Here is a 57010-nt window from a genome sequence, read left to right as displayed (position 1 = left end):
AATGACTGAAGACATACATAAATTACACAGAGAACGAGCCCAACTCAATCTCTCACTTCTCGATTATCTCGGCAATTACACTGAAGGTCTAGTTCTCCCAGACATTGGTTTCTTCCAACCAACCAGCTCCAGCATCCTTGACGCGACCACAGAGGATTACAAGAAGCTCCGTGTCGGTGATGTGAGGACTAAACGCGACGGTTGCCGCGTCACTATTTACGCGAGGGCACGGTACAAGCCTGAGAACGAAGACGAGTACGAGACTGACCGCTGGGGGTACACGGAGACGGACTACCTCGAGGCGTTTACGCTTGCAAATCTCTCCGAGGAAGAGGCTGCGATGATCGAGGTATTCGTACCAGTCGCTGTCAATGAGGCCGACGGATTTGCAGGATTCCGAGACAACGCCACAAAGACAAATTCTCCCATTGACCGATTAAAAGCCATCACCCTGCCTGACTCTGACGACATTACACATGATCTTCAACGCTATCTCAAAGCAAAGGAGCGTTCTGAGGAACTCAACGAAAAAATTGAGAAGATCGATCGGCTTATCGACGACATCGTCTTTGACCTCTACAATCTCACTGAAGAGGAAATTGAGATAGTAGAGGAATATGTATCATAATATTATTGTTTAGAGAATAGAATAATTATAGTATTCATAGAACAAATATGCATAATCGGTGTTGGTTTTTATATGGAATAGGGGATAGAATCATCAGAGATTTATAAATTAGAAGTTACTACCTCCAACCTATGATCGAGGATGATTAAAGTCGTAAATGTCGTCGCATCTGGATCTCTGGGCCTAGAGCTCGATCTAGTGACAATCGAAGAAGAACTGAGCGACATTGTTGATTATGACCCAGAGATGTATCCTGGCGCGTATATTCATCTGGGAGAATCATATCCCCTCGTTACTATATATCGTACTGGGAAGTACATTATCACCGGTGCAGACTCTAAAGCAGAGGCTGATTCAACTCGTGATACCTTGCTAAATCTCCTGAGCGACCACAAGATACTTCCTGCCGCAGACGATGACTGGTTTGCTATTCAGAACTACGTCTGCATGGGTGACATCCGGCGCGAATTGGATCTTGATGCCCTCGTTATCGATCTTGGACTAGAGATTTCCGAATATGAGCCAGAACAGTTTCCAGGAATAGTATACCGGCCTCCAAATCACAATTGTGTGTTGCTCATTTTCAGATCGGGAAAGGTTATAATCACAGGTGGCAAGGATATTGATTCTTCAAAGAATGCGTTTTCAACTCTCTACGAGCATATTAACAATCTTTTCAGAAATGATAGTTTAGACTAAACAATTAGATTTTTTCGGGCTTACTTAGTGCCAAACTTGAACTATAGCTAGGCAACAGGCGTACATCTAGCTGATGACTAAGCGGGTTTCTCTAGAATTACATCTGTTATCGGTTTTTCTGCTTTATTGCCGTGGGTCCTCAACAAATTCATAGAGACCGCCCTTATTGAGCTGAACAATCCAGCCAGCTTTTGCGAGATTAGAAAGAGAATATTCTACCTGGCCTTTGTCTAAATCTGTCCTCTGACGAAAATACATTGGATTTGCACGCCCCCATGGCCTGTTAGTTCCACGCCCTTCTTTAAATAATTCCAAAATCTTTTCCTCTCCATCATTTGGTTCATAGTGTGCGTTTACCATTATCGGTTTCTTAGTCATCCTTCTCACATAGTATCTGACGATATGTTTAAATAAAATCTAGCATTTTGCTAAGCAAAGAGCTTATGGGTATAGCGCTGTGATATGTCTATAGAAGCGTGGTGTCGCCAGAATCGATCTGGCCCGGTGTAGTAGCACCGGACCGCGCTTCTCGCCTAGGAGAAGCAATGAGCACTAGCAACTCTACCCCAGAAAACAGTATCGCCTCCGAACAGACCGACCACCAAATCACCGGTCCCCACATCGAACCCCCAACGGTCGCGAACGCCACCACCTACTGGCGCTGTACCGCCTGTTCTCGTGAATCCATCCGCGAGCAGGACCTCTACCGCCAAGCCTTCCACGCTGACGAGTGCGAGGTGGCCGACCAATGGTGACCACGATCGACGCCGACACCGCCCAACTGTTCGCCGGCACCACACTTACCCAAGACGACAGTCCCGAATGCACGGGCTGTAATCGTACCCTCAGAGAAGGCGAACAGGCCACGATCTACGCCGCCCGACAAGAGGACGCCCCTACCTTCCGCATCGAACGAATCTACTGCCGCGAGTGTACCCCCGAGGAACTCACCGCTCCAACCCTTGGACTCAACGAGCACCTCCTCGAATCCCAACTCACCCGGACACTGGACGTCCAAACCCAGAGCGAGTTCTATACGCTCCACGAACCCCACGCCGTCGACACAAGTGCCCCGAGCGAGGGCACAGCCGAAGCCCATGACGAACCCCAAGAGCCCTCGGCGCTTATCAGAGACGAACAATCTCAGAACCCCGGAACCACCGTCTATCACCTCGATAACGGCAAGGGCCACCCCCTGTGCAACTGTAGGGGTGAGGCCGAGTACACGTCGGTCTCACTCGCTGAGGCCGAGTCACGCCCCGCTCGACGCTGTCAGAACTGTCAGATCGCACGCCAGGGCGGACAGGAGGCCCGTCCCTGCCCCCACTGCAGCAGTGCGATCAAGCTGAGTGCCTGGCCCCAACACGTCCGGGCGTGTACGGGTGATCCGACCGACGCCACCGAGGAGACCGATCCCGACGGCGATCCAGCGATCACCGACACCCAGCGAACGACGAGCCCGACGACACGCCTGAGCGTTCAGGCTCACACCCGCTCGCAATCGCCGGAGTAACCCACGCCAGCGATGGGCAGGGTCCTCTCACAGCGCCAGCGTTGCACGCCCGTCGAGAGGCGCGCCTATAGCACCCCGTGTCCAGACCCAGGGCATCTCCCTCCTGGTCAGCCACGCGTTCGAATCACTCGCCAGCCACGGGACGGGCTCGATCGTCTCACCTGCGACATCTTGTTCCAATGACCGACACCACCACTCCCGAGAGCACCGCCACCGACCAGCCTGCGACGACCGACGAGCCGACACTCAAGGCCGTCTGTGAGCAACTTGATCAACTCACCGAGCGCGTTGACGAGCTCGAAGCCGAGGTCGAACAGAAAGACGACCGGATTGAGGAACTCGAAGCACAACTCACGGAGTACAAGCGATTCGCCGGCTCGGAGTTCGCCGACGTTCGCGGGCGGATTACCGACGTTGAAGAGCAGGTCCAGACGCTCGAATCGTCGCCGGACAACGCGACTAGTGAGGACGCCGGCGAGACATCCTCACAGACTACGGAGACGCCCTTAGAGCGGATTTGTGGCCTACCCGAGCAGATCGCTGACCGCGAATTGACGACTAACCAGGACCGGGCACGGTTCATCGCTCGCGACGTTCGTGACTATGCCGAGAAAGCTCCTGCTGGGCTCGTCATCGATAGTCAAACGATTACGAAGGTACTCACCGCTGCAGAAGGAACGAAGCCTCACACCCAGACTGTGGCCCGCGTCATGAATTTCCTCGAGAAGCTCGGCAAGGACGACGTTAAGCAGACGAAACGTCGCGGGAAGAAGCTCGTCGTTGTTGATCCCGAGGCAGCCGACCGATATCACGATCGTTGTGATCGGGCAAACGAGCATGTCCCCACGAAGAACGTGATGTCCTAACACTGGGACAACACGAACAGGAATAGGCTGCGACACCCACCCGACGTAGGCGGGGCTGGCCTAGTACCAACTACGAGCAGCTCTCTCCTGGTTTAGTAGTAGTAGCGTGGGTAGAAACGCTTTCTTCGGTTCTGGCTTTGCGAGTAGATCACACCACGGTGTGATTAGATACGACCTTGTGCAACACCGTGTCTTTCTCAACAGGAGTTGTTGCACAAGGTCCGATCTTCCACCTCTGACCAGCTGTCTGCTTAAGAATTGGCTGGCGACCATCGAAAATCCATACCGCTGAAGCCGGTCTGAGGGTATCAGGACCAGTCCAGCACTTCATCTAACCCAAAGGATTTCTCCCCAGCCTCCTTGAAAACAATCAACGACATGCTGTCACACACGAACTCGCTCAGGAGACACACGTGGAGCCAGATCCCCTGTGTTCAAAACCAGAATCGCCAGCAACCGTTTCCAGGAAATTCTCCCATCAATGAATCCACGTCACGTTGACGCCATTGTCGATCTCACGTATGGGGTGTTGATCTTTGTCTCCATCTTGTCGATTATCTTGATAGGGACTGAGATCGGTCTCGCCTTCGGATTCGGAGTGCTGATCTCCTACGCGGTTCACGTCACCTGGAAGATGGCGCGCTTCGATCCGGACTGGATGACCACAGCAGTCGAAGAAGCTGTCGAAGAAACAGTCGAAAGGACGGTTGAGGAGACCGTAACGGAGCAGATCGGTACACTTCAAGACCAGGTCGAGACCGTCAATCAGCGTGTCGAGCGTCGCCCGCGAGAAGACGAGATCAAGGAGATGATCGAAGAGACAGCCAAGGGCGACGGACAAGGCCGGTCAGACAGGTGATTCTGCCTCCTCAGGATACCGAGCGTGTCACGAGTTGCAACTCGGCAGCATCCACTGTCAATCCGTAGCGTACGGCACAGGTAATGCTTCGATAACGAAGGACGACACAACACCTATGGATCTATCCACATGATACGTATTCGAATCTATTGTTATGGTCACCGTGTTGCTTCTCGTAGGCGTCCTCGTCGCTATCTTCGTCGGGTACAACGTTGGCGGCGCAACGACAGGGCCGGCGTTCGGCCCAGCAGTCGGCGCCGACGCCATTTCGAAGTCGTGGGCAGCCGCCCTGATGACCGTCTTCTTCTTCATCGGCGCGTGGACGATCGGCCGTCGGGTTGTCGACACACTCGGGACTGAACTGGTCCACGATCCCGGCGTCTTCACGCTGGAGGCCAGCATCGGGGTCCTCTTTTTCATCGGGCTGGCGCTGTTCGTCGGGAACTTCTTCGGCGTCCCCGCCTCGACATCGATGACGGCCGTCGGCGCGATCGCGGGACTCGGCCTCGCGGGCGAGGAACTGAACTGGGCAGTGATGGGTGAAATCGCCATCTGGTGGATTGTCGCTCCTTTTATCGGGTTCTGGGTATCGTTGATCATCGGCCGATACTTCTACGCGTACCTCAACCAGAGGGTCGCGATGGAGCGAAGCGTGGGACCTCTCCTCCGGGTCGATCGTTCCCGCGTCATCCCAGTGCCCGTTCCGAGCGCGACCACGAGTCGGCGCGAGCTGGGTGGCGTGACGACTGTCATCGCGATCGGCTGTCTGATGGCGTTCAGCTCCGGCACCTCGAACATCGCCAACGCGATCGCTCCGCTGGTCGGCAGCGGTGCACTTGAGATGAACCCCGCCATCGTTATTGGCTGTCTGGCTGTCGGCATCGGCACGTTCACCATCGCTCGTCGCACTCTGGAGACGATGGGCAACGACCTCACCGAACTCCCGCTGACGGCGGCTATTGTCGTTGCGACCGTCAGCGCCACGCTCGTGACCTTCCTCTCTTGGATCGGGATCCCCGCAAGCTTCGTCGTGATCGCCACGATGTCGATCATTGGCCTCGGCTGGGGACGGGCGACCCGTCCGCTCACAGTCTCCGAGGCAGTGCGCGGGAAACAACAAACAACGGTCTCAGTTGGAGCGCTTGCCGCCGATAAGGTGGGCGAGGAGCTGCCGCCGATCGGCAAAGAGAACCCCGCGACGATTCCGAGGGCATCGGACCTGTTCGACCCATCGACGACAGCCCGAATCATCCTGATGCAGAACCTCGTTCCGGTGATCGCGACCCTTGGAGCGTACCTGACCTTTCGGTTCGTCCCCATCTTCGGGATCTAATCCCCACCGATCGATCCAACCTTTCATGTAGAGTGACCGCGAAAATAGGAGTTTCTACGAAAGCAGCTTTCTCCCATGTCTTTTCCAGCTGTACTCCTTCTAGGAAGTAGCAGAACAATCGATAGTTACGCTTACAAATTCTCAAACATTACTAGATATGGCGTGCTGACTCGGTAGAAATCCTGCTACGGATTTCAATGAGATCACCAGAAGGAACGAGAAAACAGATGTGCTGCGAAGCATTCATTGTTGTGTGAGTGTTACGCAGACACGGACATTATCCACGTGAGTTCCCGACTTATTCATCGGACCTACAGCGGACTCAGTCGCATTGAAGCTGTGATTCGGGAGATAGTTGTCCTTGCGACGAAAAAGGAAGTGCCGTTTCTGGCCGCCAGTATTGCCTATTACGCGTTTGCCGCGTTGATTCCGCTGTTACTGTTTGCGTTTATCGTGGTCTCGGCCATCGGTGGGACTGATCTCGCGGTGCGGATCGTGGTTGTGACCCAGGGATTTCTGACGCCGACCAGTCAAGAGCTGATTCGTAATGCGATCACACAGACCGAAGGACGGACGGGCGTCATCGTCGGAGCGGGCCTCGTTTTCGTCTGGAGCGTGTTTCGCCTTCTCCGAGGTCTTGAGATCGCGATTTCGATGGTATATGAGACGGAGCTATCACCGCCGGTTCTCACACAGCTCACGACCGCTACAATGCTGTTTCTTGCGCTGTTAATCGCCGGGACCGGACTGATCAGTATCAGCGTTCTGTTCGCAGTTCTCCCCGACCTCCCGCTCATCGGACTTGCAAGTGCGGGAGCGGTACTAGTCGCTCTCATATTGGTCTTTTGGCCGATCTACTATCTGTTACCGGCTATCGACCACTCTCTCGTCGACGCACTCCCCGGAGCAATCGTGGCGGCAGTCAGCTGGGCAATTCTAAATACACTGTTCGGGATCTACGCCGCACACGCCAGCCAGTACGAGGTGTACGGAGTGCTAGGTGGCGTGCTCCTGTTACTTGCATGGTTTTACATCAGCGGGGTGATTATTGTTTTCGGCGCTGTAATTAACGCAGTACTCTATTAAAGTCCTCCAAAAACACCGTGATATCTGATCACATGCTGGTAGATTGACCGAGATCCGAACTCTGAGAGGTAACCTATCTTTTGTACGGAGGTGCCGTCACTGCGATCAAGTATCCGCGAGGTTTATCATCTGTTGGAGGTCCTAGCCGGTGACTTAACCGCATACCGTTCCGCCAGATCGACAACATTGTAGACGTGGATCCCCGTCTTGAACCAAAGTACCCGGTCATCCGTGAGCGCAATATCCTCGCTGCTACAGTCCAGGTTTTCTGAAACCGCTACGATCAGGTTGTCTGCATTCACTGCCCGAATTTTCTCCAGTTTCTTCTCAAGGTACTCTGGCGTCCAGAATACGACGATCTCAAGCACTGAGGTCTGGCGTGACCGGCACCAGGACCGGAGCACGCTCTGGAATCAGGGCTGTAACGGCGTTCGTGAATACGTCGATACTAGTGAACTCGCCCAGTGGCTCCACCACAACGAACCGGACGTAAGGATGGGCTTTCGTACAAGGAACGGCGTGTCGTCTTCCAGCGGACTCAGAGGTCCCTGGTGAAACAATCGTCCCGGCGACAGCTGACGTCGGTGGTGAGTGATGTCCTCGGACCCTACTCCCCCCGGTTGGAGGTTCCACTCCTGACAACGGCTATCCATGGAGAATGGGGTTTGTCTCTACTCTTCGTTATTGTCTGCTTCGAGTAACGCAATCCCTTGTTCAACGACGGCGTCAGTGAGAAACAGGCTCGTCTCATGCTGGAGCGTTCGCATCAACGTAGCCGCTTCCTCTTGGTCGAGACGATCCTCTGCGTATCCACGGGCAATAATCCCGATCGATCCGTGGACCTCAACGCCAAGCGACGTTGCTGCATCGCGAGCCGCAAGATCATCAGTCAGTAAAATCGCATTGTGCGCAGTGACGACCGCAAGAGCGGCTCTTTCGCCTGGATCTAACTACTAACTGGTGGTCGTCAATCGAAGCGGTCTCTGCTGGTACTCGAGTTGTCTTAATCGAATCCTGTCGGGAGTCCGCCTGCTCTAAGTTCTTCATAGACGGTGTCCGGAACGAGCAGCTCGTCGATCGTCTCCAGTAGTGCTAAGGCATCAATCTCTGCGAGATGAATCAGCGGGCCTGTATCAGCAACCGCAACGGTACTCACCCGTTAAGACCCCATGCTACGTCCTCTTTAACAACCGCTCGTTTGCGGTCTGCTCGCTCGACTTTCGCTCGTCCGCGACGATCAATCGTGTCTGCTTTTGAGAGGTCTCCTGCAAAGTAGGCTTCGAGAACGACGTCCTCCCAGATCGATTCGAGTCCACGTTCAAGCGCTTGTTCGAAGACCGCTGACTCGAAGAGTCCACGTGCTTGTGCGATTTCGCGGACTCGTTCGGAGAGTTCGGCGGCCATATTGTAGTATCGTGTTTAATAGCAATAGGCTTAAATCCGTGCCTGAGTCTCACCCGGGCGGCTGGTATCCCAACCCTGACGAGAAAACTCCTTTCGCTCCCGACTGTCGTCAGGCACGCGTTCTCCTCCAACCAGGAACGAGCTCGTTTCATCGCTCGCAGCGTTCGAGACTACGCCGAGAAAGCGCCTGCTGGCCTTGAGATCAATAGTGCATTATTGCAAAGTCGATTACTATCATGGAATGAACAAAGCCCCATATACAAACTGCGGCTCAGGCCATGAATTTCCTAGAGAAGCTCGGCAAAGACGAGGTTAAGCAGACGAAACGTCGCGGAAGAAGCCCGTCGTTGTCGATCTCGAGGCGGTTAATCGCTGTCACGATCGTTGTGATCGGGCGAACAAGCATGTCCCCGCACAGAGCGTGATGTCCTAACACCGAGACAATACGAACTGGAATAGTCCGCAACACCCACTCCGGGCAAGCCGGGCCGTTGTAGTACCAACTACGAGCAGCCTCCTCCTGGTTTAGGAGTAGTAGCGTGGGGAGAAACGGTTTCACCGGTTCTGGCTTCGAAAGTATATCACATCTTCATGGCAATGGCCGTCGAGAATCGGGAAGTTGCGCACGTGAATCAGCATCTCGAAACAGGCTTCGACCAGCTGTGGAGTGTCTGCTGGAACGCCTCGGTGCGCGACGGATTACCTAACCGCAGGCGCTAAGGCCCCTTCCTCAACGAGCGAGCGAAGCGAGTGAGTAGGGGGGATACAGTGCCGTCATCGTCTATCAACTATGCTCGATGTTAACGCATGTATCGTTGGATCTCCCAAACTAATAATTGACAGGTTCGTCGCTACACCGATGGAGACGGAATTCTGGGCATTGAGTTTCGCGCATCTTTATATAACTATCATGAAAATAGACTAGTATGACGGATCTGCTCGTCAAATCGGGAGTGAAGAATACACTGGATGGCTACCAGGTGTCGAAAGCGTTCTATGATGCACTTGATGCGGAAGTAGCAGCACTCTTGGAGGATGCAGCCCGGCGAACCGAGGCCAATGACCGCAGCACCGTCCAACCGCGTGATCTCTAGTGACTAGATCGCTCGCATGAGCTGAGCGCGCAGTGCGTTGACGACTACCACTGGTCACGACGCATACTCGCTGTATCCACACGGATCTTGAACATAACACGACATGGACCCACCAACCGACACAATCCAGATTCAAAACGTGGTCGGTTCTACAGCAATCGGTCAGGAACTCGAATTAAAACGTGTCGCGGTCGATCTGCCTCGTGCCGACTATGCTCCCGAACGGTCTCCGGGTATCATCTATCGGACTGAGGCGCCGGCTGCGACGTCACTTATCTTCCGCTCGGGGAAGATCGTGACGGCCGGCGCACAGAGCGAAGATGCCCTTCACGCTTCTCTCGCTCAGGTCGTTGATGCATTACGAGAGCTCGGCATCACGGTTCCCGAAACACCCGACGTTACCGTCCAGAACATCGTTAGCAATGCAGATCTGGGCCAGCCGTTACATCTCAATGCTATCGCTATCGGACTCGGCCTTGAAAATCTCGAATACGAACCTGAACAGTTTCCTGGACTCGTCTACCGGTTGGATGATCCACAGGTCGTCCTCTTGCTCTTCGGCAGCGGGAAGCTCATCATTACAGGTGCACAGACGCGTAATGATATCGACCAAGCACTGGACACCGTCACTAAGCGTCTCACCGAATTGGGAATGCTTGAGTGAGACCGTTCGCGCATTCGAACAACGAGGAACACATGATTCTTCGAGTGGTTACTGTACATATCCCGCGCTAAGCTGAATTCCTCTAAGAGATTGATGCGTTCTGGTAGTAATCAGCAGGTCGCAAGGAGGAGATTACCCGGAGTGAGACTCCGGAATGATATCGGTGAGTTCGGCCTTCAATTCGTCGGGAATAGATGAGAGTTTCCAGTTGAGATGTACTTCGATCTCATGGTTACCGCAGTCGGTCAACTCGTAGTTGTTAGTTTGGGGATCTCGTTGAGTTTTAGCTACAAGTCCCTTCTCAACAAGGGTATTGAGGCAGGGATAGCCCTCAGAAGCGAAGATAACGACTCAGGACTCCAAGTAGTGGGATGGTCTCTCAAGTAGTCGCACCTTGACCTGTTATGACCCGAATCTGTCTCTCTCCACACTCTGGACAGCCTTCTGTAGTCTCTGTCCACACTCTTCCAGTCTTATCGCGGATTGCTGAATAAATCCGATTGCAATGAACACATTGGACGAAGATAGGTTGTGACATGGATTTCTCTTATCTACTTATCTCTGCCGTTCCACTATTGTAGCTCTCTTAGTGGATCTAGAAATATACCAGCATCGTAACCGCGAAACGTCTTTCCCGCTACCTTCAGCTAGTCACTACCCCGAAAACCACTCTCGTGAGCGTGATCGCATCCCAGTAGAGCCGTGGTGACAGTGAAGAAGACGACAATTCCTATCACAGGAGACCCCAAATTACATCCAGAAGAGCACGGAGGGAAGATGGAGGACGATCATCCTCTGAACCGACGACTTGTGGAGTCGTGCTGTTCTCGTTGATCCAGTGGATCCACTGCCGAGCATCGTTTATCCGCAACTTCTCTCGTGCTGGAAGTTGATGAACCGAGGGAGTGTCGGGAAACAGATGCTGATCCAAGCGACATTCCTCGTAACTCACCTCCCGATCAGGCCACGCATGTTGGAATGCTTCGACGTAGGGAAGCTTTCGCCGGACGAACCGCTCAAGCTGATTCAGTGCATAACTATCGTGTGGCCGATCCGGCGGCGCATGCTGGAGGATATCAGAATCAAGTTGGCGCATTGCCTGCAGAAAGGTCTCCGTCGATCGGTGTTCCGGTGGTGTCTGGAGATGCCAGAGGAGGAGTTCGGCATCGGCTGCGATGAGTGCTTCGAGATAATTATCCGCGAGGTGGATGCGAGATGCTTTCGCAGGCTGGTTTCGGATGGCAAACAGCGCCATCTGATTGTACACCGAATCGGCTCGCGTCGCACAGTTCGCAAATTCGTCCGCAATACTCTCGCGGATGAGCGCACTAGGATCGCCACCATCGAGGTCACAAAAGACATCACTCGCACATGTCGCGAGTGTATCGTCATCCGAAACATCACGCAGCTGGTCCAAGAGTGCGCTAACCACGTCCTCCGGCTGACTACTCTTGCCGATCGGGAGCTCTTTCCCGAGGAGAGACATGCCAGTGGGCTTGTTGTAGTAGCCCCGGAAGAGCGTATCATAGAGCAGCCCATGATAGATCGTCTCAACGGTAATATCGTCAGTATACCCAGCATGATGGATGTGGAGCGACTCTTTGATCATCTGGGAATAGCGCACTTTCCCAGGCGTTGGCCGAATATAGCGGCTATTCGATTCTAAAATAATATGAGGGAGATCATATTGAGTGGCGATCCGTCTGGCAACTCGCATCTCCCGATCGTCTACCTCCCCGATACTGTAACAGCGGTCCAACTCGGGGAGACACGCCAGAATCGTCCGGGAGTCATAGCCACCGGACAGTAACAGTCCCTTTCGTCCAGGATAGTGAGCGCGCCGACGGATTGCTCGCTGCAGGCGAGCTGCCAGCTCCGTAGCGTAATCGAACGACTGGGGGTCGTAACTGAATCGCTGATACGATTCAATAGTCGACGCAGTGATTCCTCCATCAAGTGGAACACGATCCAATCCGGTAACCAGCGTTCGGTTACCGAGCACGGTTCCAATATGAAGAAATTCAGTGAGCGCCCGACTGTCGATCGAGGGATCACTGAGTGATCTGGCGACGGTCATGGCGTCGGTGCCGAAGACACGACTGCCAGGGTCGTCAGTATAGAAACACTCCCATGATCGAATTGGATCGGTGATGAGCTGTGCGTGTCCGTTGTACTCGAGAAACACGAGATAGGAGCCGCTTACGTTGGAGACTGCGTCCATTCCATGCTCGGGGTAGTGATGAAGCAGCCAACGGGCGGCATTCGTTGTGGTAGAGCCGGAGCCAGGAATATGTGCTTCGCCCCAGATGACGCAGGCGCCGTGTGTAGTCGTATATGTAGCACTCCGCCCTGGGAGATCGAGATGTGGGTCTCGGATCCCGACTGTGCTACACTTGCCATCAACGATGACGTCAAACTCCTTCCCCGAACGCAACCGCTCGAATTCAGCGCGATCACCAAAGACACCGAACAATTCCTTGTTCATGTATAGTGTTGCTTGCTAATCATAGTGTGGTCGACCGTCCGCTGTTGGATTTCAGATCTCTGATCACCTGTAGGATACGTTCTCTCTTGGCCAGCAGATAGTGAACGTTATCATTACAGGAAGGTTCTCCTGAATTGTATCTAGTTATAGATGACTCATAGTATTGATGGTGACTCGGCCTGGGTCTGAACGTCGCCGATCGGAACTCACTGCCAACCAAGAACGCATGCGCTTCATCGCTCGTGACGTTCAAGATTACGCCGAGAAGGCCCTGCTGGACCCGTCATTGATAGCAGAGCGATCAAGCGGTGTTGGACCGCCGCAGAAGAAAAGCGCCCACACCCAAATCTCCTCCTGTCTCATAGGGAGACTACTCACTCCAGTTGGTCAACATCGGTTGATTCACAGAGTGGACAGTGTTGGCGGCGTGTATCGAACAGAATTGACCCGCAGCTCTCACATCGTGTATCGGATTCTCTGATCAGTGTTGACTGGCACCCAGAGCACCACTTGTCTGGTGATTTGAATGATACAGTACACGATTGACAGTAATATGTCCCATCGTGTGTTCGAGAGGATCTCTCAGGGAGAAGTCCTCGTGTGAATTTAGCCACAAGGTTCATACTGACTGTACGAGATGGGTGGAGATAACACTTAACACACATAATCAACTTCGCTACTCAGCAGAGGTAGTCTGATCGAGTATGGGTGCTATGACTCTGGGAAGACGTTTGTCGAAGAAGTGGTACGGAACTCCCCATGCTATCTACCCTGGATTGCCAATAGTCGTACCGATCGATTGAGTAAGTGCAGCTATCTATGCTCGAAGCTGTCGGTACCGACCGCCCGCAACTGCAGCGTGTAGCTCTTGGCGGTCTTGGGGTTCGTTCATGCGTTGGTCAATCGGTGAGTTCTGATCACTCAGGAACCCTCCCGATCGTCAGCTGTGAGATAATATACACGCTGTCGTGCATCGTGAATACTAATTTCTTCGTCGATAACGTCGATCTCTTTGAGTTGCTTGCCTGCATAGCGAACCGTCCGAACAGGTAGATACGACTCCTCGGCAATTCCCTGCTGGGTGAGTTGTCCGTTCTCTACGAGCACGATATAGACGAGCTTGGCACTCGGTGAAAGGTCCCTCACTGCGTCCGTCTGCTCGCTTGGTGGCACGTTGGGCTGCTATCTCCTCTAGCTACCGTTGTGTTAAACTCACTTATCCGCAAATGACGCTGAAATGACTGAGAGTCTACTCCAAGCGTGTTTTGTTACCCCACCAGCGGGATGATCACTCCAAAAATCACTGCTGAAAACAGGGTAACAATGACACCGAAAAGAGCCAGAAACGGGAACAGTGACTCGTGGAGGGTGATTCCGCCACTGATCCCCGTAATAAACAGACCAACTCCCAGGAGTACCCCGGTTTTAGCTTCAAACAGCGATAACTGCATAAGACCGCTTGAGCAGAACTGACTAAGAATCTCCTGGTTCGGTCATGGAATATCTGATTCGTGACTTACGCTCTCTATTTCCGTAACGAAAGCGGTGATAAATGAACTCTCTACGTGATTAGATTACTCAATAGGTACAGTTCAAACGCAGCCGCTCTTGATTCCGGCTGTACGTGCGTTTAGCTGGTACTGAGAGTATGGGTCATCCTCTCATCAGAATTCTCGACGATTCCTTACGGGTTGCTCTCGGCATGATCCTCGAATTTCATCGCATCGAGTCTGTCTGCAAGCGTCGCAAGTCGTTCGTCAAGATCACTGACAAACTCTTCCGTATGCTCAGTGGTAATAGCTCCTTGATTAGAGGGCTCAATGATTCCGTCTTCTTCGAGGACCCGAAGTGAGTAGCGGACTTCATGATGTTCATACCCATTCTGGTTCGACAATTTCACGATCCCGATTGGCTCATTTTCAATAATTCTCGCCAAGAGATCTAAATTCCGTTCGATCATGCCAACTTCTTTCTCTAGTCGGTCGATCATCGGTTTGCTCCCATGCCACTCTAGAAGTTAGTGTTTGGTATTCCCACCCGTCCGTCTCAACAATACTGGCCAATCCAACCTCACATAGGGTCCTTTACTGCTGTTAAATCGGTGTTCTGGGAATTACACGTAACTTTTAGTAATCTGATTCAGAGAGGTTGGTGTTCACACGGTGATAGCGACCAACTGAAATGAGGGTCGCAGGTCATGCTATGTCGTCACATGACTTAAATCATAGGAACGGGCCTTAGGGCGGATTTCCCTAATAAAAAAGCCTACAAATGAGTGCCTCAGAACCAACAACTGTCGCCCTGTGGAGGCGGCACTACGCCTTCCTGGCCGCATCCACCCAAAGCCCACATTTGCGGCCGGGATTCTCTTACCACTCAGTCATGCGTTTCTGATCCGCAAGCAGCCCTATTTCTCCAATTAAAATTAGACTCACGAGAAAACCTTAGATAAACATACCATACGTGTCTGGTTCGGCAGGAGCGTACCCCTCGCTGTGGTCGATCCTTAGAAATGTCGTGGCGATTTCTTGTACTATGCTTAGAGAAGAAGGTGATTACCTTACCCAAGACAGTCTGCACGTTTACCATCCTTCAACGAGTGCTTGGTCTTCTTCAGTGAGCGTATATATTCTGACTGTCATTTCCCTCAGTTGCCGAGGGTTCCACTACGACCGGTTGTACAGCTCCTCGATACTTAGGTAACACTCTGCGCGCGTGCTATTCCTTCAGGTGAGTGCATGATTTGAGTAGACAAAGTAAAGTCTTAGGAACAGAACTCATATGCTGCCTATACCGGGACTCAATTCCGATGTCAGAAGCAACGAGGGTTTGACCGGCCATCGTTTCGCTTCCTTCCTTCTCACATATGTACCCGTTATCATTACTAACTGACCGGTGTGAGGCCTGTGGCGATCGCTTGAGCGGCGTTCGGAGCAGACTCACCGGGTACTGTACGTTTTGCAGAGACCATTCAAATTCGCGCGCGTGACTGCTGCAGAATAAAACGCTCCTCCTCTCTCTTAAGCCAATTGTCAATTATAAGACGACATTAAAGCATCGATCCAGGCACTCGAATCGTCGCCAGACAACACGACTAGTGAGGCAACCGATAATATTCTCACAGTCGACCAGGATGTCCTTAGAGCGGATCTGTGCGCTCCCTGAGCAGATCGCCGACCGCTACAGCGTGCTCACTACTTTATGAGCCGTTCGGACTGGTCGTCAGGGTGCGGTGTCGGTGACTCTGTGACTGACGCACCCCGTTCAACAGCATGTCCGGTTTCGACGTAATGGTGAATCGCAGCGGTACTCGGATCGGTCTGTGTGTCCTCATCGGTTACCCAGTCGCATTCTGTACACCGGTGACTCATTCTTCAGTATCAAACTGTGTACTATTAGCTGAGGATTATGAGATTACTGCTGGCATATGCAACTCTCATAATAATCTATTGATCTGCCACGATCGAAGTACTGCTTGCAATGGATAGAAATCATTTATTAGTATTCGGCGGTAATATACGGACAACAAATGCCACAGGGACCCTCGTCCGGAGAGTTAGAAGCTCCACAGCCAATTCAGGAGACCCTTCTCTCCATGGATGCTGACGAACTCAGAAGCGTCTCTCAGCACCTTCGTGAGTCGTATGATCTCATCTATGAGGAAACCTCAGAGGGTGTCATCATTGCACCACCATCGGATTCTTCCGCTTCGAGTACCATCCGAGCAGTCGTTATCTGTCGCGACATCGCTGCTCTCCTCGAAACCAGCGGTGGTACATAGTTGCCCAGATCCGCCTGGTGACCTCGGATACTACCACAGGGATCCCGTTTAAGATGAGCAGGAACGCATACAGCACAAACTAGCTTTCTTGGACCCCGCTTTCATTTCCGGCCAAAACGGATCTCAGGCTTGGGCCCGCTCGATTGTCCCCTCAAGATGCTCTTCGCAGGCGTACTCTGAGAGCACGTTATCAGTCAGAACGTAATAATTGGCGTCCTGGTCACAGCCATCGGCTACACACGATCGAGGCGTGTTACGCTCGCCAAGTTTGAGAACGAGATCGACACCGGGCCGATCAAACTGTTCAGTCATAGCTAGTCATCCAGTCATAGCGCACATAATGCTTCGGACACCTCTAAAAGAGACGGCAGCCCGGTCGTAGTATGTCGTTGAATCAATCTCTCCGCAGCGAACGGCGTCGAACGAACGTACTACCTATGTCAGCGTGGTTCAATCGTGGCCGCCACACCACCCTGGGGCCGAAGCGTCGGTGTTGGACGAAGATCTCGCAACTCAGCCGCAGGAACGTCGATATCAAACGCTTGCGTGAGACGAGCAAGCGACAGCGTCGCCCCTGAGAGTGCGAACTGTGAGCCAATACACGAGTGAGGCCCCGTACTAAACGGGAAATACGCACTCACCGAATTGGGAGACCGTCGCTCCCACCAGGCCGGATCAAACTATGTGGGATTATCGAAATACCGTTTGTCCCGATGGACGGACCACTGGGGAAGAATCACCGCAGATCCAGCCGGTACCGTGTACTCGCCTAATCGAGCTTTCCCGCTTGCCTGCCGAAAGACTGCCCACGCCGGGGGATACAGGCGCAACCCTTCCCGATAGACACGTTTAGTGTAGGGCAACTCCGTTAGATGCTCATACTGTGGCTGTTCGTCACCAAGCGCACTCTCGGCCTCACTTCGTACGCGATCTCGAATTGAGGGATGCTGCGCAAGAAGGCCGAGGGTATACGTGAGACTGAGCGCGGTCGTTTCGTGTCCTGCAATGAGGAAGGTCGCAACCTCATCACGAATCTGGTTCTCCGAGTAGGTAACCTCCGGATTGGATTCCACACGCAGTAGCAAGGCCAGCATATCTTGTGGTGGCTGGTCTCCGTCCTCATCGACTAGTGTGGTCCGGCGCAGTAACACTTCTATTCGGGAACCTTCTCAACACGCTATCCCTGAATTTGATCCTTAACACGTTTCAGTAATCTGATTCATCCGGAGGGAGAGCTTGTTCTCTATATGTCTGGTACACCTTCGTTCCCCACTCAACCATATCTTCGTGTGTACTAATGAGAACGGCAATATGGTTGCCCTCACCGACTTCATTGTATGCGCCGATAGCAATTTTCCGCTCATCATAGAGTCCGATACCAAGCGTGAGCGATTCCTCAAGCCGAGACAGCGTATAACGCTCATATTTGGAATTATCTAGGAGATAGTGGAAGTCGTCATTGGCACAAATCGTCTCGTAGACCGATGCATCGACAATCGGCTCTAAGACCACGCCCAGCTTGAGCAACTTATGATACCCAGCAAACACTGTTGGATTGAACACAGACGTGAGAATACGAAATTGTCGCGTTTGAGGATCACAGAGCTTGAGTGCGGCCTCTACAACAAGACCAGGAGATGCTGGTTCCGATGCAACGATCTCCGCATCTGTAAGAGCATGTGTGGGAAAATCGCCCCAGGTCGTTGAGAGACGTTGTAAGAACGGAGCCTTCTCGATTGCTTGCTCACCCAGTACAAGCAACTCTTCGTATGCAGCTAGGGCTTGTTTCCCGGCTGAGATAAGCGAGTACGAGCCGGATTCCGTCTCACACCAGCCGTAATCTACAAACGCTTGTAAGGCACGCCAAATCGTGACGCTGGATGGTGAATCCTCACCGGATGTTGTGAGTTCGCTTCGCGTTGCAGGCCGTGTTCTGAGCGTCCGCAACAGTTGAAGCGGTCGAGGTGACCGGGTGAGAAATGAAAGCTGTTCGCGAGAGAGTTCTTCAAGACATGCTTCGACGGCTTCTAGGACGAATACACCACCGTATGTGAGGGTGTATTCGAGCGGTGCTGATGCTTTCTGATTGATGAGCCCATGACGTGCGAATGCTGAGAGGTGCTCTGAGGCAGTTTGTCGGGAAACGATCCCTTGGTTTTCAATGCCCGTTGGCGTTGACGCGTCTCCATCAAGCACACGGAGTATATCCAAGCACGTCGAATCGATGAGTTCGTTGATCGCTTCACGAACAACGAATTGCTCATCGTTGAGTGGATTTGTAGCTGTGCGCTCATCCTCGAGTGCAGCCAACGGGATACACTCACGTTCCATTATAGAATCAGTTTTTGGTGGCGTGTAAATAACACCACGATACGAAACGATCAGTTGACTTCGATTGCCTTTTTGCCTCAATCAAGAAACCCTCGTAGTATTGGATGCCGGTTGATGAGCGCGTTCGTGGGTTACTCAACCTCACCCGACCAGTAAATACGATCGTCGCTGGGATACTGACGTTTACCGGCGCGTTTGTCGCTCAAGGGAGCGGCATCGTCGGTAGCGCTGACTCCATCGCCGTTGCAACCCTTGTGACGATTCTGGCAACAGGGGCAGGCAACGCGGTTAACGACTATTTCGACAGAGAGATCGATCAAATCACGAATCCGGAACGGCCGCTTCCGCGTGGCTCGGTTACTCCTCAAACCGCACTCCTATTTAGCGCAATTCTATTTGCCGTGGCTGGAGGATTATCTCTTACTTTATCGCCGGTGGCAATCGCAATAGCAGTCATAAATATTGGCCTTCTGGTGGCATACACGCCTGTCTTGAAGGGACTACCAGGCGTCGGGAATGCTGCTATAGCATATCTTGGCGGGAGTGCGTTCTTATTCGGCGGCGCAGCTGTTGAGGATCTTACGGCCCCTGGAATACTGTTCGTCCTAGCAGCATTAGCAACATTCTCTCGAGAAGTAATCAAGGACGTTGAGGACATTACTGGAGATCGTGAAAAAGACCTGAAGACACTACCAATCGTGGTTGGAGAGCGCCGAGCACTCCTGAGCGCAGCGGTATTTCTCTGCCTAATGGCTATACTGACACCGCTTCCATATCTTCTCGGCACACTCGGAATGCCGTATCTCTTGGTCGTTCTCCCAGCAACTCTGATAATGCTGTATGCTGGGTATGTCAGCTTTTCTGAACCAGCTGCTGGACAATCATTTTTAAAATACGGAACGTTTCTGACAGCTGCAGCGTTCATTGTTGGCCGGGTAGCAACAGTGTTGTAGGATATAATATTTTTATATCGTTGTTACTAATCACAATACAATGCTTGACCGATACGACTGTTTCCAAATACACATAATTTACAGTATGTGTATTTCACGGGGGTTGACACCGTAAACACGGATGAAATTATATGCCCTCTAGCGCCTGGATTACGATGGATGGTCGAGATCCACTCCGGAAATCGAAGTAGCATACTACGACAGGTTTCGTTAGCCCCTAACCTCAGTCGCGGGCGGTTAGAATAGAGTAGTTACTCAACGAATGGAGCAGCGCACAGAGACTCACTCCGCTTGTGAGGGGGCCATTCACACTCAACTTGGAACCTTGGTTGTGAGTGGTCCCCTTGCATCGGCGGAGGACGTCAGTGTGTAGCTTCCATCGGTTGGGTAGACGACACGTTTACCACACCTGCAATCACAATGACGCCACCAACACAACGGTACCCTGGGAATAAAGGTTTTCTCACGGGACCAATCGACAACCCAGCACAGACTGCGAGGGAATCAATTCGGTACGGTAGCGATGACGCTGATGATCTCCCCACTCACGAAACTCTCTCGTTAGCGACCCCAGCAATCCATAGCAGACATATTCCGACCAGAGAGGTGACCGCCTGATGCAGATCAAGATCGACTCCGACACCACCCAACTGCTCGCCGGCACCCCACTCCCTACTGACGCGTTATGCACCGAGTGCGATCAGACGGTGAGAGCAGGCGAGCGCTGCATCATCTATGCGATCCAGCCAGAGGACGCTGCGACCTACACGCTTGAGCGGCTTTACTGCGCTGACTGCGCTCCGAACGGGATTCCGTCCCCAACACGCGAGACGAGTGAATATCTCTTCCAAGCTCGACTCACGCGTACGCTGGATGACCGAACCCAAACCACATACCACACCCTTCACGAACCCCACCTGATCGCCACAAGTCTCCCGAGCGAAGGCACCGTCGACACCCCTGACGACAACAAAAACGACGCACTCGCAGCCCTCATCAGCGACGCATACTGCCCCGGACAGACGATCTATCACCTCGACGATGGTGACGGCCACCCACTGTGCAACTGCAGGGGTGATGCTGAGTACACAGCCATCTCACTCGCCGATGCCAAAGCCCATACTGCCCGTCGCGGCCGAAATTGCCAGATTGTACGCCAAGGTGAACAGGAGACTCGTCCCTGTCCACACTGCACGACTGAGATCAAACTGAGTGCTTGGCCACAGCACATCAGGGCCTGGACGGGTACGCCGACCGACGCTACTGCAGAGACTGACCCTGACGGCGATCCGGCGACCACCGACACCCAGCCGGCCACACGTTTCATAACGGGTACGAGCGCTCAGGCACACACCAGCCCCTCCCAGGAGTAACCCGCGCTACGATGGGCGGGCGCTCGACGAGCGATCGCGACCGGTCAGCGCACCCGTCGAGAATCCCGTCTATCGTCCCTCTCAACCAGAGCGTATTGACCGCCGAGTACTCGGCTGCGACGGGGCATCTGCCCCACCACTGGTTCAGCAATCGGTACCGCAAGCCACGCCAGCCAGTCGAGTCCCCACGTGCGACAGCACACCACACCGCATTTCCAATGAACACGACTGAATCTCCCAGCGACAGCACCGCTTTCGACCGTTCTACCAGCGATACCCAGACGCTTGAGACCGTCTGTGACCGACTCGATCAGCTCACTGAGCGCGTTGACAAGCTCGAAGCTACGGTCGAACGCAAAAACGAGCGCATCGAGGACCTCGAAGGCACAGTTGAACGCCAAGACGCCTTGCTCGAAGCGCTTCGTCGGAAGGCAGGGGGCACCCGTGAGATGCTTACCGAACTCCAATCGCGCGAACTCGAGAAAAACGCGCATCTACGCTGGGATCACGTCGAACCCAACGTCGAAACACTCGAGGTTGATACGGATCGCGTCGAGAAGTTCACCAAGGACGACGGCGAGACCTACGCCCGTATTCCCGGCGGTGAGGATCCACTGAATCGGGGTGGCGAACCTGCACTCACGACCGGTGACTTACTGCCGATCCAGCAGCTTGCGCGTATGGACGACGATATGCTGCACTCGGCAGCGTCCTCGAAGCCCGTGCGGCTTGCCGCGGAGGTCTGGCGCGATCACGAACAAGAGCAAAGCATGCTCTGGAAGCAGGGCTGCAACGGCGTTCGCGAGTATGTCGACGCCGGCGAGCTTGCCCAATGGCTTCGGCACAACGAGCCGGGTGTGAACAAAGAGTACAGCCAGAAGCTCGCCGGCCGAACGATCGACGCACTGCTCGACCTCACCAAGGATCGGCTGTACGTGAAACGAAAGAACCGACGGAAGGATGGATTGTCGTACAAGGAGCGGCGTGTCGTCCTCCCGGAGGAATCCGAGATTCCGGGTGAGACCACGTTTGAGACGAATTCACCGGAGACAGCTGACGTCGGTAGTGAGTGATGTCGCCGGACGCTACTCCCCGTGAGAACGGGTTCAAACTCTAACACGAACCTATCCAAACCCCACGAACGCGGTTGCTAGTACGGTACGATTACTAGCGGGTACGTTCCTTGAGCGGCTGTTGACGGCACTAGCCAGAGACCCTCGTTGGAGGCCCCACTACCGACAACGACTGTCTGTGGAGGCCGTACTTCTGTTACCCTTGCTGTCTGAATCTATGTAACAGTATCACTTCGTCTTGGTACGTTTCTAAGGTGACCACCCAAAATGATATGCTATAGCATCCCGTATACGCGTCTGGGAGTCACGCTAGAGGCGTTTGCTCTCATGGTACTCTCGATCACATCCGGGGCCGAACCGCCCCTCTGGCCCCTGTCTTGCGCATGGCCTGCAGATAGTACTGGTGTGAGATCCCTGCCGATAGAGCTACCAGCGGTACAAGGAATACAGTACGATCCTTGTGAGCCGCGTCACTGAACATCACCGAGACGCAGTCTTGCGTGTCGTGGAACTACGAGTAATGACGCGAGCCGTGGGATCATCGTTGTGAACCTGGGAAGTAGACGATTACCGACTGTGTTCGGACTCAGTATGGAGGTGTTCAACGCGCTCGCTCGCCCAATCGAGGACGGTAAACAGTACATCTAGGTGATGTGGAGCAAGTGACGACGGTTCAGCGTCGCCAGCGTCTGGCGGCGGATGGATATGTGTTCGCGGTGCAGTCGTTTTCGGATGCCGGTCCCATCGACACTGGTACCGATCAACCTCGCACTCACCCTCGCGCTCTTCGAGATAGTGGAATGAGTAGTCGCTGGTGACAAACCAGCGGACGTCAATACGGGCGGTCACGACGTCCGTGGGGTACGCACTCTCGGTAAGATAGAGCTGTAAGAGACGGGGTGACATGCTCGACGGGTCAAATGCCCAGTCGTCAACGAGAGGATGCGTCCCAGCACGCTGAGCGAGCGTCTGGAGTGTTGGCACATCGAGGCGGCCTCCCGGATGTGAGTCACCAGTCTGGGCGTCTTCATTGTTATCGGTAGGCATCCAGATCCTCTCGCTACGCTGACGCCGACGTTCCCGTTCGCCCTTCGGTATCTCCCTCGGCACGATGAATCGCTTGTTGGAGGATTTCAAGGTCTTCACGCACACTTCGCCACCGGGTTAGTGCGTCCCACCGCTCGTGGACTGCCTCGTGGTCAATCTCCTCAAACACCGTCGGAGAAATGGCGTCCGGGTCTGCTGCGGCGAACCGCTCTTGGAAGGCCTGATCTTCCTCGAGGAGTGCGTCAACTTCCTCACGGAGTTCGGTAGCGGAGTGCTCGCGTGCGAGTGCTTCGATTCGCTTCCAGCGCCAGTACGACTCATTCCGTCGATACTCGCTCGGGCGGCCGGTGCGCTGCTCAGCGATTCCCATTTCAACGAGCTGTGCAAGGGCGCCACGCGCGCCGTCAGCCGAACAATCCGCACGCTCGCCGATCTCCGTTGCGGTCGCGAAGTCGGTGATCCCCGTAATGACGTCATAGACGCGCTGAAAGGTAGTCCGTTCTTCTCGCCAGCGTGCACGTGCATCGCCGTCGCGGGACGTCCCCTTGTTCATACACAGTGTTTCAAGCGGGAAGGCGATATATCTTTCCCGAAATGGATATATATCGTCTTCACAGCACCCAATGAATCAGAACTGCTCCAATGACTCGCCCGCTTGGGTCGCCAGTGGTGCAGAAGATGTAAGTAGTACTCGGCAAATCTTGTGCAACCCTCTTCGCCCTTACAAGATTCTCCGGTACACAAGGTCAACTACTACTAGATCGTGAGTTCTCCGTTCAGGCTTGTCGCTCGGTGAGAAGCAGTTCAATTATCCATGTATCAGAACACTTTTATAGATATATTTATATACTTAGAGAACCATATAGGTGTGAGGAATAATTATGGCGACGAGGACAGCCGAGCAATATCTCGGAGAGTCGGAACTGGCGGAATCAGAGGCAATAACTGGCGATGCAATGGTCGGTGAGACGAGCATGGGACTGGCTGAGAACACGCTGGGTGCTCTCTCGTATCTCTTCGGATTCATCAGTGGGTTACTGGTGTACTTCCTCGAGGAGAACAGTGAGTTCGCCCGCTATCACGCTGCTCAGAGCATTGTGCTCTCAGCCGTCGTGATTGCTACGTGGATCGGTATCAGCCTCATCAGCACGGTTGGCTCGATCGCCCTCGATGGCGTTCCTATGATCGGCTTGCTGTTCGGCCTTGGAATGGCCTTGATCGGACTCGCGATCTGGCTCGGTGCGATCGGCGTCTGGCTCTACACGATGATCTCGGCGTTCCGCGGGAAGCGCACCCGTCTCCCAGTCGTCACCAAAATCGCAGAGCAGTACCTGCTCTGAAACCGCCTCTCTTCCGTACGAATTGGAATGGCGGTCAGACCATAGGTGAACGAACGTCTTTTCGTTATTCACGGTGTGAAAATTTGATCGAGTCGACGAAAGCAGTATCAGGTGACTCTACCCACTACTGGGATCCGCTCTTCTCAAGTACAACCGCTCCCCCTGAGGAGTCTTCAGCCAGGGATCACGAGCACACTCTGCCGAATAGATCTAATTGGAACTCTATTAATTAAATATGGTTGACAGAGTCTCTGACACGTAGATCGGTTAGCGAAACAGTGGGGCGCAAACAGCCTTTACTCAGCAACGAAGCTTGACGTGGTGAATAGTACAATAGGCGAAATTGTGCTGGTGAGTGTCTTTACTCTTCGATTTCGAGTTGCGGATTCCAGACCACTTCCCAGAGATGGTTGTCCAAGTCCGTGAAGTGCCCTGAGTATCCATCCCAGTCACGGTCACGGGGTGGATCGGTGATTTTCGCCCCTGCTTTTTCTGCTGTCCTGATCACGTCCTCGACTTCTTCTTTCGACGTGACGTTATGGCCGAGAGTGAACTCCGTAGAACTCAATGGCGTTTCATCGACATTCGCGTCTGCCGCAATCTGCTGTTTCGGATAGAGAGCAAGCTGTAAGCCATTCTGTAATGGGAAAAAGGCAACAGCTCCGCCTTCAAATTCGGTGCCAACGATACCTTCCGTCGGCCATCCTAACCCATCGCGGTAAAACTCGAGTGACCGTTTTAGATCGCTAACTCCCACTGTAATGACGGTGATTCGTGGCTCCATGATTGACTGGTATGCGTTCGACAGATCGTCCGGAAACAAGCTATAGTTACCGTTCAGAAGGAATGGCCGAGTGAGAATCGTCCTGTCCGGAAAGACATCTCTCGATAATGGTACCAAGTGCCAAGTGGGATACTTCCCACTTTAGCGATGGCACACTGCATGTCTAGGGATTGCTCTATTCAGGGGTTTTGGAGAGTTGGAGTTGACGGAGTAACAGCAGCGGGATGAGGGATCGGATCCAACCATGGCAGTTGTGCGCTGTAATTGGTGCTTCTGAGCCGTGCGTTGTGGGGGGTGAATGACGACGACGTCAGCTATTCCCGCTGCACTTCGGCCCTTGGTAACTCCCAACAAAGATCTTTCGACTTTCGATGAGACCAATCCTCGCCAACGTTCTACAGAACATCGATTATTCAGTAAATGATAGTAAGTATCAGTCACAAACTGGCTAGTATGGCACCGGATGGTTCACAGGTGGCCACTCTTGAAACGCAACTCGCCTCACTCCGTACCGACAATCCACCTCGATATGCTCTCCTTGAATCACACGCCGTAGATCTCAGGGACGCTCTCGAACAAATCGAGTCGAACTATATCTCGGCCAAGCAACTTCACAATACATGGGCGGGGCCGCCCGTTCAACCGCAGATTCTTGGCCACCTGCTCAGTGCAGCCGCACAGTGTGACATTCTTCGTATTCACGCCAATCGAAGCAATCGGAACCGCTATGATCTCACTGCGTACGATCAAACACGGATGCGCCAGCTCATCCACCTCCTTGAGACGCAGTCTGACTAATCACCACTTCCTGTACTCCCAAGTGCTGTTTAGTTCTCGGCTGGTATCTTGAGTACCTTGCTGACGTACTGGTCTTCCCATTCACGACGCGCTTCGAGTTCTCGCTTCCCGCGGTCGGTTAGCGCATAAACATTCGTCCGGCGATCCAGCTGGCTTTTCTCAACAAGCCCTTTGTTGACGAGCGTATCGAGATTAGGATAGAGCCGTCCGTGGTGGATCTCCTTTTCGTAGTGCTCCTCAAGTTCATCTTTGATCGCTAACCCATGTGGTTTCTCTAATCCGATGATCGCGACCAGTAGATCACGTTGAAATCCCGTGAGATCGTACATGATTCACTCTAGGAGTGGCTGTCTTGTCAACTATTCTCATTATCTTATACGCCGATTCGTTAGTACAATACTCCCGCAAACGAATACAGAGGAGGACGACTACACCGGGATCCGTATTCTACGGTCTCCTGGTTTTGACTCCGCCAGTATGGTAAAACACGCACCCAGGTTTTGCGAAGCACTCCACCCTCTCGAGATAACCTTGTGCAACAGGAAGTAGTGTCCGGTATTATCGTTGCACAAGGTTATATACACTTCTGTACTACCGCTTAGGAGTGCGTTCTAGATCTGAAAGGCTGACAGTAAGCTCCCAGTATCATGATCGCGTTCATCGGGATGAGCATGCCCCTTTGCGTCGGTTAATCGATCGAGTAGCAGGCCCCCTCACGGAACTGCTTGACAAGCGAGACTACTTTCGTTGACTCACGGCGAAGAAGCGTGGCGTTGGTACTGGTGAGACGTCGGAACGCCGGACGGACCCAGCTTGATCTGTTCGCTGCCGATTTCTTCGCCGTCTCTATCCACAAGGTTGAGCTCAACGAGAGGAAACTCATCCTCGTTTTCTCGTGGGTCTTGACTCATCTCGTAGAGGGCAGTTGGATAGTGAACGGCACGGAGGATCTGGCTGCCAGCGAGGATTTGGAGGCGGGTGTGAATCTGCTGTCGAGATCGACCGGTCCGATTCACGAGATAGCCCTGTGTTCGAGCACATTCGAGTCGTAACACGGTCAGAATCTCGTGATCGACCGTGGTGAGGCGAGGGGGCATCGTATCTGCTCACGATGTGCCCGCTCATACCTTAAAGCCACTTCGATGGTTTCACTGCATTCACTACATGCTACGACTGTACATTTTGACTGTTCCTCTTCAATGTATGATTTAACTGTATTATACTGCAGTGCTCTTCGACTGTACTATACGTAAATTTAATGTGTGTTGAATCTAGTATATGATACATGGAATCTGATCTGTCCCGTGACGATACCACGGAAGAGACGTTCTCCGGGCTGACTGGACGAATCGCACGTTGGCGAACAAACCCTCTCGATCCTGAGCAGTCGGGTACGATAGAGTACTCACTCTACGAAACCCGAGCCGCGGCGGCCGACATGGCAATCTTCGTCCTTGTCGGACTCACCGCATACATGTTCTCGGTTGGAGCGGTCATGGCCCAACAGGAGGTCGGTGGCGATGGTTGTTCGACGATCACTGAGCAGGCTGCCTCGAACGGCCTCCCGATGCTCCAGCGGATTGCTTTCGTTGGCTGCCTTGGTGTCTTGATCGTCGCCGGCCTGTCCTATGCGATCCACAAGACGCCGGGGAAGCTTGAGGGCGACATCAACTGGGCCAAGCGTGGCTTCATGGGCCTCGGCGTGGCGTTGCTCGCGCCAACGCTGATCCAGATGGTCTTCGGTGACATCTTCGGGTTCTCATTCGCCGATTGCGTGACCGGCGGACTCGGCGTGCTCTAACTTCCCTTGGTGTTCTCATTAATGACGGACCGATGCCGCCAGACGACTGCAGGGCTCGTAGTTACAGTCCTGATCGTCGCACTGCTCATCACCATGGGCGTCGGCGCCATGGTTCTGGTCGGAACCGCATCAGTCGCTGCCCAGTCAAACGAGACGGGCGGCGCCGGTGACGGGGCCACGACCGGCGCTCCTCCTGGTGGTGGCCCAAGCGACAACACTACCGCCGACAGCGGGATCAACAGTAGCAGCACCGGAAACGACACTGGCAGCGACTCCTCTGGCTCTGATCGCGTCGAGTCGGCTCTTCCCGACACATCCTCCGATACGGGCGCGAACGCGGGAACGAAAGAAAGTAGTAACGAGACCGCCAGCACGAACGAGTCAGGCAACGCGACGAATGGGACTGGCAACGACAGCTCGGGGTCGGGGACCTACCAGCCGGAGGGGAACGACGACAACGGGATGTTCTCGATCTCGATCGACCCGGTCGGGTTGCTGATCAGCTTCTTCGAGCCGTGGTTCACGTTTGGGACGAACTTGCTGATCGGGATGGCCGAGGCCCTACAGTCGAGCACGGTCTATCCGATGCAAGACGGCTCGGTCGCTATCAGTGGCGAGCCCGACGGCGAGTTGATGTCGATCCTCCATGACTACTGGTACGGCGTTAGTCTGGTCGCCGGCGCGGCGATCTGGCTGATCAACACGCTTGTCCTGTACATCCTAGGGATGGTGTGGCCGCCGACGCCGACCTACCAGCAAATCAAGATCGCCCAGCAAGAAGCGTGGCTCAAGCTAGTCTTGATCCCGTTCTCGTGGATGCTCGGGACGATCATCCTCTTCACTGCGTCGTTCGCGTTGAACGCCGTCCCGCTTGATCCGAACACGATCGCTCCGGATACCTCCTCGATCGCCGCGAACAACGCCGCCGCCGGGATTAGCGTTCTGCTGTTCTACGCCTTCGGCGGAGCATTCGCCCTCGCGATCGCGTTCACGTTCTTCGTGACGTGGCTGTTTCTCTACATCATCTTTCCAGCGATGCCGATCCTGATCGCCATGAGCGTCCCGAAGGTGTGGATCATGGAGGGGGTCGCCGAGGCGTTCGAAGGTGTCCTCGAGTTGTTTCCCTCGGCGGCGTTCTTCCCACTGCCCGCGGTCGTCGTCCTCTCGGTGGGCTACTCAATCCTCAGGGCGATTGAGAGCCTCCTCCCCGGGCCGGCAGAGTGGGGTGCCGTGCCGGTGAGCGCGGTTGCGATCATCGTGATCTGGCTACTCGCGTTCATCGCGTCGATCTACCTCTTCTGGTTCAAGAAGGTTGGCTCCGGCGCGGGAGCCATCCTTGCCGGGTCGATCGGCCTCGGGGCGATCTCGAGTGCCCTCGGCCGACTCGGTGGTGGGACCGCCGCCGGGAGTGGTGCCGCTGCTGGCAGTGCCGCCGGTTCCAGTGCATCGGCCATCCCTGGTAGTGCAGAACGAGCCGTCAACGGTCACGCCCTCGGGGAGAGTGGAGCCAGTGGTGCATCCGGAGTGCTCGGTTCTGGCGCTAGCTCTAGCTCCGGCTCGTCGAGCCTCTCATCTGGGACCAGTGACCTCGACTCTGCCAGCGGTGGTACACCGGCAACCGCGGGAACGGCCACGGGGGCGAATCCCTCGGGAATGGCCATCCCTAGTGGTAGCTCTGGTTCCGGGGCTGGGTCGTCCCCGTCGGCCGCGTCCGCTCCCGCTGGAGCGGCCTCCTCATCGTCGGGTTCGGCACCGGCAGACACGGAGGGGTCGATGCCGGGGCGCGTCCCGGTTGATGACCCATCAGTCATGACCGTCGAGTCAAAAGAGCAGCTCCCCGAACAGGAGTACCGCGTAGGCTACTTCACCGGGTCGGGACCGGGAAGCAACATCGAGTTCCAGAAGACGCTCGAAACGGACCGATCACCGGAGCAAATCACCGGCGAGATGTACGCTCGCGCTGACCAGGCCTACGATGACCGCGAACTCTTCGTGCGCGGGCAAGAGGATCAGCAGTTCTACGACGTGAATCCGATTCACGAGGCGAATGGCGACCTCAACCTCTCGGAGGCCGAACAGCACGCGGAAAGTCGCTCTGCCGTGAGTGAATCGAGGGGATTCTGAAATGGCAAACACAGAACAATCACAGATCGAAGACTTGGTCGAATCGCTACAGAACAAGACGAACGCCACCCGGCGAAATCTCGACTCCCTCGGGACGATGGGCGTCATGGACCTCGGGGACACTGACGTCGCGTTCTCGGACGTGATCCTCCTGTTCACCTCGCTCATGACCTTCGCGATTCTCGGGAACATCGTTCCCGATGGTCGCAATTGGGCGCTCCTCGTTCTCGGGATCTCAACGGTCCTCATCGGAGGCGTACTCGTCGGGATCTACGTCTCACCGCCGCAGATGTCCTTCTATAAATGGCTCAAGTGCAAGATCGGCTTTCGGTTCGGATCGGACCATCGAGCAGCCAACAACGGCGACTCGGGCCGAATCACGAAGGACAGCGTCTCGTCGAGTGGGGAACGCCGGGCCTTGGAGGACCTCACACGAGTTGATGGGTTCGCGCCACAAGCCGACGGTGTGTGGCGTTTCGACGGCGCCCTCGTCGGTGGCTGTTCGATCGATCCCGCGGAACTCTCGCTGGCCTCGAAAGCAGACTGGGAGGCTGCCGCCGACGAACTCGGCGAGGTCATTAACGGCCTCGAACATCCGGGCCAACTCCGTAATGGATCGGTGAAGATCGACACCGAAGCCGTCAAACGACGCTTCGGCGAGCGAATCGGAGATCCAGACGTCCGGAGCAACCCCCAACTCCAGCAGAACGTCGGGATGTACAAACAGAACCTCGCCGCCCAGATGGACTCAAAGAACGCCAGCATCCGGGGCTTCCAGTTCCTCGCGCCGGTCACGATGGAAGAAGTCCAGATGCAAGGCCATCGCGTGCTCGGGCGTCTGAACGACATTCCCGTGCTTGGCTCACGGATCGCCTCGATGCTGGCCTCGCGCGACCTCACCGTCGCCGAGATCCGCTACCGACAGGAACGGATCATGAAGGAACGTCGTGCCTCGCTTGAGAAAGACCTCGGCGGGATCACCGGCTGTGATGCCGACCAGCTCTCTATGGACGACCTGATTAGCGTCCTTGAGGAGTCGTGGACCGGCGAGCGGGTCGTCACCGAAGAGCGAGACGACCGCTCGCTCCCACTCGTCACGATGACGAGAGAGTACACCGAGACCCAAGGCGACACTCGCTCGCCCGATCAGCTTGCCGACGACGAACTCGACCAGCAGATCCTCGACGAACTCCAGAAATCCACGGCGCCCGTCGAGGAGACCTCCAGTGCGGACCCCGACCCCAAAGGGGCGAGCGACCTCTCGGACGAGGACCACGAGCGACGGACGGTCTCCGCCGACGACCTCGGTGAGACGGAGTCGGAAGCGGAAGCCACTCCAGAACCGGATATGCCAGAGGCACCTGAGACGCCGGATGCCCCAGAGACGGAGGCGGAAGTAGGGGATGAAGAACAGGAGGTGTCCATCGACGAGTCGCAGTACACCACACTTGAGGACGCCTGTGCAGCCCTCATAGAGCAGATGGAGCAAGCGGAGTCGGAGGCAGAGACCACGGACAGCGGTGGGGATGCGAAGCGACAGGAGGCAATGACCTAACATGAGTAGTAAACTCACACACCTGAAAGAAAAGGTGTCAGATCAATTCGGCACGAGTGCAGACATCGGGTCCGTCGACGAGACTCGTGAACAGCAAGCCCGGGCCGTCGGCCCGTCCTCAGTGGCCTACGAACTCGGCGCGTGCCGATCCGGCGAAGACTGGATCAAACACCTGTGCATCACCTCGATGCCCTCGAAGATCGATCCGGGGATCATTGACTTGGTCAACACGCACCCGAACACAGCCATCGAGCCAGTGATCCACTTCAACCCGGCCGACACCAAGCAGATGGTCCAGAAGATCGACCGGTCGATCCAGAAGCTCAAGGTGAAACTCCGACAGCAGCAAAAGCAGGAGGACCCGGACATCGGCCTCACCAAACAGGAGATCGCCGAGCACCAGTTCATCCGTGACGAACTCAAATCGGGCTCGCAAAAGCTCTGGGACGTCGGCGTCTACATTCGGATCCGTGGCGACTCACGAGAGACCGTCACCAACGAGGCCCGCTCGATCATCGACGAACTCGCGAAGAACGACGTAGTGACGCGGACGATCGACTACCAGAGCGACGACGCGCTCACGAGTACGTCCCCGGTCGCGAAGGACATGCTCGACGGCGCGAGTGGGAAGATGCTCGGGGACGCTGTCGGTGCGATGTTCCCCTTCTCCGCGAGCACGCTCTACGAACCGAAAGGTGTGCTGTTGGGCTACCATGCCGTCACGGACGAACCATTCGCCTACGACCGCTGGAACCGAGAGGGTGGCTACAACGCGCTCACGATCGGTGACCTCGGATCGGGCAAGTCCTTCGGGACGATGATGATGCTCCTGCGCCGCCTCGCCCAGGACCCCGACACGATCCTTGTAATGATCGATCCGGTCGGTGGGCTCGATAAGCTGGCTCATGAGACGGGCGCAAAGCGCCTCCCGCTCGGCGGCGAGAACGCCGTCAACCCGATGGAGATCCAGCCGACGCCGATTCATGTCGTCAAAGAGCAGGGTCTCGACCCGTTCGGTCACTGGGCCTCGACGACGCTGGGCTGGTTCGAGACGTTCTTCTCGCAGGCCGGCAGTGGCGATGGCCTCACGCGCGACGAGTGGACGGTTCTCCAAAAGGGGATCCGCAAGACTGCTTACCGGATGGGGATCAACGAGGATCCGACGACTCACTCCAAGACGAGCCCGGCACCGCTCGACCTTCGTGAGTCGCTGGGCCACATCGCCGACGATGCCGAGGACTTCTTCGCCCGCACGCCCGATGGCACGTATGACTTCTCGCAGGACGACCGTGCCTCGGAGGTTCGCGATGCCGGGAAGTGGGAGACCGCTGCGGCAGACCTTCACATGGCGATGGACTCGTTCAGGGGTGGGAACTTCGCCAACATGGGCAAGCGCTCGAACGTCGATCTCTCGGGTAAGTCGACGTTGATCGACGTGCAGCAGGGTGGCTCGGACCGGGAGAAGGCACTCCGCCTGCAGGCCCCGTTCAACGTGATCTACCAACGTGCCAAATCGTCGGAGAAACGAATGGTGATCTGCATCGACGAGATCCACCGGCTGTTCGAAACCCCGAACAGTCTGGACTGGCTCGAGAAGATCATTCGCCATTCCCGGCACTTCGACATCTCGCTGCACATGATTAGCCAGCAAGCCCAGGACTTCTTCGTCCACCCGAAGGCCGAGACGCTGGCGAACCTCACGTCGCACAAATTCATCCACAAGGAGCCGGGCCTCTACCACGAGCCCCACGGCAAGAAACTCGGGCTCACGGAGAACGAGTGTGCGTTCGCCCGGAAGATGAACAAAGGGACACCCGAGCGAGGCTACTCGCACGTCCTCGCTGACATCGACGACCATGGCACCTACCCCGTGAAGGTCACGCCACTGCCGATGGAGCTACTGAAACTCGGGAGCGACGAGGCTGACGATAATAATGGAGGTGTCGCCAATGCGTAATACTCCGGCCCCTGAAACAAATGGCAACGTGACGACCCCAGATAGGTCCAAGGAGTCAGACTCGGGCTCGAGGATCGAGGCCAGAGAGTTGGAAGTAACGGCCACCCCGCCCGGCTACGGTTTCGAGGAAACGTTCTCGATACCCATTGGCAACGCAAGTTCGATGTGCGAATGCTGCGGGACTGTCGTGGACGGCCACAGCCTCGGCGAGTGGATCATCTGCGACCTCTCGGACATCGACTTCTCGCCCGAGAGCCACGCCCTCGTCTGTCGCAACTGTCGTGCAAACGATCCGAACTGGAAGGAGAAGGTGCTGGAACGCCGCCGGAACCGACAGATCAACTCCCGCCTCGATGAGCTAATCCATTGGGTCTCACGAGGCCCCGTGAGGACGCTGTTCCTCCGCCGAGCCGCCGCTGGTATCGCGCTACTGCTGACCGCTACCGCACTCACGACCATCATGACCGTTCTCACGTCCGGCCTCGGATCGCTCCGAACCATCCTCGCATCCACGAACGTCACCCTCATCGGCGGACTCGTTCTCTCCGGTCTCATCGGTGGCTACTGGCTCCACCTTTACGACTGCGAGAAGAACGACTACCGCGGGACGACCGTCGACGAACACGACATCACTGGTGGTCCGTGGTCCGTCCTCGCGTTCACCGGTGGTGGGATGCTCCTCGGGACCGCAGGGATCGCACTCGCGTCGACCGTGACCGTGTCGGCCCTCGGCCTCGCCACCTACGTTGCGAGTGTCGTCTTCGCGTTCACGAACCTCGAGCCCGCCGTCCGGGCCGACCGCTGCATCCAGCGAGTGAACTGGATCCCGCGCTACGACCGCGAGCTGTTCCTGTTGCGACTAAGTACCGTCGTTGGGCTCACGCTGCTCCTCGGAAACAGTATGCTCGGCGCGCTCACCCCCGTGATCGTAATCAGTGCGTACCTCTTCGCGCGGAAGTGGCACGACCTCGGACAGAACTGGAAGCTCCTGTACTACGGCGGTGATGACGAATGAGACCAAATGATCCGTTCTCGGAGGGGACGATCTTTGAGGCGATTGTCGCGGCCCCCTACCTGTCCTATATGTATCTCGACATGAGCCTCACCCCGCTTGGTTGGTCGGCCGAGATCCTTCTCGGTCTGGTGGTCACCGTTGGCATTGGCACTGGCCTAGCAACGTGGCTGGGGATTGATAGTTGGATGGACTTATCTCGGCGGACAGCATCCCGCCGGGCACTGTTCTGCGGTGGGTTGGTGTTGGGGCTCCTCGGGCTGCTTCCGGTTGTCGGCTGGATTGTCCTCTGGCTTTCGGAGGGGATCTCGCCCATTGAGATCATAACTGGAATCGCTACTGCCCCTCTTCTCCCGATTGATTTTGTGATTGGCGTGATGATGGCCTTCTTTGGCATCGTGGCTCTGGCAAAATTCTGGCATGCCGAGCCAATGGGAAACACCGGTGATAGCCAGCCCGACTGCACCACAGGTATTGAGGGGCGATACACTGAGCGAGGTGATGGCGAATGAGGCTCCTCTCAACTGGCGGCAAGCCTATCGAACTCACCGAGGATCGAATCGACCGCCTCTACCACGAGACCGAGCACCCGAGTCGCCTCGAGATCCGTCCCTACGTCGACACGAAGGGCATGGAGCGCGGCGAAGACTTCCTTGAGGACATCCACGACACTCTCGGGACCGGCCGGAAGGGTGGCACCTTCTCGTTCGAGTGGTGGTTTCGCGACCAGTTGACCGTCCAGATCACCGCCGCCGACGGCGAGGACCTCTCGGACATCCACTCACTCGTTAACTCCAAGTACGCCAACAGCCGGATGGAGACCTACCACGACCCACTCCCCGACGCGAAGGTCGGCGAGTTCGTGTCCGTCTGCCGGCTCACCCTCCAATTGGATGCAATTCATCCCCTTTCCTACCGTGGGTCGAAAGGTGACCCACTCAACGGCGACCCCTATTCGTCGGTGCTCCCGAAGTTCGTCAACGAGAAAGAGGTTCGCCTGATCGTTCAGGGCTGTGGGAAACCTATCTCGAGCAAGTGGTACAAGCGCGGTAAGCTCGGCGCTGGCGGTGATGCGATCGCCGACTCAACCAAACAAGGCTCCCTCGAGATTGGACTTCGGCAGGCAGATACGAAGGTCGTGCAGTCCGACCTCAACGAGCAGCTCGCGAAAGATATGCAGGATCAGGTTTCCGACGAGACCTTCCGAACCACGATCCGACTCATGGTGATCGGCCCCGACAAGGACGACGTCCAGTCCGTCCTCACGAAGGCTGCCGAGTCTTACTCAAAGTACGACTACGCGAACAAGCAGAAACTCCGGCCACAGCACCTCAAGCACACTGCGATCGTCAACGAGGCAGAGGACTTGGTTCGTCGGCGCGTCCGCAAGCGCTCGCCGGTTGCACGGATGCTGCACGGCACGAAGAACGCCATGACCATCCGCGAGTGGGAAGGCCTCTTCCACATCCCCAATGCCGACATCGAGGTCCCCGACGTGAAGTGGGCGACTCGAGAGTCCGGTCCCGGCGTCCCCCGAGAGAGCCACACCTTCGGTGCCGACCTCGACTTGGATAGCGACGACGCGAACCAGCAGGAGGCCGGATCATAGATGAGTGCTGCTCAACCCCTGAGCCCCGACGACGGGCGCTACATCTGGACCGAAGAGTCGACCGAGGCCGTCGAGGGCAATGAGAATCTCCGAGCCCACGGTCCCGACGAACATGGCAACGAGCAGGTGTTCGCTGGCTATCTCGCCCGCCAGATGATGCGGGCGCCACGGGCCGATCCCGAGAGCCCCATCGCCGTCGGCGTCGGCACCCGTCGCGGCGGCCACGCCTCGATTGAACAGTCGGACCTTTGCCAGCACACCGTCCTCTTCGGGAGCACTGGCTACGGAAAGTCAAACCTCATGATGAACGCTGGCCGGACGATCGCCGAATCCGGCGACGGCATGATCTATATCGAACCTAAAGGCGATGATGCCAAGCGATTCTACTCCATCCTTCCCGACTACCGGAAGGACGACGTCGTATGGCTCGAACCCTCAGGGACGCGATCTGCACAGACCGGCTTCAACTTCCTTGATCCTGGTGTCTCGCCCGACCATCCGGAGTTTGACTTGATCGTCGAGAACATCCTCGAGGACCTCGTGAAGATGCTTGGCGCGAGCGACTACTGGGGCCCGCTCATGGACGCCATTGCGTCGAACATCATCCGCTTTGCAGCCCGCCACGAGGCTGACTTCACCTTGATCGACCTCTACTTCATTCTCGCAGATAAGGAGAACCGCGAGCGGTACAAACACATCGTCAACCAATCCGGCTACATCTTCCTCGCGATGTTCGCGGACAAGATCGCCGAGTACGATGATGACGATCTCGACGCCATCCGTCGGCGCTTCAAGAACTGGGTCGAGAACCCCATCGCCCGACGTGTGTTCTCCCACCGAGGAGATACGATCAACCTCACAGAGTTGATGGACGAGGACAAGATCCTGATCGTCCGAATGAACAAAGAGTCCGAGGAGATCAAAGAAATGATCGGGACCGCCATCCTCAGGCGGACGTGGGCGGCCGCACGCGACCGTGACGGCGATAAAAGCTCCCGTGGGTCTGGGCCGTCGAACTTTCACTTGCTCATGGACGAGGCCGATCTGCTAGCCCACGAGGACTCCGCACTTCCAACGATGCTCTCGAAGGCCCGGACCTCGCGACTCTGTCTGTTCCTCTGTTGCCAGTATCCCGATCAACTACCGGACGAGGTCGTCGAGGCGTTATTCTCGCAGTGTGACACGGTAATGTCGCTCTCGGTCGGCTCCGAGAAGAGCTGTAAAGTCGTCGCGAAGAACCTCGGTCTTAACTGGGAGACGTTGCGTGACGAGGAGGAATACCACTGCTGGATGAAGACTTCTGTTGGTCCGCCGGACCCCTACCGCGTCTATGCGCTCCCACCGTTTCCACCGACGATCACGCAAGCAGACGCCGATCACCACATCGAGCGAATCGTCCGAAAGACCGGCCACGAGCACAAGACCGACCAGCAGCTCGTCGACGAGCTGCTACTCAACAGCGGGGAGGGGCAACTGGAAGGCGCTGACGCGATCCTCGACGACAGTGGAAACCGCAAGTCCATGGCCGTCGCCGAACTCGATCTCGACCACATTGAAAGACAGACCTGTAAGACGGTCCACGACGTTGCGATCGAGAACGGCGACGACGACGGCTTTGTCGCTGCCGATCAGATTCAAGACCGTCTTATCGACAATTTGGGGGTCGAACGCGAAGCCCTTGGTCACGAATCCCAGGTCTGGGGCGTCCTCGACATGGTCGGTGACGATCTCGTTGAGCGGGAGAAACGTGACGGCGACGTGAAACTCAGGACCACCTCGCGTGGCACCACGCTGTTCAAGAAAATCAGCGGAAGTGCCAATGACGGCAAGGGCGACCACCGGAAAGCGATCAAGGAACTCTACGACGCCCTCACCGACGTGGGTTTCGACGCCGAGGTCGTCCAGAACACCAAGGGTCGCTCTGCCGACGGCTTCGCCTCGATCGAGCGCGTCTTCACCCAGGCTGTCAACGCCGACATCGTCACCGCCCAGGACGCACGACAGGCTGAAGAGCGATTCATCGAAGAGCATCCCGAACTCGCAGCCCTCTCTGGCGGCAAGAACGTCCGTGTGGAGCTTGAAGACTCGACAGGCGACTCCGGGCCCGGACAGACACTCCGGCACCTTCACGACGCCATCGAAGACGGAGAGCGCTGTCTCTACGCAGCCCGACCCGAGACTGCCTGGAACGTCTACGATACGCTCACCGACCCGATGTACTGCCGTAAGGTCGATGAGAACGGTCGGCGCCGGTCGTACAGTCTCGGCACTGTCAAAATCGACGGCGAGCCCATGCTCCGTCCCAAGGGCGGCAAGACCGTGTGGTGGTACGATCCTGATCCCGACGACGGCTGCCACTGGCACCTCGAGGACACTGATGGTACGCAGTACGCCCGCTTCGCAACTCGCGAGGAAATCGAGTCCAAGGCCGCGATCGAGAAGTACCCTGCTCGAGAGTCTGACTTCGACACGGACGATTCCGACCGCGAGAACTACGTCAACTGTGGGTGTCCGACCGAACTCGTCCCCGATCCGGATCTCTCACGAGAGCACTGGGCTGTCGTGATCGTTCCTGAGGGGACCTCCCGAGCGAGCGACCTCTCGATCATCCACCATGACGAGGAAATCCCGTTCGATGAGATTAGCGACATCGCTGACCTTGAGAATACAGGAGACCTACTGGCCGTAAGTGGTGAGGGACCGATTCGGGACCAAGATGAGATCGAGACGGAGCCAGAGACGGTACCGGAGCCCGAGATAGAGGACGAGGCAGAGGAGGAGGCCGTGGACTCGATGGATGCGATGTTTGCGGAGCTGGAGGCGAAGCTCGACGACTGACGGCGTGAAAAGATCAGCTCAGGACCTTCTTGTCTAGGATGTTGAAGACACGCTCGAACGCTGAGGCGTGGTCGTCTAACTTCTCCGTGTTCTCCTCGACCTGGTCGGCGAGATCGTCCAACTGCTGCTCGTCGATCGAGGATGTCTGCTCCGACTGTGCGGAGAACTCCTTTATTTCTTCGCGGTGCTCCTCGAGAAAGTTCAGGAGAGCCAGTTTCTTGCCCTCAGACATCGGAATCTCTGCGGGCGTCTGTTTTAAAAGACGCTTTGATTCCTTTAATCCTCGAGGAGTTACCACGTACTCGTTCGTCGCGATTGGGGCCTCGGTTTCGACGGAACCTGTCTTTTCGATCAGCCCTCTCTCCTCGAGTTTCTGAGCGTGGCCGCCCGAAATATTGGCGCTCGAGATCCCTGTGACGTGCCTGATCTCCGTGGTGGTCGCTGTCTTGTCCTCCTGGTCGTAGATGGCGAGGAGGACATTAACGGCATTGTGATGGAGGTCTGTCTCAAGTCCGTCTGTAGAGTCGACAGTGACGGCCATGAAATATGATGGATCTATTGTCCCTTTAAATTTGCCTACAGTTCTCAAAAGGGTATCTGTACAGTCTCAAATCCCGACGAAGTAAGGAACCCTGTCAGGGGTGACGCGCAGTGCGGGCACCACACCCAGACATCCAGGGTACACAGGAAGAGGAACACCCAGTCATGTTGAAACAGGTCACCACCTCAATAAATGTAGTATGATGAACAGCTCACCAGCTATAATATATCCAACACCTCATCAGGTGTCGAGACGAGGAAACCACCGAGGAGCGTAGCGTGGCGTAGCGTGGCGTGGCGGCGGTCTCCACTGTCATCGATTGGTTATTCTCCTGGTCAGATTCGCATGTTGAACGACGTGGAGAATCGTGTTTTCCTCAAGCCGTACGAATATGATGTACTTCTATTTTGGTCGAGTTATATGTACAGTACGTAAGGTCTATAATACAGACCCATCTTGTAGGAAACAAGAATGGCAGCAATCTCCCGTCGCGGTTTTCTCTCCGGGATCACGGGGGCCACGGTCGTCGGGCTCGCAGGCTGCACCGTCGAGTACAACGGCGGTGGAGGGCGTGGTGGTGGGATCGCAACCGGGACGACAGGGAGTGGCTTCGCGTACGACGAACCGGCTGTAACGGAGGCCGACGCGACGCACACGGCACGCTCGGCCGACGAACTGCTCACAGCGCTCGACGAAGCGAGCGAGCAGAGTCCAGTAGTGATCTGGCTGCCGGGGGACGCGGCAATCGACATGACAGGGCGAGACGCCGTCGTCGAGAACGCGGTGATCGCCTCAAACCGCACGAAGAATAATCTGGGAGCGATCGTCTACTCGGATACGCAGGGCAAGAACTCGACGGCATATCTCGGAGGGAGTGAGGCGGACGGCGTGTTCGACTGCCGGGCAAATTCCCGATTGACAGGGTTTCGCCATCGGGGACCGACGTCGAACGTCTACGAAAACGAATGGTATTCAGGCTACATTCCAATGCCGTCGGGCGACTCAAGCGCTCGCGAGTCGTTCTATGATAGCCAACACGCTCGGGGAATCTCATGTACAGGCGATCCGGTGCAGATCGATAACATGGATATCTTTGGCTGGCCAACGCAGGGTGTGACGGTCGGCCTTCGGGAGAAGGAGGCGAGCCCACAGATCAACAACTGCTCGATCACCCAGTGTGGGCTCACGTCAGCTGGCTACGGCGTAGAAGTGTTTTCGGGCCATCCCACAGTCTACCAGGTCTACTTCAACGGAACGCGTCACGCAGTCGCTGGCTTCGGCTATGGCAACTGTAGTTACTCATTAGTCGAGTGTGAGTTCGGACCGGCAAACAGTCTCTTTCAAGTCGACCAGCACGGCCTCTATGAGAATACATCGGGCAGCTCGAGCAGAGATGATCTGAACTATCGGTATCGGGCGGGTGGAACAATGGAGATCTTGCGGTGTACGTTCACCTCAACGCACGTCGTGGAGTTCGCGAACTTCCAAGGAGGAGAGCAGACGCCGGCGATCGTGATCGGTGGAGTACCGATGGATCGAGTGGTAGTGCGTGGAAATCAGTTCTCTCATCCGCCGGTTACTGGAAATCCGAAAACGGAAGGTGGTGGTTCGAACCCACCGATCGCCCAGGGACCAATCCCGCCAGGACATGAGCAAGATGATCGGGGGTTCTGTCGGTTCGAGATTGCCAATAATCAGTACGAGATGTCGTTTGATTTCCCCGTTGGTGACGGGTGACAATGCCGTTATGGAGGGAATGGGTAGTCCAGGTTCTCCTCGAAAACAAGGGTGATGACGGCCAGAGGTACGCGCAGTAGCCCGCTACGAGGTGGTCGCCCACTCATCACGCCAGAAGTATGGAACGCACAATGAGACACTGATCACTACGGCTAGAGAAGTCAAAACGAGTCGGTGAACGCTCATCTCAAGCGCCCTGTTGGTTCGTTCGTCCGTTCTCAAAACTGGTGGAACCAGGTCCGCAAAACGTATCATAGATAGTCTCACTAGTACGATCGATCAAACACTCGGATCGGTGGACACAGGCGACTCAGGTGCGTCGTGTTGGATGATCTTTCCGCTGATTGGCAAAATCCTCTGACCCATACAGAGGATCTATTCAGCACGATGATCTTCATGCCCGGCCTTGGTTACGGACACCGCTAACACTCCCGTAGCGCTCGTCGTGAACATGGTGTCACGGTCAGAGCAACCGCTAGACGACACAGAATCGATATTCAACTAAAGAGTTAAGTATCTATCCATCGTTCATTAAACCGGATGGTTGAACAACCGCCGAACGACCTGGATCTCGACGCGATATTCCAAGCGTTGGCGCACCCAATCCGTCGAGACATCCTCGAACAGGTAGCCGACGGGCCGGAAAGCGTCGGCGAGCTAGCCGAGCCCCACGACGTCTCACTGGCAGCCGTGTCCAAGCATCTACACGTGCTTGAGGACGCGGGCCTGATCGAGATCGAAAAGGATGGTCGCGTTCGCCGCTGCCACCTTACCGCCGCGCCACTCAGTGCTGCTTTCGGCTGGCTGACACAATACCGCGTTTTCTGGGAGGACAGGTTCGACGCGTTGACTATCCACCTAGAGGAAGAAGACCAATGACAACCAACAGTAATGGTGACGACGGACAGCAGAGCGACAATCGGACCGACGAGCGGACCATGATCGTGAGTCGCGTCATCGAGACGCCGCCCGAGCGGGTCTACGAGGCGTTCCTCGACCCGGACGAGTTGGTCCAGTGGCTCCCGCCGACGGGATTTTCGGCCGAGGTCCACCAGCTTGAACCCGAGGAGGGTGGCACTTTCCGCATGACGTTCACGGGAGAGACTGAGGAGCTCGCTGAGTACGGCTCGACCTTTGGCGGCACCTACCGGGAGCTCGTCCCCGGCAAGCGCATTGTCCACACTGACGCGTTCGAGACCGACGACCCGGCGATAGCCGACGAGATGACGGTGACAGTCACCTTCGAGGAGGTCCCCGAGGGAACCGAGGTGACCGTCCGCCAGGAGGGAATCCCCGAGGCCATCCCACCTGAGGACTCCCACGCCGGGTGGACCGACTCGCTCGGGCAACTCGCAGGGCTGGTGGAGGGAGCATAACCGACGGAGAGACAACCAAGACCAGCCTGCCCATCCGAACCTCATCTTCCGGGGAGCTCTGATTCTCAGTACCTTTCTTTAGTCCACCAGAAATCGCTGAATATGCGCCCCCTATTCAGCACGCAGCCTGAAACCCATCACTGGCCAAGCAGTTCAACAAGTCCAACAACTTCTATAGAGAAATCTCTGATCGTCAGGTAGCGATTATCTGCATCTCGGTCAGTAGAAGTCCGCTCTTCGTCAAGTCGACACCATGACGCGCTGGATCTCGAAGGTCGTTGCGTCGGATGCCTCGGACGGGACGGTGATCGTGACGGTTTGGTCGGGGTCGACGCCGGTCGCGCCGTTCATCCCCTCATCGACCTGCTGGCCGGAGTCAGTGTAGAAGACAACCCAGAGGTCGATCGAGTTGACACGCTCGTCGGCGGTGTTTCGGACCGTGATCGTTGCCTTGTTGGTGTTCGTCGAAAAGCTGCTCTCGACAAGTTCAATATCGTCAGAGGTGGGTGGTTCGGTCGTGTTCGGATCCGCAGGCTCGGTCTGTGACGGATCGTTCTGCGGGTTTGACTCGGGAACGGCGGCTTCGTTCTCTTCGTTCCCGGCCTCGGTGCTCTCATTGGCGACGGCCTCAGTATCGGTATCATTGGGTTCGTTCTCTGGTGCAGTAGTGTTCTCCGAGGAGTTTGGCTCTTGTTCAGGGAGGTCGTCGCTGGTAGTGGACTCGTCGGTAGTGCCACCGTCAGATCCTGACTCGGAGTTGGATCCTGCCTCAGAGTTGCTGCCGATCCCGAGAAAGCCAAGGCAGCCAGAGATGGTTGCGAGTGCGGTTCCACTGAGTGTAATGAAGACGCGTCGCGTCGTCAGTTGGGAGTTTTTCATAGACAATACATGTGTACGAATCGTATTAACATATATAGATCCACAGTCAATTAATACGTTGTCTAATCGAGCGATAAAGACCCGAATCTCGGTGATTTCAATAATTGAGCGCGCTATGGACTATCGAGGATTTGGCGCTTTTCTCTCCGAAGCCGCTCAATCTATTCCAGTCTACAGGGATCTAAACCGTCTTTGTTGAAAATCCCCTAATTGATTGACTTTCTAAACAGAGACAATTTTTAACAAAGCCAGCTAAACCAGAAATTATAACACTAGGCTCCGGTGCATTTGTATTTGTCCAGGTGACTCCATTACCTCTGCTATCAGCTTATGATCCCTATCCTTCTTTAATGACATTTCCTTCACATTACAGTCTGAGCATCTATCCTTCGGCATACTCAATGAAACGAAGTACTCCAGAGTATACTCCCCCGGTCGCGATCTCTCTGTCACCAATCGTATCCCTTAATAGATTCCAACCGTCTCGGTACCGTTCGTTAAGTGAGATTATACGCAGATTATCCGGTCATTCACTGACCTTCTATCTGCCCCTTGTGCAACAATCGCCTTCTGTTGGGGACCGTCCATTGCACAAGGGCTGGTTTCATTTTAGGCGCCGTGTCCTTATTAGGGGAAGAGGTCGCCAGTCTAATAGAGTAAGAATATCATATCATTTGATATTGAAAACATGATGTGTCTAGTAGTGGCTTGTTCTCAGTAGAACTATCCTGGAAGGATCATTGAACAGACCGCTGACGTCCCTTACCACAGTACCCCGGTGAATACCCGCCTTGTACAACATACCTGAGTGGTGAAAGGCATCGTGTTGAATAAGACACTTGTTTAGAGGCCGTGCCATTTGTTCAGGTGAACGCCTGATAACTCAAGCACTTATCTGGATAAGTACCGTGGCACCTCATTCAATGAGATGTGCCTGTTGTAACCAGTATTGAACATAATGACTACAAGACACTAATAGCTATTTCGCCATTCGGCCATTATCTTTACCTCTGACTTGAATACATAGGTATTCACACCAAAACGTATAATAGGTCTATTCACAACCTATAGTAGGTTATGACACACATGAATAGGAAAACCCATAGATGGCCCTTTTTAACTGGAACCATTGGAACCGTCGGAGGGATAGCAAGATTCTCTGGACCGGCGGGGGAACAAGAGAGAGGCGAACAGTGGGATTGGAAGCCCACTGCCCATGATGTAACGGCACATGACGGCCATCGCCTCCAGGTGTGGGAGCGTACCTTCGCTGAAGATCCTGACGAAGCAGTCCTATTCATCCATGGGGCAACCTATCATGCACTCTCAAGGTTTGACCCACCAGTTGCTGAAGATTTTGGATGGTTAAATTTCGTAGCGGAGCATGGACAAGCGGCCTATGCTGTGGATATGTATGGATATGGCGAATCTGAGCCACCTGCAGCATATGAGCAGCCACCTGAGGAAAATAAACCAATAGCAAGGTTAAGCAGGGAAGCGGATGATCTGATCGATACCTTGAATTTTATACGAAAGAAGGAAGGGTTCGATCGCGTTCACTGCATTGGCCACAGCCTCGGTACTTGGAGGGTTCGTGCATTGTATAACAAGTATGACCCTCAGTTCGCAACAGTTACTCTTTATGCGGGATCATATCAGGACATCGATATGGAAGGCGATCCAGAGGATCCTGCCTACGGCACTGAAACCCGCGAAGAATTCTTAGAGGATTGGAATGCGGCAATCCCTAAAGGAGAAGACCGTGATCAATGGATTGGCGGTGATCAATTCACAGCTGACGAAGTACAAGAAACGATCTGGAAGACCCTCTTTGATAGCAATCAAGCGGCGGATGACGATCCACAGACAATATTCACGCCATCCATCTATATGGATGAGGACCGGCACCCCAAACAGATTATTGATCCCACGCTAGTTATTCGAGGCTCAAATGACACACTCATAACTCGTGAGGGTGCGCTAAATCTGTACGACGCTGTTGGAGCGACGAACCATCAAAAACAATATACAGAGATCGCTGGTGGCACACATGCTCTTTTAAATGAGGCAAAGCGCCGACAGTTGTTCGATACTACTTATCACTTTCAGACAATGTATTAATACGACTGTAGTTTCAGGGTGAATTGATTTACTACTGTTTGTGTCAACAAAGAACTGCGCGACGGGACTGGAGCACACTTGGCAGCAGGCAGTAGACGACAAAGTACGGGGACAACCATTATCAGGTTTACCAAGTTGAACATAGTCTTTACTGGGAAGCAAGTACGGTCAGTATCTGAGACAACAAACCCGGGTTCATAAGCACTTTTGTACAGTTATCTCACTAAAAATAGAACTACCAGCAGTAATTGTTCGAAAAGAGCGTGATTATGCCGTTCCAAAAGCACGAATTGAGGACAAGGACCGCGTCGCGGTCCTCAAAGACGCTCTATCAACCGGACAATCGATCGTTGAAATAGCACTGGTAATTGAGGAAAGCGGTGGTTCCATTGAACGCTTCATTTCAGTTGTGGATCGTAACGGGACTCTTGTTGAAACTGCTCATAACGTTGGCTTTGAGCTAGAGGCCTAAGATCGAACACAGAGCGCTTTTGGATCGCTTTATTTTCTTTTTGGCTACTCTATTGCGCACCGAGTAATTGTCTGAACTAGGACATCAACACCGATCTGAAGCGCGGTTTCATCAATATCAAAATAGGCGGTATGATGACCCGCAGTATTGCTTGCTCCAATACCAACGTATGTGCATTTTCCACCTAACTCCTGAACACGGTTAATGAGAAACGATGCGTCTTCACTTGCACCGATTGTTTCCTGTTCAACGATCTCATCGACGTTGTCTATGGTCGAGGCTGCTTTAGTTACAATGTCAATAGCACTTTGATCGCTGACGAACGTTGTCGATTTTCCGTAGAGCTCGGTTTCAAGGTTAACATTATGCATTGCAGCCGAGTGGATGAGAATACGTTCTGCGGCGTCAAGCATAGATTCATTAAGAGCAGCAGTTTCTCCGCGGACTTCAACGCGCATTTCTGTTCGTTCTGCGATGACATTCTGCGCATTTAATGATGTGAGTTTACCAACATTAATTCGGGTCGCTCCATCGCTGTGTCTAGGAATTGCGTAGAGGTTCTGTATCGCTGTAGCTGCGGCTTGTAGCGCGTTCTTTCCTTTTTCTGGTGCTTTCCCTGCATGTGCAGGTTCTCCACTGAACTCGACATCAAGCTTGGCATTCGAGAGCGGCCGATCGTAACCGGCGATTATTTTCCCAGTTTCGTTGCCCAGCCCAAGATGAAGCGCGAAAAAGTAGTCGATATTTTCGAGATGCGGTGTCCTACTCATTGGAAGACCGCCTCGACCCCCTTCCTCCGCAGGCTGGAAAAACAGCTTCAAAGTCCCATTGAACTCAGCTTCGTCGTCGTTTTCGAGAGTGCGTGCAATCCCAATACCGATCGCTGTATGTCCATCATGTCCACACGCATGCATTTTGTCAGGGTATCGGCTTGCAAACCCCTCTTGTGCCGGTCGGTGGGTGTTATCGCCTGCCTCCGTTCGATCTAGAGCATCCATATCAACTCGAACCCCGACAGTTGGACCAGTACCGTCGCCAAACCGCTTTTCGCCAATGAGACCGGTAACACCATTCATCCGATCGAGATACTCTTCTGGTGCATCGGCCTCTTGTGCTCGCCGGAGCGCACCTGCAAGTTCATCATCGCTCGGAACTCCGAGTCGTTCATCAACAGCGATGGCGTCAGAGCCCAGATACAGTTTATACCCCAACCGATCAAGTTCTGCGGCCACCAATGCAGTCGTTCGGAATTCCGTCCAACCGGTTTCTGGATAGGCGTGGAGATCACGCCGAATCTCCACGATATTGGCGTTGTGAATAGTAGTCACAAACAAAGAATAGCCAACAGTACTACATAGTATATTGGTTTCTAGTATTTGATCTGATACTCTGGCTCAGTGTCCGACCGTCGCGGTCCGGTCAGACTTGTTGTTCACACCAACAGCAAACACGAGTTCGAGAATTATATTGTAGATCTGCACTCGGTCGCTGACTGGACGCCTCAGCAACCGGCTGCAGAACGTTGCTCACAGGCAGTACTTGAACAGTGGTTTAGTTCTCGACTTCGGCGACCCCGTCGATCTTCATCCCTTCGAGCTTGTCGATCGTCTCGTTGAGCTTACCGTCGAGTTCGTCGACGAACTCCTCGGTGCGCTCAGTGGTGATCGCGCCCTGGCTCGAGGGCTCGATCAGGTTCTCCTCCTCGAGGACACGGAGGGAGTAGCGGACCTTGTGGTGGGGATACCCGGTCTCGTTCGACATCTTCACGATGCCAATCGGTTCGTTCTCGATGACCATCTTCAATACTTGGAGGTGTCGTTCCAGCATGTCTACTTCCTTTTCAAGCCGGTCTATCATGATGCTTGTTAACTTACCAGTATTACGTTTAAAGGTTGCTATTTGTAAATTCTATAGCTGTTTAATTCTGTAGTTTGGTTCTGTTAGAACTCTTCTCGGTTGACATTCGGTAGGACTGCTCTGCTGTTCGTTCTCAACGGAGGCGGTGGGAACGTGCCGCTAGCGGAAATCGCATGACGGCAAGAGGATTTCAATAAGACCGTATTTTTGAAGAGTCAGACATTCACGCGCCCCAAAGGGGCGGATTCGGAACACTCAGAAAGAGTATTGGTGTAGCAGTATACAGTTTATAAAATGGGCGATGAGAAGTAGACACGCTATGGTTAGTGATATCGCCAGATTAAGCGAATTCCTATTCTACTTTTGATTAGGCCAGAAGTCACAAGTAGAGTTACCATCCCCCACGCCCTCTATCAATCCAGCACCATGCCAGACCCCAGACCCAGGGTTCAACCACCTCTTCTGGCTCTCCCTCGCTCCACGACGGGCTCATACAGTTCCTCAAAGCAAAATCGAAAGGCGATGAGTCGGGCAACTACCGACGCAACGCTAATCGAGTTATTAGCAGCTGGATCGACTGGCTCGATCAGCGAGATATCGAGAGTTTCGAGCAGCTCGACGAAACCATTCTCGCCCACTACGCTGAGTATCTCCGACGGCGTGTCGCTGCGAAGGAAGCAGAGACCACTGACGGCGGTATTGCGCGCTCAACTGCCTGGACCTACTACAATACGATCTCTGTATTCCTCGGGTGGGCATCGAAATGGGGCTACATCCGGGAAATTACGCCCGAGCAGGTCTCGCCCAGGAGTCGATGCCTGACCGGTCCACGACACAGCAAATCGAACAGCAGTTCTGGACACCGAAGCAGCGAGAACAGATCCTCAACTACGTCAACAAACGCGCTCACGACGCTATTGACGAGAAGAGATTCGACGCCGAGATAGAGGCACGCGATCGGGCCCTCGTTGCTGTACTGGCGTTTACGGGCGTTCGTGGCTCCGAGATCTTCCGTTCCGAACACGACAACCGTACCGGTCGTCAGGGACTCCGATGGCGTGACGTCGATCTCGACGAACAGACGATCTCCGTGCTCGGGAAGACTCAACAACGCCAGTCCGCTTGGTTACTCGAGCAAGCGATTCCTGCCCTCGAGCGCTATCAGACAATTAGTGACTCGGCATCCGACGAGTGGCCAGTGTTCCCTACGAAACACGCACCCTCGCTCTATCAGTGTGCACGGACGCACCTTCGTGAAGTAGAAGATAAAGACAAAGAAACAATCGAAGGGATTCTCGAAGAGCACACAATTGAGACGGTACTACGGGACTACCAGATTGCGATCACGACAACGGGCGCTCGAAGTATAATGAAACGCCTCTGTAAGGCGACAGATATCGACGTTCTCACGCCACCAGAGGGACCAGGCTACCTACAACTTCACGGAGCTCGTCGCGGAATTGGCGATACGTTCTATCGAATGGATCGTGGAACGGCGCAGGACTTGCTCCGGCACCAGAGCCTTGAAACCACGAAAGGCACTATTCGCATATCGACGCAACTGAGGGGGCTAAACGCGCAAGCGAAATGCTTGATCAATCTGAAGGTAGTTGACGAAAGTTTGAGAGCGGAATTGAATTCCAGTACTGCACTACCTGCGTTAGAAGGTTTGACACCCACTCCATGAGTTCCGCTGTTAGCGAAAGAACGACTGCACCACCTCCATGGGAGGAGGTGGTTTGCCATCCAGTGAAGAACGGCCTACGGATATGGTTTTTAGTGCACACATTTAAATCTATGCTAGAATTCCAGATGTGTTCTAGTGGAAATATTCTCTACAGCGGTTCCCGCATCTAGTCTAACAGCGGAAGTAGTGGGGGGAGGGGACACTAGCGATCGCCCTACTAACAGCGGAAGTAGTGGTGTTAGGCGTCTGCATCAAGTTCTAAGAGCTCTTTCAGACCGGATTTCACACTGGAGACGGGTTGATCCAGTTCGTGTTTTTTGTACTTTCCTCCTCCCTTTCCGCGATTGATCTGGGTTGAGGAAATGATCCCAAGTGTTTCGAGTTCAGCAAGGTATTCACGAATTGCTCGGTCGGAGATTGGCTCACTTCCTTCATGTTCGCATAATGTCTCGTACGGCTGCCTGATTTCTCGTGTTCGTACGGGTGAGTCGCCTTGTTCTTCGAGGATAGTGAGCGCCCATAGCACGAGTTGCCCATGCTGGGAATAATTATCAATTCCTTTGACTATCTGATCGGTTTGAAGCCGTTCCCGAGCTTGGCGGACATGGGATTCTATTACGTGATCAGCGTTGGTTTCTCGAGCGATGTCTCCGCTTTCAAGCAGCAGGTCCAATGCTTGGCGAGCGTCACCCGAGTCCTTTGCGCCGAACGCGGCGCAGAGATCGATCACGCCGTCCTCTAGAACGTTTTGTTGGAAGGCGACGGCTTCACGTTGTCGTAAGACTTCACAGAGTTCTGTGGCGTCGTAGGCGCTGAACGAGACTTCCTTCTCACAGAGGCTGGAGCGCACTTTCGAGTTCAGCTGTTTTCTGAAGTTCAGGTCATTCGAAATCCCGATAACGCCGAGTTTTGCGTTTGTTATATCACCGTTCGACCGAGCGCGTGGTAATTTATACAGAAGGCTGTCATCTTTGATATGGTCTACCTCGTCAAGGACAATGAGAACGGTGCCGCCGAGCTGGTCAAGCTCGTCGAACAGGAATTGATAGACGGATGCTTGGGGATAGCCTGTATTGGAGATCTGGTTTGCTGGGTCGCGGAGTTTGTTGACGATCGCGACCGCGGTTTGGTAGCTGGTGTTGAGGCCGTCGCAGTTGATTTCAATAGTATGAAGATTTAGCCCATCGATGTTTGTGGCATCACGTTCGAGTCGTTCCAGGAGGAAGCGAGTAGCTGCGGTTTTACCGACACCGCTTTTTCCGTAAATGAAGACGTTAGATGGGGTTTCACCTTCGATGACAGGCTGGAGTGCAGCGTGATATTGAGTGAGTTCCTCATCGCGACCGACCAGCTCATCGGGCGTCCATTCTTCGAGCAGAGCTTCCCGTTCTTTGAAGATGCTTCCAGTTGGTTTGAAGCTAAATGTGGGCATTGTGCATGGTATCTCATCGATTCTATGTTAACCTTTGGTTCCGCTGCTTCCGCTGCCCTCGATTACTTATATACTTTAACTCCACTACTTCCGCTGTTAGCGGAGAAGAGTCACTAATAGAGCCTTGAACGAGTCTGGAATACTGAAGGGCAGCCAAGGTCTATCGAGTGAGGAGTAGTTGGAACGATCTCTACTAAGCTTATTGTTGACAGTTATTACTAGAATGATCAAGTACGTGCTGACTGGCGTGCTATGATCCCACTTCTATTCTGTATTAGCGGAATATCCCATCTCTATCAGCTCATTAAGAACATCATCCCGATTCCGCAGTGCAGCACGGTATACTGCTTCACGAATATCGAATTTGGGTACGTCACGTCCTAAGGCGGTTTCAACTTCTGTAAGAAGTTGCCGCTCGCCCTCAATCACGTCGTTATGCACGAAGAACGTTAGCCGCTCGTCGCGTTCAAACTGTACTGACTTATCCTGTATCGCTCGTCGAACGATGTATGGCTGCTGTTGACTTGTTGTTCCTCCTTCTCTGGGCTCACTTCTGGAGCGATTCTCGGGTGTTGTGTTCGAGCTCTCGTCGGGCTGTTGTTGCCCTTCATTGGCTGTCGATTCGACTTCAGTAGTCTCTGTGCCGCTCTCACTCTCCTCAGCTATGTCCTCTCCCCACAAGTCATCGCCGGAGCCTGATTTTAGGCCCGTCATGCTTGGACCCCCTTGGTTTCACGCTCGTGGTCAAGACTTCCTGGCTCCGGCGGATTTGGTGCCTCAATGTCTCCTTGTGCTTCGAGATGACGAGCGAGTTGGTCGAACTGGGCTAGTGTTTCGAGTTCGTAGTCACGATGGCGACTGCGGTGCTTATCGATGTACGTGAACGCACTACATTTCTTGCGCCAGCATCCCTCTAGTAGAGATGTTCGATCGCGGAAAATCACAGGCACCTCAAAGCCCTGTGCTTGTATTTCCTCGATAATCGTATCTTGATCACGCGTCCCTTTCACTCGGTTCGGGACCGCAGCGAGGACACCAATATTGATCTCTAACTGCTCTTCGAGGTTTGTGACTAAGTCGTCTAAGCCACTAACCGACGCTTGACCTTTTCCAGATGGCTCAAGCGGGAGAACTAGATTCCGGGTGGCGTCTAATGCGTTGTAGAGCTGTGGACCCGAGCTTGCTGGTGGATCAACGATCAAGACGTCATAGTGTTGGTGAATGTTTGCTTCTCGAAGGACACGTTGTAGCTGTGTCCACATTGGGAATGACTCTCCGAAGTCACTTCGTGCCTCTTGCTCTTTGCGGAGTGCTTCACCGAGATCCTCGAGTCGGTTGTGTTCTGGAATAATATCGACTCCGTGTTCGACTGTGCGTATGAGAGCCTGAAACTCCCCTTTCCCACGATTGACGAGATGATGTACGAGTGTATCGGCCTCGCTATCGGCTCGGTCTTGATCCACATCGAACAGATAGCTCAAATCACCATCTTGTGGATCTAGTGGAATCACGAGAACGTCCAACCCTGCCCGTGCATGTGCGACAGCTAGGTTCGCGCTAAGTGTTGTTTTCCCTACGCCTCCAGCCTCACTGTATATCGCATACGAGAGCATTGAGCGATTTCTTGGTCGCTTGAATCATAAGCTTTCGTCAGACAATGTAAATCAATCCTTCATGTGTTGGCTACATTTGTAATATCTATTTGAAACAAGTATTTGTAACAAACATTTGCAATATCGGCCTTCGATAACTGGAGATACCATATACTCTCTAGGACAGAATCGATGGTTAGACGCAAGAACGAACGATTTTGGCTCTTAGTTCGATTGCATTGACTGTTTGAAACACCCATTTGAAACAAGCACTTGTACCAAAGACTTGTACCAAGTGGCACTCACCTCGTCCCTAATCAGCTCTAAGATGGTCATTGAGTGCTTATAGACCACCTTGCAACAGCATCGAATTTTTGCTTGCTGGTGTACACTATCTAACCGCCAATTATATTCACTACCCATCAACTATTTGGTGATAGCTCTCGTACTACGGTACAATGGCTTGGAGCGACCAACCTGCTGCTGATCGTGTACACTGGATCGCTGAGTCACTAAGCGAACCCCAGACTGCACATTGGGTCGCTGACCAAGCAGAAGTCTCACCAGCAACCGCTCGGAAGTACCTCGAAAAACTTGCTGATGAGCGTCGATTACGGCGACTTGAGAACGGGGAACGGACTCTCTACTCACCGGATTCCTGTTACACAATACCTTGATGAGGGGCGAGAGGTCTATGAGACACACTCCGTTGATGAGTTAGCTCAATCTCTCGACGAAATCCGGACGCAGATAGAGACCTGGCAAGCGGAATACGAGGTTTCAACACCGAACGCACTCCGTGCGACGATCGCTACCGTCGATCAAACAGAAGCCGAACAGCGCCGTGACATCGCAATCGAATGGGATCATATCGAAATACGTCTCACTATCATTGAAGACGCGCTGAGACTCTATGATCGCTTTCCTGACGACCAGCAACTAGTAGCATAGATCTGCTCTATGCCGCCACATCCTAACTATCATGGGAACGTCTATTCCCCTCTCAAGGATGTTCTCCAACGACTACCTCAGATCGACAGTGACCACGTTCACTACCGCCGTTCAACTGCTGATAAGCGCTATCTTGAGGCCCTGGTTCATCCCGAACGCCTTAATCCGCCGGCCGGCCCCGATGTATCAACAATCACCGTCAAATGGACGCAACAGCCGTCTCCGGAAGAGTTTCGAATCGACTACGCTGATCCAAACGTCCAGTTTCATTGCGGCTGGCATCAGGATGGGGACCATCCTGAATACGGCAACATCCATTTCCAGTATGACCGTCCCGGTCTTGACGATCCGGTCTACCAAGCAACCTCTATTGATGCTGTCACGCCGCCTCGAATCTTATGGGAGATACTCGATCAACTCTTTACTGAAATCATTCCGTCGATCGCAGCACCACTGTACGATTGAACCTCAGTAGTCCAAACGAGCAAAATTCCCATTCACCTCTACAGTGAAGTACTCGCCAGTATCTAAGTCCTCCAGAATAGTGATGTCAGCTACTACTGGTAGTATTCTCTGTATTGTATAACTTGCCTGTCCCTTGTGCAACGTGTTCATGCATTGAGGTTTACAGATTGCAATGTCACATCTGAAGTTAGAGAAACGGCTCCTCCCAGAAATGCACGGTTCACTCTGAGGAGATCGCTCTTTGTAACCTGGAAACCTCAAGCAAAGACGCCTCTATGTTGCACAAGGTTAGATGGCCTCACTGACCACAATCTCCCTTCCGAAACGCCGTTTGTTGCACAAGGCGCGACAGATATCTCACACGGACCATGATGTTGATAATCTGGGGCATACGATATTTATAAGGGGCGTTCACGACTGGGTCACAAGGCCCCCTCTCCACTCACCGGTCGTGACTCCCTTCTCATCCTTAAGCGTGGCTGCTTACCGTTCCACTGAACTAGCGGTTTAGTGCGACCGCTGAAGGCCCATTGGGTGCTGGTATGGCTGTTGGACTCCGTTCCCGGTCGTCTGGGGGTTGGTATTGCAGAGAGAGGGCTCTAGTGGTCAACCAATGCATCAGAGGGTTGATTGTCCCGGATTAGCGACGCCTTGTGAGATCGCGGGTTCGCGCCGACCGGTGGGGACGTGCCCTCCAGTACAATTCTGCCACGAGAGTTATTTTCTAGCGCTGCATAGCTCCCATCTACATGAGAACGGTATCCGCATCGCGGCGGATTGCTATTCTACGTGGTATTCTCGTTGGCGTCCTTGCTACTGGATCGCTCATCTATATCGGCGATCCGGCACTCATAGAGACGGTTCTGCCATCCAGACTGTCTACCATCCTTGCTCTTGTCGGCTCACCGACCAAGCTATCCTCAATCCAGCTACCAGAACTATTCCACTCACGGCGAATAGGAACGGTCGGGCTGTCCTCGTCGGTTATCGCCTGGATTCCCAGCGCACGTGAGATGGTACAAACAGAGCACGAACGCATACTCGCTGAGCGAGATGCGTTCAAGCAGTTTCGGGAGTGTGTTGCGGATCTTGACCCTTCATCTACAGTCTCAAAGACTCCCCCTCCCAGCCAAGAATTCTCCCCTTCGATCGATCGACACTCTGCGTCATCGACAGTTGAAGGGCTGGACGATATTCAGCAGGCCTACCGAGACACGGTCATGAACACCCCTCATTACGATGAGGAGTATGGTGACCCACTCGTACAGGATATGACAATCGAGTTTGGTGAGGATCTCACGGCTGCGATCATGACAAACGCGCAGCTTACTTCGTCTCTACAACACGTCGTAGTGCAGGCGGCGACAGCAGCAAGTGCACGCCGGACTGCATTCAGCACCCGGCTGGATGAAGAAGAGGCGACACTGGAAGACGCATACCAGACGCTTGCAACCATTGGTGAGCAGTATGAACAGATCACTGACCAACCGCGCCATCAGCAATCAGTCGACGACCTCTGGGAAACACACCAACAGCTCACCAAGCGTATCTCTACGTGTGAACACCTCGTAGAGGAGCGACAAACACAGCGAACGGACGGGCATACATCCCTCCCTCGTACTGACGAGGTCGGTGATCTGCAAGAGTATTTGTATCGATCATTGGACGTTACGTATCCAATCTTGGCAGATGGAACGACAGTGCTTGAGCGCTGTCTAACGGCGCGTCGTCGAGTTGAAGAGGAGCTCGCGCTCCGCTTGTAACTGGATGGTATCTCACTCGACGGCTTCGATTTCTGCAATCTCGCTCGCGTAGTGAAGGAAGGTATCGACCGAGCCAACAGTGACGCGAACCTCAACAGTAACCATCTCGATCCCCACAAGCGAGAGGCGAGCCCGAAGATCAACGACAATCCCCTTGTCGAGGATGCGGTCGAGTACTTCCGCCAGGCTTGACGTACTCGGTCGAGCGGATCCCATTCTACCGTGTAAATTGGTATCGTTACTCGCAATTTCTTAGCAGTTACCACATCTGTATCGATATAATGCGGTAGTGCAGTGAAACAGTGGAATCAATGCAAACAGTCGTGAGAAGTCTGTGACGCTACTGCCGATACTAAGAATAGGCTGTGAGCAGATAGAAGGCGGGTGGTTGGCTCTCGGTGGTCTCCAAATCGTTGTGGTACTGCTCATGTCGAAATCAGCCGCCGAGAAGAGGACATGTGGCACCGTGTGTAACAAGCAAGCCTTACTCCAGATGAGGTTGCATACGGCACGACAAGCACCTCACAAACACACGGTGTTGATCAACAAGGGCGTGCGCTACCCATCTGAGGCGTCCGCGAGTACGTTATGAATCTCCCCTCTTACTAAGAATTTCTAGAGAGTTGCAACAGCCAATCCGTGAACGCATCACTCTGTGGATCTACCTGCTCTTCCCCAACAAACGGGACGAATAAATCACCAGCCATGAGCAACGAAAAATCCAGATCTTGTGTTCGAGGACTGAGGAGATACGTCGTATGGCCATTCTGGACGGCTGGCTCGCGTTCGATCATCTCCTTCTCTTCGAGTGCAGTGGCGATCCGGGTCCCAGTGCGGCTACTCACATCCAACTCTTTCCACAACTCGCTTTGATAGAGGCCCTTGGTTTCCCGAACGAGATCGAGCGCCTGTTGCTGACGCGGTGTGAGATCGCCCTCAGTCTCCACTGTGTCCGTTTGCGGTGGGTTCGGATCAGCGCTGGTGACAGCAGTCTCCTCATCTGCAGAGGGCGTGAGAAGATACGTAGTACGCCCGTTGTGAGTGGATTGTGTGCGCTCGATGAGTCCATACTCTGCCAGCGATCGGGCGAGGCGGCTCCCTTTTCGGCTACTGACATCCAAGCGTTTCCA

General features: G+C 54.4%; 52 protein-coding genes and 4 pseudogenes (1 of these 56 cut by a window edge). 33 read left to right on the top strand and 23 right to left on the bottom strand.

The window, feature by feature from the left end:
* Window positions 1–628, top strand: the 3' portion of a protein-coding gene (locus tag V0Z78_RS18660; RefSeq protein WP_336346192.1) for an Eco57I restriction-modification methylase domain-containing protein. The gene continues 3464 nt to the left of window position 1, outside the view; the window shows 628 of its 4092 coding nt (coding positions 3465–4092); its start codon lies off the left edge, out of view; it ends in the stop codon at window positions 626–628.
* Between the two features lie 141 nt (window positions 629–769).
* Window positions 770–1327, top strand: a complete 558-nt coding sequence (locus tag V0Z78_RS18655) for a TATA-box-binding protein (protein ID WP_336346191.1) — start codon at window positions 770–772, stop codon at window positions 1325–1327.
* A gap of 123 nt (window positions 1328–1450) precedes the next feature.
* Here V0Z78_RS18655 and V0Z78_RS18650 read toward each other — a convergent pair whose 3' ends face one another.
* On the bottom strand, window positions 1451–1687 hold the full coding sequence (locus V0Z78_RS18650) for a MarR family transcriptional regulator (RefSeq protein ID WP_336346190.1): 237 nt from the start codon (window positions 1685–1687) through the stop codon (window positions 1451–1453).
* A gap of 185 nt (window positions 1688–1872) precedes the next feature.
* Between V0Z78_RS18650 and V0Z78_RS18645 the strand changes: the two genes are divergently transcribed.
* From V0Z78_RS18645 to V0Z78_RS18620, 6 genes are all read left to right on the top strand, one after another.
* Window positions 1873–2082, top strand: coding sequence for a hypothetical protein (locus V0Z78_RS18645; RefSeq protein ID WP_336346189.1), 210 nt, complete (start codon window positions 1873–1875; stop codon window positions 2080–2082).
* Entirely contained in the window at window positions 2076–2840 is a 765-nt protein-coding gene (locus V0Z78_RS18640; RefSeq protein ID WP_336346188.1) for a hypothetical protein, read from the top strand. Before V0Z78_RS18645 ends, V0Z78_RS18640 begins: the two co-directional genes overlap by 7 nt.
* Before the next feature lie 179 nt (window positions 2841–3019).
* Window positions 3020–3706 (top strand): hypothetical protein, encoded by a 687-nt coding sequence (locus V0Z78_RS18635; RefSeq protein WP_336346187.1) that lies wholly within the window; start codon window positions 3020–3022, stop codon window positions 3704–3706.
* Window positions 3707–4187: 481 nt separating this feature from the next.
* Window positions 4188–4565 (top strand): hypothetical protein, encoded by a 378-nt coding sequence (locus V0Z78_RS18630; protein WP_409338769.1) that lies wholly within the window; start codon window positions 4188–4190, stop codon window positions 4563–4565.
* A 154-nt stretch (window positions 4566–4719) separates the two neighbouring features.
* On the top strand, window positions 4720–5898 hold the full coding sequence (locus tag V0Z78_RS18625) for an inorganic phosphate transporter (RefSeq protein ID WP_336346185.1): 1179 nt from the start codon (window positions 4720–4722) through the stop codon (window positions 5896–5898).
* 339 nt (window positions 5899–6237) lie between these two features.
* Entirely contained in the window at window positions 6238–6984 is a 747-nt protein-coding gene (locus V0Z78_RS18620; protein ID WP_336346184.1) for a YihY/virulence factor BrkB family protein, read from the top strand.
* A 125-nt stretch (window positions 6985–7109) separates the two neighbouring features.
* Here V0Z78_RS18620 and V0Z78_RS18615 read toward each other — a convergent pair.
* The 3 genes and pseudogenes from V0Z78_RS18615 to V0Z78_RS18610 form a co-directional block, all read right to left on the bottom strand.
* Window positions 7110–7355: pseudogene (locus V0Z78_RS18615) on the bottom strand (DUF790 family protein); the annotation flags it as partial.
* 300 nt (window positions 7356–7655) lie between these two features.
* Window positions 7656–8140 (bottom strand): annotated as a pseudogene (locus V0Z78_RS19180) (nucleic acid-binding protein).
* A complete protein-coding gene (locus V0Z78_RS18610) occupies window positions 8137–8388 on the bottom strand; it encodes a hypothetical protein (protein WP_336346183.1) in 252 nt (83 codons plus the stop codon). Before V0Z78_RS18610 ends, V0Z78_RS19180 begins: the two are co-directional and overlap by 4 nt.
* Before the next feature lie 926 nt (window positions 8389–9314).
* On the opposite strand from V0Z78_RS18610, the gene V0Z78_RS18605 reads away from it, so the two are divergent.
* Together V0Z78_RS18605 and V0Z78_RS18600 are read left to right on the top strand one after the other, a co-directional pair.
* Window positions 9315–9482 (top strand): DUF1931 domain-containing protein, encoded by a 168-nt coding sequence (locus V0Z78_RS18605; RefSeq protein ID WP_336346182.1) that lies wholly within the window; start codon window positions 9315–9317, stop codon window positions 9480–9482.
* A gap of 103 nt (window positions 9483–9585) precedes the next feature.
* Entirely contained in the window at window positions 9586–10146 is a 561-nt protein-coding gene (locus V0Z78_RS18600) for a TATA-box-binding protein (RefSeq protein ID WP_336346181.1), read from the top strand.
* Window positions 10147–10879: 733 nt separating this feature from the next.
* Here the strand turns inward: V0Z78_RS18600 and V0Z78_RS18595 are convergent.
* The 7 genes and pseudogenes from V0Z78_RS18595 to V0Z78_RS18570 all read right to left on the bottom strand — a co-directional run bounded on the left by V0Z78_RS18595 (window position 10880) and on the right by V0Z78_RS18570 (window position 18743).
* A complete protein-coding gene (locus tag V0Z78_RS18595) occupies window positions 10880–12631 on the bottom strand; it encodes an asparagine synthase-related protein (RefSeq protein WP_336346180.1) in 1752 nt (583 codons plus the stop codon).
* A gap of 921 nt (window positions 12632–13552) precedes the next feature.
* The gene (locus V0Z78_RS18590) at window positions 13553–13804 is read right to left on the bottom strand and encodes a MarR family winged helix-turn-helix transcriptional regulator (RefSeq protein ID WP_336346179.1); all 252 of its coding nucleotides are present in this window, start codon (window positions 13802–13804) and stop codon (window positions 13553–13555) included.
* 95 nt (window positions 13805–13899) lie between these two features.
* Entirely contained in the window at window positions 13900–14082 is a 183-nt protein-coding gene (locus tag V0Z78_RS18585) for a hypothetical protein (protein WP_336346178.1), read from the bottom strand.
* Between the two features lie 233 nt (window positions 14083–14315).
* The gene (locus V0Z78_RS18580; protein ID WP_336346177.1) at window positions 14316–14621 is read right to left on the bottom strand and encodes a hypothetical protein; all 306 of its coding nucleotides are present in this window, start codon (window positions 14619–14621) and stop codon (window positions 14316–14318) included.
* A gap of 1914 nt (window positions 14622–16535) precedes the next feature.
* Complete coding sequence (locus V0Z78_RS18575) at window positions 16536–16724, bottom strand: hypothetical protein (RefSeq protein WP_336346176.1); 189 nt, start codon at window positions 16722–16724, stop codon at window positions 16536–16538.
* Window positions 16725–16852: 128 nt separating this feature from the next.
* A pseudogene (locus V0Z78_RS19175) lies at window positions 16853–17563 on the bottom strand (cytochrome P450).
* 55 nt (window positions 17564–17618) lie between these two features.
* Window positions 17619–18743, bottom strand: coding sequence for a transcriptional regulator FilR1 domain-containing protein (locus tag V0Z78_RS18570; protein ID WP_336346175.1), 1125 nt, complete (start codon window positions 18741–18743; stop codon window positions 17619–17621).
* A gap of 104 nt (window positions 18744–18847) precedes the next feature.
* Between V0Z78_RS18570 and V0Z78_RS18565 the strand changes: the two genes are divergently transcribed.
* The 3 genes from V0Z78_RS18565 to V0Z78_RS18555 all read left to right on the top strand — a co-directional run bounded on the left by V0Z78_RS18565 (window position 18848) and on the right by V0Z78_RS18555 (window position 22142).
* Complete coding sequence (locus V0Z78_RS18565; protein ID WP_336346174.1) at window positions 18848–19696, top strand: geranylgeranylglycerol-phosphate geranylgeranyltransferase; 849 nt, start codon at window positions 18848–18850, stop codon at window positions 19694–19696.
* A gap of 617 nt (window positions 19697–20313) precedes the next feature.
* On the top strand, window positions 20314–21069 hold the full coding sequence (locus V0Z78_RS18560; RefSeq protein ID WP_336346173.1) for a hypothetical protein: 756 nt from the start codon (window positions 20314–20316) through the stop codon (window positions 21067–21069).
* Window positions 21070–21287: 218 nt separating this feature from the next.
* Entirely contained in the window at window positions 21288–22142 is an 855-nt protein-coding gene (locus tag V0Z78_RS18555; protein ID WP_336346172.1) for a DUF5798 family protein, read from the top strand.
* Window positions 22143–23202: 1060 nt separating this feature from the next.
* On the opposite strand, the gene V0Z78_RS18550 is transcribed toward V0Z78_RS18555, so the two are convergent.
* Window positions 23203–23742 carry a DUF7342 family protein gene (locus V0Z78_RS18550; RefSeq protein WP_336346171.1) on the bottom strand — a complete coding sequence of 180 codons (540 nt, stop codon included), beginning with the start codon at window positions 23740–23742 and terminating at the stop codon, window positions 23203–23205.
* A 328-nt stretch (window positions 23743–24070) separates the two neighbouring features.
* On the opposite strand from V0Z78_RS18550, the gene V0Z78_RS18545 reads away from it, so the two are divergent.
* Entirely contained in the window at window positions 24071–24529 is a 459-nt protein-coding gene (locus V0Z78_RS18545) for a DUF4870 domain-containing protein (RefSeq protein WP_336346170.1), read from the top strand.
* A gap of 361 nt (window positions 24530–24890) precedes the next feature.
* On the opposite strand, the gene V0Z78_RS18540 is transcribed toward V0Z78_RS18545, so the two are convergent.
* Both V0Z78_RS18540 and V0Z78_RS18535 read right to left on the bottom strand, forming a co-directional pair.
* Window positions 24891–25313 (bottom strand): VOC family protein, encoded by a 423-nt coding sequence (locus tag V0Z78_RS18540; protein WP_336346169.1) that lies wholly within the window; start codon window positions 25311–25313, stop codon window positions 24891–24893.
* 827 nt (window positions 25314–26140) lie between these two features.
* Entirely contained in the window at window positions 26141–26440 is a 300-nt protein-coding gene (locus V0Z78_RS18535; protein WP_336346168.1) for a PadR family transcriptional regulator, read from the bottom strand.
* Between the two features lie 438 nt (window positions 26441–26878).
* On the opposite strand from V0Z78_RS18535, the gene V0Z78_RS18530 reads away from it, so the two are divergent.
* From V0Z78_RS18530 to V0Z78_RS18490, 9 genes are all read left to right on the top strand, one after another.
* Complete coding sequence (locus tag V0Z78_RS18530; protein ID WP_336346167.1) at window positions 26879–27163, top strand: hypothetical protein; 285 nt, start codon at window positions 26879–26881, stop codon at window positions 27161–27163.
* Window positions 27164–27396: 233 nt separating this feature from the next.
* Window positions 27397–27912 (top strand): hypothetical protein, encoded by a 516-nt coding sequence (locus tag V0Z78_RS18525; protein ID WP_336346166.1) that lies wholly within the window; start codon window positions 27397–27399, stop codon window positions 27910–27912.
* A 21-nt stretch (window positions 27913–27933) separates the two neighbouring features.
* The gene (locus V0Z78_RS18520) at window positions 27934–30036 is read left to right on the top strand and encodes a hypothetical protein (protein ID WP_336346165.1); all 2103 of its coding nucleotides are present in this window, start codon (window positions 27934–27936) and stop codon (window positions 30034–30036) included.
* 106 nt (window positions 30037–30142) lie between these two features.
* Window positions 30143–31591, top strand: a complete 1449-nt coding sequence (locus V0Z78_RS18515; RefSeq protein ID WP_336346164.1) for an ICP22 family protein — start codon at window positions 30143–30145, stop codon at window positions 31589–31591.
* A 121-nt stretch (window positions 31592–31712) separates the two neighbouring features.
* Window positions 31713–33548: a VirB4 family type IV secretion system protein gene (locus V0Z78_RS18510; RefSeq protein WP_336346163.1), complete on the top strand. Its 1836-nt coding sequence runs from the start codon at window positions 31713–31715 to the stop codon at window positions 33546–33548.
* Entirely contained in the window at window positions 33526–34563 is a 1038-nt protein-coding gene (locus tag V0Z78_RS18505) for a hypothetical protein (protein ID WP_336346162.1), read from the top strand. The genes V0Z78_RS18510 and V0Z78_RS18505 overlap by 23 nt, the downstream gene beginning before the upstream one ends.
* Window positions 34560–35072, top strand: coding sequence for a hypothetical protein (locus V0Z78_RS18500; protein WP_336346161.1), 513 nt, complete (start codon window positions 34560–34562; stop codon window positions 35070–35072). Before V0Z78_RS18505 ends, V0Z78_RS18500 begins: the two co-directional genes overlap by 4 nt.
* Entirely contained in the window at window positions 35069–36169 is a 1101-nt protein-coding gene (locus V0Z78_RS18495) for a hypothetical protein (protein WP_336346160.1), read from the top strand. Before V0Z78_RS18500 ends, V0Z78_RS18495 begins: the two co-directional genes overlap by 4 nt.
* Entirely contained in the window at window positions 36170–39007 is a 2838-nt protein-coding gene (locus V0Z78_RS18490) for a type IV secretory system conjugative DNA transfer family protein (protein ID WP_336346159.1), read from the top strand.
* 13 nt (window positions 39008–39020) lie between these two features.
* Here the strand turns inward: V0Z78_RS18490 and V0Z78_RS18485 are convergent, their stop codons facing one another.
* Window positions 39021–39548 (bottom strand): MarR family transcriptional regulator, encoded by a 528-nt coding sequence (locus V0Z78_RS18485; RefSeq protein WP_336346158.1) that lies wholly within the window; start codon window positions 39546–39548, stop codon window positions 39021–39023.
* A gap of 471 nt (window positions 39549–40019) precedes the next feature.
* Here V0Z78_RS18485 and V0Z78_RS18480 point away from each other — a divergent pair, with 471 nt between their 5' ends.
* The 3 genes from V0Z78_RS18480 to V0Z78_RS18470 all read left to right on the top strand — a co-directional run bounded on the left by V0Z78_RS18480 (window position 40020) and on the right by V0Z78_RS18470 (window position 42661).
* Window positions 40020–41285, top strand: a complete 1266-nt coding sequence (locus tag V0Z78_RS18480; RefSeq protein WP_336346157.1) for a hypothetical protein — start codon at window positions 40020–40022, stop codon at window positions 41283–41285.
* 540 nt (window positions 41286–41825) lie between these two features.
* Window positions 41826–42164, top strand: coding sequence for an ArsR/SmtB family transcription factor (locus V0Z78_RS18475; RefSeq protein WP_336346156.1), 339 nt, complete (start codon window positions 41826–41828; stop codon window positions 42162–42164).
* A complete protein-coding gene (locus tag V0Z78_RS18470) occupies window positions 42161–42661 on the top strand; it encodes an SRPBCC domain-containing protein (protein WP_336346155.1) in 501 nt (166 codons plus the stop codon). The genes V0Z78_RS18475 and V0Z78_RS18470 overlap by 4 nt, the downstream gene beginning before the upstream one ends.
* A gap of 240 nt (window positions 42662–42901) precedes the next feature.
* On the opposite strand, the gene V0Z78_RS18465 is transcribed toward V0Z78_RS18470, so the two are convergent.
* Complete coding sequence (locus V0Z78_RS18465) at window positions 42902–43540, bottom strand: FxLYD domain-containing protein (RefSeq protein WP_336346154.1); 639 nt, start codon at window positions 43538–43540, stop codon at window positions 42902–42904.
* A 1086-nt stretch (window positions 43541–44626) separates the two neighbouring features.
* On the opposite strand from V0Z78_RS18465, the gene V0Z78_RS18460 reads away from it, so the two are divergent.
* Window positions 44627–45661, top strand: coding sequence for an alpha/beta hydrolase (locus V0Z78_RS18460; protein WP_336346153.1), 1035 nt, complete (start codon window positions 44627–44629; stop codon window positions 45659–45661).
* Window positions 45662–46177: 516 nt separating this feature from the next.
* Here the strand turns inward: V0Z78_RS18460 and V0Z78_RS18455 are convergent.
* Both V0Z78_RS18455 and V0Z78_RS18450 read right to left on the bottom strand, forming a co-directional pair.
* A complete protein-coding gene (locus V0Z78_RS18455; protein ID WP_336346152.1) occupies window positions 46178–47461 on the bottom strand; it encodes an amidohydrolase in 1284 nt (427 codons plus the stop codon).
* 223 nt (window positions 47462–47684) lie between these two features.
* On the bottom strand, window positions 47685–47990 hold the full coding sequence (locus V0Z78_RS18450; RefSeq protein ID WP_336346151.1) for a hypothetical protein: 306 nt from the start codon (window positions 47988–47990) through the stop codon (window positions 47685–47687).
* A gap of 416 nt (window positions 47991–48406) precedes the next feature.
* Here V0Z78_RS18450 and V0Z78_RS18445 point away from each other — a divergent pair.
* Together V0Z78_RS18445 and V0Z78_RS18440 are read left to right on the top strand one after the other, a co-directional pair.
* Window positions 48407–48712: pseudogene (locus V0Z78_RS18445) on the top strand (tyrosine-type recombinase/integrase); the annotation flags it as partial.
* A gap of 41 nt (window positions 48713–48753) precedes the next feature.
* Window positions 48754–49677, top strand: a complete 924-nt coding sequence (locus tag V0Z78_RS18440) for a tyrosine-type recombinase/integrase (protein ID WP_336346150.1) — start codon at window positions 48754–48756, stop codon at window positions 49675–49677.
* A gap of 238 nt (window positions 49678–49915) precedes the next feature.
* Here V0Z78_RS18440 and V0Z78_RS18435 read toward each other — a convergent pair whose 3' ends face one another.
* The 3 genes from V0Z78_RS18435 to V0Z78_RS18425 form a co-directional block, all read right to left on the bottom strand.
* Window positions 49916–51109, bottom strand: coding sequence for an orc1/cdc6 family replication initiation protein (locus V0Z78_RS18435; protein ID WP_336346149.1), 1194 nt, complete (start codon window positions 51107–51109; stop codon window positions 49916–49918).
* 264 nt (window positions 51110–51373) lie between these two features.
* Window positions 51374–51823, bottom strand: coding sequence for a hypothetical protein (locus V0Z78_RS18430; protein ID WP_336346148.1), 450 nt, complete (start codon window positions 51821–51823; stop codon window positions 51374–51376).
* On the bottom strand, window positions 51820–52722 hold the full coding sequence (locus V0Z78_RS18425; RefSeq protein WP_336346147.1) for a ParA family protein: 903 nt from the start codon (window positions 52720–52722) through the stop codon (window positions 51820–51822). Before V0Z78_RS18425 ends, V0Z78_RS18430 begins: the two co-directional genes overlap by 4 nt.
* A gap of 437 nt (window positions 52723–53159) precedes the next feature.
* Here V0Z78_RS18425 and V0Z78_RS19245 point away from each other — a divergent pair, with 437 nt between their 5' ends.
* The 4 genes from V0Z78_RS19245 to V0Z78_RS18410 all read left to right on the top strand — a co-directional run bounded on the left by V0Z78_RS19245 (window position 53160) and on the right by V0Z78_RS18410 (window position 55880).
* Window positions 53160–53378, top strand: a complete 219-nt coding sequence (locus V0Z78_RS19245) for a DUF7342 family protein (protein WP_457852016.1) — start codon at window positions 53160–53162, stop codon at window positions 53376–53378.
* A complete protein-coding gene (locus tag V0Z78_RS18420; RefSeq protein ID WP_336346146.1) occupies window positions 53302–53652 on the top strand; it encodes a DUF7342 family protein in 351 nt (116 codons plus the stop codon). Before V0Z78_RS19245 ends, V0Z78_RS18420 begins: the two co-directional genes overlap by 77 nt.
* Before the next feature lie 9 nt (window positions 53653–53661).
* On the top strand, window positions 53662–54117 hold the full coding sequence (locus V0Z78_RS18415) for a hypothetical protein (protein WP_336346145.1): 456 nt from the start codon (window positions 53662–53664) through the stop codon (window positions 54115–54117).
* A gap of 749 nt (window positions 54118–54866) precedes the next feature.
* Window positions 54867–55880 carry a DUF7260 family protein gene (locus V0Z78_RS18410; protein ID WP_457852015.1) on the top strand — a complete coding sequence of 338 codons (1014 nt, stop codon included), beginning with the start codon at window positions 54867–54869 and terminating at the stop codon, window positions 55878–55880.
* A gap of 12 nt (window positions 55881–55892) precedes the next feature.
* Here V0Z78_RS18410 and gvpJ read toward each other — a convergent pair whose 3' ends face one another.
* Complete coding sequence (gvpJ, locus tag V0Z78_RS18405) at window positions 55893–56096, bottom strand: gas vesicle protein GvpJ (RefSeq protein ID WP_336346143.1); 204 nt, start codon at window positions 56094–56096, stop codon at window positions 55893–55895.
* Between the two features lie 389 nt (window positions 56097–56485).
* The gene (locus V0Z78_RS18400) at window positions 56486–56827 is read right to left on the bottom strand and encodes a helix-turn-helix transcriptional regulator (protein ID WP_409338768.1); all 342 of its coding nucleotides are present in this window, start codon (window positions 56825–56827) and stop codon (window positions 56486–56488) included.
* Window positions 56828–57010: the final 183 nt, after the last annotated feature.

It is taken from the genome of Halalkalicoccus sp. CG83, from assembly GCF_037081715.1.
Taxonomy (GTDB): Archaea; Halobacteriota; Halobacteria; order Halobacteriales; family Halalkalicoccaceae; genus Halalkalicoccus; species Halalkalicoccus ordinarius.
The sequence above is the reverse complement of the archived record's forward strand: the minus strand, read 5'-3'. Positions and strand labels throughout refer to the sequence as shown.

What these genes read in the sequence shown, in the direction of transcription:
- V0Z78_RS18655 (WP_336346191.1), top strand. Translation starts at nt 770, where the DNA reads ATGATTAAAGTCGTAAATGTCGTCGCATCTGGATCTCTGGGCCTAGAG.
- V0Z78_RS18650 (WP_336346190.1), bottom strand. Translation starts at nt 1,687, where the DNA reads ATGGTAAACGCACACTATGAACCAAATGATGGAGAGGAAAAGATTTTG.
- V0Z78_RS18645 (WP_336346189.1), top strand. Translation starts at nt 1,873, where the DNA reads ATGAGCACTAGCAACTCTACCCCAGAAAACAGTATCGCCTCCGAACAG.
- V0Z78_RS18640 (WP_336346188.1), top strand. Translation starts at nt 2,076, where the DNA reads ATGGTGACCACGATCGACGCCGACACCGCCCAACTGTTCGCCGGCACC.
- V0Z78_RS18635 (WP_336346187.1), top strand. Translation starts at nt 3,020, where the DNA reads ATGACCGACACCACCACTCCCGAGAGCACCGCCACCGACCAGCCTGCG.
- V0Z78_RS18630 (WP_409338769.1), top strand. Translation starts at nt 4,188, where the DNA reads ATGAATCCACGTCACGTTGACGCCATTGTCGATCTCACGTATGGGGTG.
- V0Z78_RS18625 (WP_336346185.1), top strand. Translation starts at nt 4,720, where the DNA reads ATGGTCACCGTGTTGCTTCTCGTAGGCGTCCTCGTCGCTATCTTCGTC.
- V0Z78_RS18610 (WP_336346183.1), bottom strand. Translation starts at nt 8,388, where the DNA reads ATGGCCGCCGAACTCTCCGAACGAGTCCGCGAAATCGCACAAGCACGT.
- V0Z78_RS18605 (WP_336346182.1), top strand. Translation starts at nt 9,315, where the DNA reads ATGACGGATCTGCTCGTCAAATCGGGAGTGAAGAATACACTGGATGGC.
- V0Z78_RS18600 (WP_336346181.1), top strand. Translation starts at nt 9,586, where the DNA reads ATGGACCCACCAACCGACACAATCCAGATTCAAAACGTGGTCGGTTCT.
- V0Z78_RS18595 (WP_336346180.1), bottom strand. Translation starts at nt 12,631, where the DNA reads ATGAACAAGGAATTGTTCGGTGTCTTTGGTGATCGCGCTGAATTCGAG.
- V0Z78_RS18585 (WP_336346178.1), bottom strand. Translation starts at nt 14,082, where the DNA reads ATGCAGTTATCGCTGTTTGAAGCTAAAACCGGGGTACTCCTGGGAGTT.
- V0Z78_RS18580 (WP_336346177.1), bottom strand. Translation starts at nt 14,621, where the DNA reads ATGATCGACCGACTAGAGAAAGAAGTTGGCATGATCGAACGGAATTTA.
- V0Z78_RS18575 (WP_336346176.1), bottom strand. Translation starts at nt 16,724, where the DNA reads ATGACTGAACAGTTTGATCGGCCCGGTGTCGATCTCGTTCTCAAACTT.
- V0Z78_RS18570 (WP_336346175.1), bottom strand. Translation starts at nt 18,743, where the DNA reads ATGGAACGTGAGTGTATCCCGTTGGCTGCACTCGAGGATGAGCGCACA.
- V0Z78_RS18565 (WP_336346174.1), top strand. Translation starts at nt 18,848, where the DNA reads ATGCCGGTTGATGAGCGCGTTCGTGGGTTACTCAACCTCACCCGACCA.
- V0Z78_RS18560 (WP_336346173.1), top strand. Translation starts at nt 20,314, where the DNA reads ATGCAGATCAAGATCGACTCCGACACCACCCAACTGCTCGCCGGCACC.
- V0Z78_RS18555 (WP_336346172.1), top strand. Translation starts at nt 21,288, where the DNA reads ATGAACACGACTGAATCTCCCAGCGACAGCACCGCTTTCGACCGTTCT.
- V0Z78_RS18550 (WP_336346171.1), bottom strand. Translation starts at nt 23,742, where the DNA reads ATGAACAAGGGGACGTCCCGCGACGGCGATGCACGTGCACGCTGGCGA.
- V0Z78_RS18545 (WP_336346170.1), top strand. Translation starts at nt 24,071, where the DNA reads ATGGCGACGAGGACAGCCGAGCAATATCTCGGAGAGTCGGAACTGGCG.
- V0Z78_RS18540 (WP_336346169.1), bottom strand. Translation starts at nt 25,313, where the DNA reads ATGGAGCCACGAATCACCGTCATTACAGTGGGAGTTAGCGATCTAAAA.
- V0Z78_RS18535 (WP_336346168.1), bottom strand. Translation starts at nt 26,440, where the DNA reads ATGTACGATCTCACGGGATTTCAACGTGATCTACTGGTCGCGATCATC.
- V0Z78_RS18525 (WP_336346166.1), top strand. Translation starts at nt 27,397, where the DNA reads ATGGAATCTGATCTGTCCCGTGACGATACCACGGAAGAGACGTTCTCC.
- V0Z78_RS18520 (WP_336346165.1), top strand. Translation starts at nt 27,934, where the DNA reads ATGACGGACCGATGCCGCCAGACGACTGCAGGGCTCGTAGTTACAGTC.
- V0Z78_RS18515 (WP_336346164.1), top strand. Translation starts at nt 30,143, where the DNA reads ATGGACCTCGGGGACACTGACGTCGCGTTCTCGGACGTGATCCTCCTG.
- V0Z78_RS18505 (WP_336346162.1), top strand. Translation starts at nt 33,526, where the DNA reads ATGGAGGTGTCGCCAATGCGTAATACTCCGGCCCCTGAAACAAATGGC.
- V0Z78_RS18500 (WP_336346161.1), top strand. Translation starts at nt 34,560, where the DNA reads ATGAGACCAAATGATCCGTTCTCGGAGGGGACGATCTTTGAGGCGATT.
- V0Z78_RS18495 (WP_336346160.1), top strand. Translation starts at nt 35,069, where the DNA reads ATGAGGCTCCTCTCAACTGGCGGCAAGCCTATCGAACTCACCGAGGAT.
- V0Z78_RS18490 (WP_336346159.1), top strand. Translation starts at nt 36,170, where the DNA reads ATGAGTGCTGCTCAACCCCTGAGCCCCGACGACGGGCGCTACATCTGG.
- V0Z78_RS18485 (WP_336346158.1), bottom strand. Translation starts at nt 39,548, where the DNA reads ATGGCCGTCACTGTCGACTCTACAGACGGACTTGAGACAGACCTCCAT.
- V0Z78_RS18480 (WP_336346157.1), top strand. Translation starts at nt 40,020, where the DNA reads ATGGCAGCAATCTCCCGTCGCGGTTTTCTCTCCGGGATCACGGGGGCC.
- V0Z78_RS18475 (WP_336346156.1), top strand. Translation starts at nt 41,826, where the DNA reads ATGGTTGAACAACCGCCGAACGACCTGGATCTCGACGCGATATTCCAA.
- V0Z78_RS18470 (WP_336346155.1), top strand. Translation starts at nt 42,161, where the DNA reads ATGACAACCAACAGTAATGGTGACGACGGACAGCAGAGCGACAATCGG.
- V0Z78_RS18465 (WP_336346154.1), bottom strand. Translation starts at nt 43,540, where the DNA reads ATGAAAAACTCCCAACTGACGACGCGACGCGTCTTCATTACACTCAGT.
- V0Z78_RS18460 (WP_336346153.1), top strand. Translation starts at nt 44,627, where the DNA reads ATGAATAGGAAAACCCATAGATGGCCCTTTTTAACTGGAACCATTGGA.
- V0Z78_RS18450 (WP_336346151.1), bottom strand. Translation starts at nt 47,990, where the DNA reads ATGATAGACCGGCTTGAAAAGGAAGTAGACATGCTGGAACGACACCTC.
- V0Z78_RS18440 (WP_336346150.1), top strand. Translation starts at nt 48,754, where the DNA reads ATGGGGCTACATCCGGGAAATTACGCCCGAGCAGGTCTCGCCCAGGAG.
- V0Z78_RS18435 (WP_336346149.1), bottom strand. Translation starts at nt 51,109, where the DNA reads ATGCCCACATTTAGCTTCAAACCAACTGGAAGCATCTTCAAAGAACGG.
- V0Z78_RS18430 (WP_336346148.1), bottom strand. Translation starts at nt 51,823, where the DNA reads ATGACGGGCCTAAAATCAGGCTCCGGCGATGACTTGTGGGGAGAGGAC.
- V0Z78_RS18425 (WP_336346147.1), bottom strand. Translation starts at nt 52,722, where the DNA reads ATGCTCTCGTATGCGATATACAGTGAGGCTGGAGGCGTAGGGAAAACA.
- V0Z78_RS19245 (WP_457852016.1), top strand. Translation starts at nt 53,160, where the DNA reads ATGGCTTGGAGCGACCAACCTGCTGCTGATCGTGTACACTGGATCGCT.
- V0Z78_RS18420 (WP_336346146.1), top strand. Translation starts at nt 53,302, where the DNA reads ATGAGCGTCGATTACGGCGACTTGAGAACGGGGAACGGACTCTCTACT.
- V0Z78_RS18415 (WP_336346145.1), top strand. Translation starts at nt 53,662, where the DNA reads ATGCCGCCACATCCTAACTATCATGGGAACGTCTATTCCCCTCTCAAG.
- V0Z78_RS18410 (WP_457852015.1), top strand. Translation starts at nt 54,867, where the DNA reads ATGAGAACGGTATCCGCATCGCGGCGGATTGCTATTCTACGTGGTATT.
- gvpJ (WP_336346143.1), bottom strand. Translation starts at nt 56,096, where the DNA reads ATGGGATCCGCTCGACCGAGTACGTCAAGCCTGGCGGAAGTACTCGAC.